The 57,671-nt window shown below is 40.7% G+C and carries 53 protein-coding genes, 1 tRNA gene and 1 pseudogene (1 of these 55 running past the window's edge); 24 read left to right on the top strand and 31 right to left on the bottom strand.

Annotation, left to right across the window (positions count from 1 at the left end; all coding sequences use genetic code 11):
• On the top strand, positions 1-838 hold the 3' portion of the coding sequence (locus tag FXV91_RS11515) for a transposase (protein ID WP_229390751.1). Its footprint begins 332 nt before the window's first position; the window shows 838 of its 1,170 coding nt (coding positions 333-1,170); the start codon falls outside the window, past its left edge; the stop codon is at positions 836-838.
• 224 nt (positions 839-1,062) lie between these two features.
• Here FXV91_RS11515 and FXV91_RS11510 read toward each other — a convergent pair whose 3' ends face one another.
• The 7 genes from FXV91_RS11510 to FXV91_RS11480 form a co-directional block, all read right to left on the bottom strand.
• The gene (locus FXV91_RS11510; RefSeq protein ID WP_229390750.1) at positions 1,063-1,347 is read right to left on the bottom strand and encodes a MoaD family protein; all 285 of its coding nucleotides are present in this window, start codon (positions 1,345-1,347) and stop codon (positions 1,063-1,065) included.
• Positions 1,331-3,190: an aldehyde ferredoxin oxidoreductase family protein gene (locus FXV91_RS11505; protein WP_229390749.1), complete on the bottom strand. Its 1,860-nt coding sequence runs from the start codon at positions 3,188-3,190 to the stop codon at positions 1,331-1,333. The genes FXV91_RS11510 and FXV91_RS11505 overlap by 17 nt, the downstream gene beginning before the upstream one ends.
• A gap of 563 nt (positions 3,191-3,753) precedes the next feature.
• Positions 3,754-6,255, bottom strand: coding sequence for an MEDS domain-containing protein (locus FXV91_RS11500; protein WP_229390748.1), 2,502 nt, complete (start codon positions 6,253-6,255; stop codon positions 3,754-3,756).
• A 364-nt stretch (positions 6,256-6,619) separates the two neighbouring features.
• Positions 6,620-7,381, bottom strand: coding sequence for a UPF0280 family protein (locus tag FXV91_RS11495; RefSeq protein ID WP_229390783.1), 762 nt, complete (start codon positions 7,379-7,381; stop codon positions 6,620-6,622).
• Positions 7,382-7,796: 415 nt separating this feature from the next.
• Entirely contained in the window at positions 7,797-8,114 is a 318-nt protein-coding gene (locus tag FXV91_RS11490; RefSeq protein WP_229390747.1) for a PAS domain-containing protein, read from the bottom strand.
• A complete protein-coding gene (locus FXV91_RS11485; RefSeq protein ID WP_229390746.1) occupies positions 8,111-8,275 on the bottom strand; it encodes a hypothetical protein in 165 nt (54 codons plus the stop codon). Before FXV91_RS11485 ends, FXV91_RS11490 begins: the two co-directional genes overlap by 4 nt.
• Before the next feature lie 313 nt (positions 8,276-8,588).
• Positions 8,589-9,746 carry an LL-diaminopimelate aminotransferase gene (locus FXV91_RS11480; protein WP_229390745.1) on the bottom strand — a complete coding sequence of 386 codons (1,158 nt, stop codon included), beginning with the start codon at positions 9,744-9,746 and terminating at the stop codon, positions 8,589-8,591.
• A gap of 209 nt (positions 9,747-9,955) precedes the next feature.
• Here FXV91_RS11480 and FXV91_RS11475 point away from each other — a divergent pair, with 209 nt between their 5' ends.
• Positions 9,956-10,273, top strand: a complete 318-nt coding sequence (locus tag FXV91_RS11475; protein WP_229390744.1) for a hypothetical protein — start codon at positions 9,956-9,958, stop codon at positions 10,271-10,273.
• Between the two features lie 155 nt (positions 10,274-10,428).
• Positions 10,429-10,995: a nitroreductase family protein gene (locus tag FXV91_RS11470; RefSeq protein WP_229390743.1), complete on the top strand. Its 567-nt coding sequence runs from the start codon at positions 10,429-10,431 to the stop codon at positions 10,993-10,995.
• 292 nt (positions 10,996-11,287) lie between these two features.
• Here the strand turns inward: FXV91_RS11470 and FXV91_RS11465 are convergent, their stop codons facing one another.
• Positions 11,288-11,755 (bottom strand): DUF2124 family protein, encoded by a 468-nt coding sequence (locus tag FXV91_RS11465; RefSeq protein WP_229390742.1) that lies wholly within the window; start codon positions 11,753-11,755, stop codon positions 11,288-11,290.
• A 189-nt stretch (positions 11,756-11,944) separates the two neighbouring features.
• The gene (locus FXV91_RS11460; protein ID WP_229390741.1) at positions 11,945-12,088 is read right to left on the bottom strand and encodes a hypothetical protein; all 144 of its coding nucleotides are present in this window, start codon (positions 12,086-12,088) and stop codon (positions 11,945-11,947) included.
• A gap of 353 nt (positions 12,089-12,441) precedes the next feature.
• On the opposite strand from FXV91_RS11460, the gene FXV91_RS11455 reads away from it, so the two are divergent.
• On the top strand, positions 12,442-12,615 hold the full coding sequence (locus tag FXV91_RS11455) for a hypothetical protein (RefSeq protein WP_229390740.1): 174 nt from the start codon (positions 12,442-12,444) through the stop codon (positions 12,613-12,615).
• Between the two features lie 115 nt (positions 12,616-12,730).
• Here FXV91_RS11455 and mch read toward each other — a convergent pair whose 3' ends face one another.
• Both mch and FXV91_RS11445 read right to left on the bottom strand, forming a co-directional pair.
• Positions 12,731-13,696, bottom strand: coding sequence for a methenyltetrahydromethanopterin cyclohydrolase (mch, locus tag FXV91_RS11450; protein WP_229390739.1), 966 nt, complete (start codon positions 13,694-13,696; stop codon positions 12,731-12,733).
• Positions 13,697-14,103: 407 nt separating this feature from the next.
• Complete coding sequence (locus tag FXV91_RS11445; RefSeq protein WP_229390738.1) at positions 14,104-15,300, bottom strand: peptidase U32 family protein; 1,197 nt, start codon at positions 15,298-15,300, stop codon at positions 14,104-14,106.
• 169 nt (positions 15,301-15,469) lie between these two features.
• Between FXV91_RS11445 and FXV91_RS11440 the strand changes: the two genes are divergently transcribed.
• The 3 genes from FXV91_RS11440 (at position 15,470) to FXV91_RS11430 (ending at position 17,877) form a co-directional block, all read left to right on the top strand.
• Positions 15,470-15,634, top strand: a complete 165-nt coding sequence (locus FXV91_RS11440; protein WP_229390737.1) for a hypothetical protein — start codon at positions 15,470-15,472, stop codon at positions 15,632-15,634.
• A gap of 604 nt (positions 15,635-16,238) precedes the next feature.
• A complete protein-coding gene (locus FXV91_RS11435; protein ID WP_229390736.1) occupies positions 16,239-17,492 on the top strand; it encodes an acyltransferase family protein in 1,254 nt (417 codons plus the stop codon).
• 100 nt (positions 17,493-17,592) lie between these two features.
• A complete protein-coding gene (locus tag FXV91_RS11430) occupies positions 17,593-17,877 on the top strand; it encodes a ferritin family protein (protein WP_229390735.1) in 285 nt (94 codons plus the stop codon).
• 132 nt (positions 17,878-18,009) lie between these two features.
• Here the strand turns inward: FXV91_RS11430 and FXV91_RS11425 are convergent, their stop codons facing one another.
• Entirely contained in the window at positions 18,010-18,435 is a 426-nt protein-coding gene (locus FXV91_RS11425) for a hypothetical protein (RefSeq protein ID WP_229390734.1), read from the bottom strand.
• 571 nt (positions 18,436-19,006) lie between these two features.
• Entirely contained in the window at positions 19,007-19,348 is a 342-nt protein-coding gene (locus FXV91_RS11420) for a hypothetical protein (RefSeq protein ID WP_229390733.1), read from the bottom strand.
• A gap of 253 nt (positions 19,349-19,601) precedes the next feature.
• Here FXV91_RS11420 and FXV91_RS11415 point away from each other — a divergent pair, with 253 nt between their 5' ends.
• A complete protein-coding gene (locus FXV91_RS11415; RefSeq protein ID WP_229390732.1) occupies positions 19,602-20,831 on the top strand; it encodes a histidine kinase dimerization/phosphoacceptor domain -containing protein in 1,230 nt (409 codons plus the stop codon).
• Between the two features lie 497 nt (positions 20,832-21,328).
• On the top strand, positions 21,329-21,553 hold the full coding sequence (locus FXV91_RS11410) for a hypothetical protein (RefSeq protein WP_229390731.1): 225 nt from the start codon (positions 21,329-21,331) through the stop codon (positions 21,551-21,553).
• 126 nt (positions 21,554-21,679) lie between these two features.
• Here FXV91_RS11410 and FXV91_RS11405 read toward each other — a convergent pair.
• A tRNA-Ser gene (locus FXV91_RS11405) sits at positions 21,680-21,765 on the bottom strand.
• A 149-nt stretch (positions 21,766-21,914) separates the two neighbouring features.
• Positions 21,915-22,670 (bottom strand): peptidylprolyl isomerase, encoded by a 756-nt coding sequence (locus tag FXV91_RS11400; RefSeq protein ID WP_229390730.1) that lies wholly within the window; start codon positions 22,668-22,670, stop codon positions 21,915-21,917.
• Positions 22,671-23,513: 843 nt separating this feature from the next.
• Here FXV91_RS11400 and nikR point away from each other — a divergent pair.
• From nikR to FXV91_RS11380, 4 genes are all read left to right on the top strand, one after another.
• Positions 23,514-23,936 (top strand): nickel-responsive transcriptional regulator NikR, encoded by a 423-nt coding sequence (gene nikR, locus FXV91_RS11395; RefSeq protein ID WP_229390729.1) that lies wholly within the window; start codon positions 23,514-23,516, stop codon positions 23,934-23,936.
• Positions 23,937-24,135: 199 nt separating this feature from the next.
• Positions 24,136-24,705 carry an N-acetyltransferase gene (locus FXV91_RS11390; RefSeq protein ID WP_229390728.1) on the top strand — a complete coding sequence of 190 codons (570 nt, stop codon included), beginning with the start codon at positions 24,136-24,138 and terminating at the stop codon, positions 24,703-24,705.
• A 389-nt stretch (positions 24,706-25,094) separates the two neighbouring features.
• Entirely contained in the window at positions 25,095-25,592 is a 498-nt protein-coding gene (locus tag FXV91_RS11385) for an N-acetyltransferase (RefSeq protein ID WP_345945506.1), read from the top strand.
• 263 nt (positions 25,593-25,855) lie between these two features.
• A complete protein-coding gene (locus tag FXV91_RS11380; RefSeq protein WP_229390727.1) occupies positions 25,856-27,103 on the top strand; it encodes a calcium/sodium antiporter in 1,248 nt (415 codons plus the stop codon).
• A 102-nt stretch (positions 27,104-27,205) separates the two neighbouring features.
• Here the strand turns inward: FXV91_RS11380 and FXV91_RS20240 are convergent, their stop codons facing one another.
• Entirely contained in the window at positions 27,206-27,559 is a 354-nt protein-coding gene (locus tag FXV91_RS20240) for an ACT domain-containing protein (protein WP_345945508.1), read from the bottom strand.
• Positions 27,560-27,857: 298 nt separating this feature from the next.
• On the opposite strand from FXV91_RS20240, the gene FXV91_RS11370 reads away from it, so the two are divergent.
• From FXV91_RS11370 to FXV91_RS11325, 10 genes are all read left to right on the top strand, one after another.
• Positions 27,858-29,234 carry a sodium:alanine symporter family protein gene (locus FXV91_RS11370; RefSeq protein WP_229390725.1) on the top strand — a complete coding sequence of 459 codons (1,377 nt, stop codon included), beginning with the start codon at positions 27,858-27,860 and terminating at the stop codon, positions 29,232-29,234.
• A 181-nt stretch (positions 29,235-29,415) separates the two neighbouring features.
• On the top strand, positions 29,416-30,690 hold the full coding sequence (locus FXV91_RS11365) for a COG1361 S-layer family protein (RefSeq protein ID WP_229390724.1): 1,275 nt from the start codon (positions 29,416-29,418) through the stop codon (positions 30,688-30,690).
• A 42-nt stretch (positions 30,691-30,732) separates the two neighbouring features.
• Entirely contained in the window at positions 30,733-31,938 is a 1,206-nt protein-coding gene (locus FXV91_RS11360) for an FtsX-like permease family protein (protein ID WP_229390723.1), read from the top strand.
• Positions 31,939-32,036: 98 nt separating this feature from the next.
• Positions 32,037-32,831 carry an ABC transporter ATP-binding protein gene (locus tag FXV91_RS11355; RefSeq protein ID WP_229390781.1) on the top strand — a complete coding sequence of 265 codons (795 nt, stop codon included), beginning with the start codon at positions 32,037-32,039 and terminating at the stop codon, positions 32,829-32,831.
• Positions 32,832-32,974: 143 nt separating this feature from the next.
• Complete coding sequence (locus FXV91_RS11350) at positions 32,975-33,325, top strand: hypothetical protein (RefSeq protein ID WP_229390722.1); 351 nt, start codon at positions 32,975-32,977, stop codon at positions 33,323-33,325.
• Positions 33,326-33,810: 485 nt separating this feature from the next.
• Positions 33,811-34,569 (top strand): hypothetical protein, encoded by a 759-nt coding sequence (locus tag FXV91_RS11345; RefSeq protein ID WP_229390721.1) that lies wholly within the window; start codon positions 33,811-33,813, stop codon positions 34,567-34,569.
• 76 nt (positions 34,570-34,645) lie between these two features.
• A complete protein-coding gene (locus tag FXV91_RS11340) occupies positions 34,646-35,647 on the top strand; it encodes a MoxR family ATPase (protein WP_229390720.1) in 1,002 nt (333 codons plus the stop codon).
• A 39-nt stretch (positions 35,648-35,686) separates the two neighbouring features.
• Entirely contained in the window at positions 35,687-36,568 is an 882-nt protein-coding gene (locus FXV91_RS11335) for a DUF58 domain-containing protein (RefSeq protein WP_229390719.1), read from the top strand.
• An 8-nt stretch (positions 36,569-36,576) separates the two neighbouring features.
• Positions 36,577-38,463, top strand: coding sequence for a BatA and WFA domain-containing protein (locus FXV91_RS11330; protein WP_229390718.1), 1,887 nt, complete (start codon positions 36,577-36,579; stop codon positions 38,461-38,463).
• Positions 38,460-41,039, top strand: coding sequence for a vWA domain-containing protein (locus FXV91_RS11325; protein ID WP_229390717.1), 2,580 nt, complete (start codon positions 38,460-38,462; stop codon positions 41,037-41,039). Before FXV91_RS11330 ends, FXV91_RS11325 begins: the two co-directional genes overlap by 4 nt.
• Before the next feature lie 1,122 nt (positions 41,040-42,161).
• On the opposite strand, the gene FXV91_RS11320 is transcribed toward FXV91_RS11325, so the two are convergent.
• The 12 genes and pseudogenes from FXV91_RS11320 to FXV91_RS19790 all read right to left on the bottom strand — a co-directional run.
• Positions 42,162-42,554, bottom strand: coding sequence for a hypothetical protein (locus FXV91_RS11320; protein WP_229390716.1), 393 nt, complete (start codon positions 42,552-42,554; stop codon positions 42,162-42,164).
• Positions 42,555-43,382: 828 nt separating this feature from the next.
• Positions 43,383-43,703, bottom strand: a complete 321-nt coding sequence (locus FXV91_RS11315; RefSeq protein ID WP_229390715.1) for a tetratricopeptide repeat protein — start codon at positions 43,701-43,703, stop codon at positions 43,383-43,385.
• Positions 43,704-43,960: 257 nt separating this feature from the next.
• On the bottom strand, positions 43,961-44,158 hold the full coding sequence (locus tag FXV91_RS11310) for a CxxC-x17-CxxC domain-containing protein (protein WP_048140583.1): 198 nt from the start codon (positions 44,156-44,158) through the stop codon (positions 43,961-43,963).
• 311 nt (positions 44,159-44,469) lie between these two features.
• A complete protein-coding gene (locus tag FXV91_RS11305; protein ID WP_229390714.1) occupies positions 44,470-45,588 on the bottom strand; it encodes a transposase in 1,119 nt (372 codons plus the stop codon).
• Between the two features lie 615 nt (positions 45,589-46,203).
• Positions 46,204-47,412, bottom strand: a complete 1,209-nt coding sequence (locus FXV91_RS11300) for an AI-2E family transporter (RefSeq protein ID WP_229390713.1) — start codon at positions 47,410-47,412, stop codon at positions 46,204-46,206.
• A 441-nt stretch (positions 47,413-47,853) separates the two neighbouring features.
• Entirely contained in the window at positions 47,854-48,036 is a 183-nt protein-coding gene (locus FXV91_RS11295) for a hypothetical protein (RefSeq protein ID WP_229390712.1), read from the bottom strand.
• A 172-nt stretch (positions 48,037-48,208) separates the two neighbouring features.
• Positions 48,209-48,523: a hypothetical protein gene (locus FXV91_RS11290; RefSeq protein ID WP_229390711.1), complete on the bottom strand. Its 315-nt coding sequence runs from the start codon at positions 48,521-48,523 to the stop codon at positions 48,209-48,211.
• 48 nt (positions 48,524-48,571) lie between these two features.
• Positions 48,572-51,643 carry a HEAT repeat domain-containing protein gene (locus tag FXV91_RS11285; RefSeq protein WP_229390710.1) on the bottom strand — a complete coding sequence of 1,024 codons (3,072 nt, stop codon included), beginning with the start codon at positions 51,641-51,643 and terminating at the stop codon, positions 48,572-48,574.
• A gap of 354 nt (positions 51,644-51,997) precedes the next feature.
• Positions 51,998-52,372 carry a GNAT family protein gene (locus FXV91_RS11280; protein WP_345945507.1) on the bottom strand — a complete coding sequence of 125 codons (375 nt, stop codon included), beginning with the start codon at positions 52,370-52,372 and terminating at the stop codon, positions 51,998-52,000.
• Positions 52,373-52,387: 15 nt separating this feature from the next.
• Positions 52,388-52,525, bottom strand: coding sequence for a hypothetical protein (locus FXV91_RS11275; RefSeq protein WP_229390708.1), 138 nt, complete (start codon positions 52,523-52,525; stop codon positions 52,388-52,390).
• Between the two features lie 952 nt (positions 52,526-53,477).
• A complete protein-coding gene (locus tag FXV91_RS11270) occupies positions 53,478-53,609 on the bottom strand; it encodes a serpin family protein (RefSeq protein WP_255680272.1) in 132 nt (43 codons plus the stop codon).
• 63 nt (positions 53,610-53,672) lie between these two features.
• Positions 53,673-53,764 (bottom strand): annotated as a pseudogene (locus FXV91_RS19790) (hypothetical protein); the annotation flags it as partial.
• A gap of 287 nt (positions 53,765-54,051) precedes the next feature.
• Between FXV91_RS19790 and FXV91_RS11265 the strand changes: the two are divergent.
• The gene (locus FXV91_RS11265; protein WP_229390707.1) at positions 54,052-55,296 is read left to right on the top strand and encodes a hypothetical protein; all 1,245 of its coding nucleotides are present in this window, start codon (positions 54,052-54,054) and stop codon (positions 55,294-55,296) included.
• A gap of 11 nt (positions 55,297-55,307) precedes the next feature.
• On the opposite strand, the gene FXV91_RS11260 is transcribed toward FXV91_RS11265, so the two are convergent.
• From FXV91_RS11260 to FXV91_RS11250, 3 genes are all read right to left on the bottom strand, one after another.
• Positions 55,308-55,487 (bottom strand): CsbD family protein, encoded by a 180-nt coding sequence (locus FXV91_RS11260; RefSeq protein ID WP_229390706.1) that lies wholly within the window; start codon positions 55,485-55,487, stop codon positions 55,308-55,310.
• Between the two features lie 898 nt (positions 55,488-56,385).
• Positions 56,386-56,565 (bottom strand): CsbD family protein, encoded by a 180-nt coding sequence (locus tag FXV91_RS11255; RefSeq protein WP_229390705.1) that lies wholly within the window; start codon positions 56,563-56,565, stop codon positions 56,386-56,388.
• 411 nt (positions 56,566-56,976) lie between these two features.
• On the bottom strand, positions 56,977-57,671 hold a 695-nt coding region (locus FXV91_RS11250; RefSeq protein ID WP_229390704.1), incomplete at its 5' end, for an IS66 family transposase.

The raw sequence follows: 57,671 nt of genomic DNA, 5'->3' as shown, positions 1-57,671 counted from the left end.
TCCACAACATTATGATCTTAATGTAGAAAAGTCAGAAATTAAGTTGCCTAAATTCGGTTGGATAAAAGTTAAGATGCACAGAGACATTTTTCAAGGAGAGATGAAAACATTAACAGTATTGAGAACTCCTACTGGAAAATACTATATGAGCGTCTTAACGGATGATGGAATAGAACTACCAGAACCCGAACCTTTTTCTCATGCTACTCTCATCGGAGTAGACGTAGGACTCAAAACATTTGCTGYACTATCAACAGGAGAGAAAATTGATAATCCTAAATTCCTGAAGAATTCTCTTGAAAGGCTKAAGTGTTTGCAGAGGAGARTTTCGGGAAARGTAATCGGTTCTAAAAACAGAAGAAAGGCAGTACATAAGCTTGCTAAACTGCACGAACTAATCTCAACTCAAAGACATGACTTCCAACACAATGTCTCAAAAAAGCTCATAAGCAACAACCAAGCAATAGCTATTGAGRCATTGAATATYAAGGGAATGATGAAAAACCACAATCGTGCTCAATCAACCGGAGATGCAGGTTGGTATAGTTTTGTCCTGAAATTACAGTATAAAGYAGAATGGTTAGGAAAAACTATATTGAAGATAGGRCAATGGGAACCTTCATCAAAGACCTGTAACGTTTGTGGATACAAATATCAAGATCTAACTGAAGAAATAAGAGAGTGGCAGTGTCCCGATTGCGGAACTAACCACGATAGAGACATTAATGCCGCTATTAACATCAAAAAATTTGCACTCTTGGGACAAGAGGTAGAGCCTGTGGACTCGCAGAGGTTGCTCTGGAGAATGAAGCAGGAAGCAACTCCCTCAAAAGCTTGAGCCATTAGGCCAGAGCTTTAGGGAGGGGTAGTTCACTTTATAGTAATCTCAACAATTAACTTCACTTTTAAAGATGTTATATAAGGTTGTTGTTCTTGTTTACGGTATAAATATTTCTTGCATTGACTATGATACCAGGATGAATTACCGGTTATTTTCTTGAGTGGCTGGCAAAACAGCTTCAGTCCTCTAAGTGGGGGAGAAAAAAGCTCCGTATTCCAGTTTTATCCCCCGCCAACCGGAGGGATAAGGACCACGACATCCCCTTCTTTCAGTTCGGTTCCGGGTCCCTGGAGAAAATCAATATCCCTGCCGTTAACAAGAAACCTTATTCTAGGATTTTCATCTTCGAAGGGTTTTCCCGTTGCTTCTTTAAACTCCATTCCAAAACGAGATTCCAGGAATTCAAGGAGGTCTTTTACCGTATTCCCTGAACTCAGTTCGAACTGGATCTCGTGAGCGCCGGCTATTTCGCGGATTGAGGCAAGAAATTTAACATTTACTTTCATTTTTCCGGTGTTCTCCATAGGCAATCCCGAGTTCCCTTAACTTTTCTTCCGTGGGGACCCCATCAACCCATCCTCGGAGTTCATAATATTTATCGATCATGTCAGGCACATGAGAGATCTGCCCTTTGGAAGGTCCTGCAGGAGTAGGTTCTGCTGTAAGGCGCCTGGGCAGGACGTCCTGTAACCTGTTAAAGCCGTACCTGTTATTCATCAGGCGTTCAAGGTTCGTGATCCTCTCCCCTATTCTGAGCAGTTTATCAGGATCAAGTTCCATGCCCGTAATAGCTTGAAGCATTCCTGCATACTGAGGGAGCCCAAGGGCAAAACTGGTAAAGAGGCAGATAACGGTCGAGTTAATTGCAGAGACCATATCCTGCATGAAAATAGTCCATTCCGGCTTGCCTTCCGTTGAATAGGGATCAAGCTTTTTAGGAATTCCGAGAATTTCGGATGGAATCGTATAGCCATAAACGTGGTCTCCTCCACGATTTGCTGTTGCATACTCAAGCCCTATTCCCTGGATCGCACGCGGATCATAAGCCGGCAGTTCCATGCCTTTAACGTTTATGGAGTATTCGGGAGCCTGGTATTTTTCCGCGAGCTTTTTCGAGCCAAGTGCAAGGTCAGCCCCGAACCCTGCTTTATATGCTGTCCTCCAGACGCATTCAACCATTGCTCCGGCGTCCCCGAACTTCAGGTTCAGACCCTGTAGGCTTTCTTCAGGAATCTTTCCTTTCTCAACAAGCTCCATGGCACAGGCAATTGTCCCTCCCATGGAAATTGTATCTATCCCGAACTCATTGCAGAAATGGTTGGCTTTTACAACGGCATCAAGTTCTTTTACTCCGCAGTTGGACCCCAGGGCAAAAATGGTCTCATACTCCGGGCCTTCGGTATACTTCACACTGAATGGTCCTTCAGGAACTATGGATTTTCTTCCGCAGACAATTGGACAGCCCCAGCAGCCTGTAGTGCCTGTCAGATAGGTTGCAGTAAGCCTTTCGCCGCTCTGTTCATCGGCTTCAGGGAAGTAGCCCTGCTGGAAATTTCTCGAAGAATACGCCCCGTGTGCATTTACTATATTCACAAGGACTGCAGTCCCATAAACATGCAGCCCTCCTTTGGGGCCTGTAACCGGATTTTCCTTGATAAGGTTCATTGACTCCGCAACCTTTTCAACAAGCATTTCCGGGTTTGAGGATTCATGCCTCTTGTCTCCGGAAACTACAATTGCTTTTAATTTCTTGCTGCCCATAACAGCCCCGGATCCGGTTCTGCCTGCTGTCCTGTACTCATCATTCATTATGCAGGCCATAGAGATCAGGTTCTCTCCTGCAGGCCCGATGCAGGCAACAGATGTTTTTCTGGGATTTCCTGTTGTCCTGTCGATAAGTTCACCAGTGACTGCAGTTACGGTCATGCCCCAGATATCGGGAGCTTCGACAAGTTCAGCCTTCCCGTTTATAATGCTCAGATAAACGGGTTTCTCCGAGATGCCCCTGACAACCACCGCATCATAGCCTGCAAACTTCAGATAAGGCCCCCATTTTCCTCCTGAGTTTCCGCTCCCGACTGCCCCTGTCAGCGGGGATTTGCTTGTAAGGATATGATAACGCCCGCTCGTTGGCACTCTTGCCCCGGTAGCAGGACCTGTGGCAAAAACAAGGAGGTTATCCGGGTCAAAGGGCTGCATATCATCCCTGAACTCGTCATATATGAGTTTCAGGCCAAGCCCTTTTCCTCCGAGGTACATCCTCAGCGTCTCTTCATCCAGCGGTTTATCTTTAAGCTCTCTGGTCTCAAGATTAACATCAAGAATTTTTCCTGCATAGCCCCCTAACATAGATAGTTTCCTCCAAGAGTGTGTTTTCAGTTTCCGAGCAATTTCGTCTTCCAGTTTCCGGCAATTCCCCTTACTCGCCAGTTTCAGAACAAAGCTCAAACGAGAGCCTGCCGGATAAGTGTCAGACATACAATTTTAATGAAATATGAATTTGAATTATATTTAATTATACAAAAGTTCCTTAATAAAAGTATCACATAAAATTAATTAGTAAAAAGACACCCTCTATTTATTGCCTCCCGGGGTTTATTATACTCGGAACTAGTACTGCGATTCCAAAGTATGTTCACAATTCCGGCTTTTGAATAAATCTATCGATCAACGAATTTCCTGCTAAATAAGGGATTTATTTTGGAATCGATGCACTAGAGAGTTTATAAATGAGATAGTAAACCGGATTCTTTTGACTCTTCGGTTAATAATAAACTGGTCCAGGAAAGCAGGATGACCATTGCTAATGAGCATGATTTTGTACAATTTTGGTTTTAAGGAGAGATACCTGATATATTTTGATCTTATTTCGTCTGATTTTGTTTCATCAGCCAAGAAGCCTGTAGAACCGGTTATATATTTATATTTATAACGAACTCTGTGCCTTTATTCCTTTTTAGCTCGATTTCACCATCTAACTGATCTACCAGAATGTTTACAAGCTGCAGACCAAGCGTGTCTGAATTTTTTAAATCAATTTTATCAGGAATGCCAGTTCCATCATCTGAAACAATCAGAGTATATCCGGTACCTTTTCCAGTAAGTTTTTCTTTGTTATTGTTAGATTCACTTCCTGCTTTTGCTTCTTTAAATAATTTTATTTGAATTTTCCCTTTGTCCCTGCCTGGAAACGCATGTTTTAAGGAATTGGAGACAAGTTCATTGACAATTATCCCTAAGGGGACGGCTGTATCCATATCAAAGAAGACATCATCTTCAAGATCCATGCTTAAGCTAACATCGGCATTTCCAAGGCTATATGTCTGAAAAAGGTTCTCAACGAGTTTTTCAAGGTAAGGTGAAAAGTAGAGTGCATTGTCTCCTCCTCCTTCGTGCAGCTCTTCGTGAATCAGGGCAATTGACATTACTCTATCCTGGCTTTCCCTGAAAGCATTGAGAACATCGGAGTCTTTAACACATTTTCTGTTGCTGAAATTTTCAGCCTGAAGATCCAGGAGAGAAGAGATAACTTGCAGATTATTCTTAATCCTGTGGTGAATTTCTTTTTTACGGGCAATCTCGAGATTTATTAGAGCTTTCTCAGCCTTTTTACGTTCAGTAATATCCTGGACTATTCCTTTTACTCGAATGGGGATATTTTTCTCACCAAAAATAACTTCGGCCTGCATATGGACTATGCGTTCTTCCCCGTTAGCCAGGGCAATCCTGTACTCAATACTGTAAGGTCTTCCATTTACGGCTTTCTTGGTGGCATTATCAAAATAATCTCGATCATCGGGATGTATGTAACTTAAATATTCATTGTAAGGTGGTGCTCCTTTTTTGGGATCGCGTCCGAAAATACGATACATTTCCTCAGACCAGTATGCTTTATCAGCTGCAATGTCCCACTCCCAATTTCCCATATGAGCCATTTTCTGGGCTTCAGCAAGACCTTTTTCGTTTTCTTTCAACAATTTATATGCCGTTTTAAGCTCTGCTGTTCGTTCTTCTACTAATTTTTCTAAATTGTCAAGCGTTTCTTTCGACTTAGCTTCTGCTTCCTTTATATCCGTAATGTCCCGCGAGATAGCAAGAACAGAAGTCACTTCACCATCAACAAACTCAGGTACTATTCGCGTATTAAAATAGTATTCTTTTCTTTCAGGCGATTTATAATGAAATTCCATTGTTTCGGGTTTTTCTGTAGCAAAAACATTTTCATAGTGTTCTTCCCAGAATTTCACCTGTTGAGGGTCCATTCCCAGATCACTATTAGTTTTCCCTATGATTTCTTCTGGAGACCTGCCATAAGGTTCCACAGCTGCAGGATTAGCATATATGTGGCGCTTTTGCCTGTCAAAGCGAGAAATTATATCAGGGGAATTCTCAGCCAGAGTACGAAATTCATTTTCATTTCTAATAAGTGCTTCTTCAGCCCGCTTTCGATCTGTGATGTCCAAGAAGATAGCGGCAAATCGGCCTGGTCGGATCTGGTATGCTGAGACCTCATAATGACGCTTCTGTACGTCAGCGTAATAATCGAATTGCTCAGGTTTGCCAGTAAGGGCTACGCGACCATATGTCTTAATCCAGAATTTATCCAGACCCGGGTACATTCTAAGAGCCGTATTTCCAATAAACTGTTCCAGTGGAACCCCTGTCTGAGATTCAAGAGCCTGATTTGCTTCAACAATGAGATAGTCAACTGGCTCTCCTGCCTCATTGGTTATGATATCGGCCACAAAGAAGGCTTCCCGCATGGATTCAAGAAGCCTGTGGTATTCTACTTCGCTCTCATGGAGAGTCTCTTCAGCCTGCCTGCGTCTGGAACTTTCTACCTGTTCCCATTTTCCTTCCCTTCTGGTTAAAGTGAATTGATGATTAACAATCACGTCAACGGTCTCAGCTGCACTATAAGCATCAAGACAGTACGGGCACTGAGCTATCATACGGTATTTTCCAGTAAGGGAGTCCACCTTTTTCTCATAATCAACAAAATTGTTCCAGTCTTCTTTATCCAGCCAGGAAGTATTCTCTGCTATTCTTAGCCCGTCATAGCCACTTGCCAGAGCATTATTGAGTTTTTTGATCCAGGTGTTTATGATTTTCTCCGAATCGAAAATACCATTTTTTAAGTACCAATCTATGTAAGGGATAAATTCGATTTGCCCCTTCTCAAGGTAAACATCAAAATCAGAAACAACCTTTTTTAGAGCTTCTTTTGCGTTTTCTACTTCTGAAGGTAGTGATGTGATCCAGATACAGAATTCGTTATTTTCCAGCCCTGCTTTGAAGTAGGGGACAAGTATATCTAACAAATCTTCTTTTGTCCGGAAAAATAGACAGAAGTGAGTTCCCCAGGGCAAATCTACAATAATATCAATACCAGACTTCCTTAACTTTCCATTCATTCAGTATCCCCAATTATTGAATGTGAGTTTGAAAGATTGTATTTTGATTGCCTGTTATTAACTTCACTAATAACTGTAGTTTTTGAGACTATTGGTTTGAGTCGCGGAACTCTTCTGGAACCCCTTGCAAATTAAGCAAAATACATCCTTTGATATTTTAAAAATTAGAATCGACCTTTTTGTTAATTTAATGGTTTGCCATAAATAAAAATTAAAGATATATTAATATTTGTGCCCTCAAACCATTGCAAACTCAAGCCAGAAAGATTTTTTTACAAAAATTATGAAAAGAAGTCCTGAAAGCATAAAACGCCTCTAAAAAGCTTCAGATTTCAGATGAATGTTCACGATCTGGTAAGAACGTTCACGCTTTGGTGATATATTCATGCCTTACATCCGCCCGCGTAATTTTTGGCAGTTCTCCCCACATACCTATATATTCCCCCTGAATAACGAGTGCGCCTTTTATTCCAGGAATCCCTTTCACAGCCTTAAAGGAAGCTTCTACTGATTCTTTTCCTGTTCCCACTTCATTTCCAAGTGCTGTTGCAGCTGCATCCGCAAGAGAAACATCATCCGAAAAAACTGCAGCTGCATCTGCCATCCCGAAGCTGATTGAAGGACCTACTGTCCCTGCTGAGGTGCAGACCCCTGTAATCGAGTCTCTTGGTTCGAAAATTAACCCCAGGTTTTTGATAGGTGACTGCCCTGCATAAATTCCGACAACAACAGGCCGATCGTTTATAAGCGCAATATCCCCGCCGTTATCAACTATAGCATATTTTGCTCCGGCTTTTACCATAGCTTCCACTGCAAGGGCAGAGATTGTGCCTGCAACCGCACTCATTGGCCCGATTCCCATTGTATTTCCTGCTTTTATCATCCTCCTGACGACCTCAGGAGCATTTTTCGGGCATTCGTAGGGTTCCAGGGTGAGCTGAAAATAAGGGTCGGAAAGGATGTAGGTCTCGAGAAATGCCCTGTGGGTACGGATCGCCTTTTTTGCGGCTTCTATATGAGACGGGTCGTAAGCTGCGAGAGTAACTATCGTTTCTTTAAGCTGGAAATGTTCTTTTATCGGGGTTCTGGCAGGTTTTTTAGTGGGTTCTCGCGTGGATTCTGGCATGCTGTCCACTTAGGATTTATTGCTTAAAAAAGAAATGCTTTTCTGAGCGGACCTCCGGGCATTGAACCGGAATATGAAAACTGGCGGTTTTTAATTAATTGATTGAACTATTCCAGATCCGGGAGGGATTTTTGAGTTTTACTCTTCCTGTGCAGCGTGAGGATCTGGCAGGTCTGCCAGCAAGATAAAAAACAACTTGCAAGCCAGTGACGCAATTAAGAGAAACAATATATTGAAGAAATGTCTTTAAAGCTGAGAGAATACTTTCTTTCGTATCGAAAACCGGTTTTCAAATCACTGGTAAACATTCGCGCTTCCCCCAGCTTGTCTGGCAGCCCTCAAAAACAGAAAAGCAAAAGAAGCAGGAGTTATGGTTTTTCTTTTGTCACTTTTACATGTTAGTTTCTTACAGGCGTCACCAGCCATTTTTACTTGCTGCCTTTTTTCTCTTCTTCGCTTTTTTGATCCCGTTAATATCACGCATGACACTTTCACTGAAGAGGGGCTTGCCATTTTGATCATTGATGATTGTAAAGTGATCGGCAAACCAGCTATATTTGCCGTCCTTATGTTTGAACCGGTACTCCAGGGTTCCGAAACCAACATCTATTGCATGGGCAAATCCCGCAATAAGGAGAGGGAAGTCGTCGAGATGAATGAGCCTGGAAGAAACACTCATGCTGCCCATCTCGATTATCTCCTGGGCAGAGAAACCAGTAATCTTCTCTATCACCGGCTCATGAAATCGAGTCTGTCGGTCTGAAGGTTCTGCCTGTACTCTACGTCGAGTGAGTTTTTCGCTGCTCTCTTATCTCCAATAATATGAGTATCAGAATTCCTTAACCTGTCGTTCATTCTATCACCAGCTACAATTATGACTTTGAAAGGTTGCATTTGGTTGCGTGTTAATAACTGTGTTAATAATTATCTTTTAAAACAGTGTTAATTATTTTACTAAGTACTTGCACAATTCCAACTACAGAGCTATTTCTGCTCGATACTCATAAAAAGTTATGTAAATTTAAAAAAAGTTTCTTAAAAACCAAGCTCATTTGATAGAAACTCAAAAAAGAAAAAGAGAAGTGAAGGTAAAAAAATTCTGGTCAAAAAAGAGATTTTTGGCGGCTTTTTCGAGTATGCCGCCTATTTTGGATTGTTTTAACTTACTTTGAGCCTGGTCCAAGTTGTTTTCGGATCAAATATCCAGTTAGAACTGCAGTTTCTTCATTCTTTCTACAGCTTCTTTGATCCTTTCAACCGGCTTTGTGAGGGCAAACCTGATGTAGCCTTCACCAGCGTCTCCGAAGCCGACACCGGGGGTTGCAACTATTCCTGCTTCTTCAAGCAGGAGTTTTGCAAAACTGATTGAAGTGAAACCTTTCGGGACAGGAGCCCAGATATAGAAAGTGGCTTTCGGGGGCTTTACCTCAAGTCCCATAGCAGTGAGCCCTTCGATAAGAGCATTCCTCCTCTCTTCATAAACTTTGTTTGTTTCGTCAACGCAGTCCTGGGGGGACGAGAGGGCTGCAATGCCTGCAATCTGGATCGCATCAAAAACGCCTGAATCCACATTTGATTTGACCTTCCCAAGTCCCTTTATGAGGGCTTTGTTTCCAACTGCAAACCCGAGTCTCCAGCCGGTCATGTTATAGGTTTTGGAATGGGAATAAAGTTCCATACCGATATCTATTGCCCCTTTCGCTGTAAGGAAAGAAGGAGCCTCGTACCCGTCATATGCCATCTGGCAGTAAGCATTGTCGTGCACGGCAATAATATTGTGTTTCTTGCAGAACTCAACGACCTTTTCAAAGAACTTCATGTCCGCGGTTGCAGCCGTCGGATTGTTGGGATAGTTGAAGAAGAAGAGCTTTGCCTTTTTCAGGACATCTGCCGGGATTGAGTCCAGGTCAGGCAGGAAGTTGTTCTCAGCCTTCAGCGGCAGTGGATACGGCTCTCCACCCGCAAAAAGAGTCCCTATTTTATAAACCGGATATCCCGGCTCGGTATAAAGCACGACATCTCCGGGATTGACAAAAGCAAGCGGGATATGTGCCACAGCTTCTTTTGAACCTATAAGTGAGATTACCTCAGTTGCAGGGTCAAGCTCAATTCCCTTATATTTCTTACACCATTCAGCCGCAGCCTTCCGAAACTCTGGCATCCCGGCATAAGAGGGGTACTGGTGAGTCCTGGGGTCGCAGACAGCCTCGCGCATGGCCTCAACAATGTGCGGGTGGGTCGGAAGGTCAGGATCTCCCACTCCAAGGTCGATAACGTCCACTCCTTTTGCAATCATTTCGTCCTTAGCTTCATCAATCGCTGCAAAAAGATATGGGGGTAGTGCGTTTATGCGGTCAGAATACATTGGAAAAGTCACCTGAATATGATTATGGGTGTGTAAGTCTGCATAGTTACGGTGTTGGGAATATTAAAAGGTATGGGATAACAAAAGGATTAAAGGTATGGGATAACGAAAGGGAAAATAATATTCAAAAGAACCAGATAGTATTGCTTTTCTAACACATAACCCAAACATTGAAAACTTTATTAAGAATGAATGCAAAGTTTCTTAATATGTCTAAGCCTAAAATTGTTTTTTTAAGTTTTATTATTTCCGAATTATTTATCCTAATTATAGAACTAACATTTGGAGTTCCGCTTAACGTTTATTATTACATGGATCCTACTCTTATAAAAACGACTAATGCTATGTTTCCATTTTTGCCAGCTGCTGGTGAATGGGCTGAGTCTACTGGAGATTTAATATCCATAGCAAACTTTGTTAGTATATTTTTGTGGTTAATGTCATCTCCTGCTCTTTTGATTGCAGTTGTAGTTTATTTTTTAGCACCTGATGACGAAATTCGATCCGGATCTGAGTCATATATTTAAACATGTTAAAGTTGGCATTATCGCAATAACAACTATTGTCCAAGATGCTGTCTTAAAGATCAAAGAGAAACATAAACTCAGAAAATCCAGCGTCCCTTATATAGTAGGGTGCATGCATTTTTCTTAGGGATCAAAACTATAGAAGGGATAATTTGATGATTATCAATGAAACTTTAAAAATCATTAAACAGCGCAGGAGTATCAGAAGTTTTGAAGATGAACAGATCCAGGAGGAAGAATTACAGGCAGTACTGGAAGCGGGGCTGTATGCTCCTAACGCCGGGGATCAGGCATGGCATTTTACAGTAATTCAAAACAAGGAATTGCTGGATAGACTGAATCTTGCAGCTAAAGAAGCCGCCAAGCAACTGGATATAGAACATTTAAGGGAACTGGCAAATAGTGAGAAGTTCGACTGTTTGTACGGTGCACCGACACTGATTATAGTCTCTGGCAATGAGCATGCGCCCGTACCTCTCGAAGCGGATTGCGCCGCCGCTACTCAGAATTTGCTGCTTGCCGCAGAGTCAATCGGGCTGGGGACATGCTGGATTTTCTTTATCCTGTTAGCCTTTTATTCACCACAGGGCTCCGAATTGCGAAAAGAACTGAAAATACCCGAGGGCTACAGGCCTTACTCTTCGGCTGTGCTCGGGTATAAGAAAGCTGCAGTTGTCAATGTACCGGACAGGAAGCCTAACCTCATTACATACATCAGATAATTTTAACTGAAAAGAATAGCTCTCTTTGCTCTCGGAGACATAAAGAACTATTCTATACTTATATCAAAATATTTTAAGAAATGATAGACTATCTGAAGAATGAAAGATGGACTGAAAATCAGAAATACCTGGCTTCGATAAAAAAGAATGGGAGAAATTTGTTAAAAAACCGCTTTAAGCAGTAAGTAAGCTGCTTAAAGCAGTAAACTAAATTGCGCTAAACAGTATAATTATCGCATTTCCTGCATTTTTCATTTTTCATTTTGCAGTTTCCAGTTTCCAGTTTCCAGTTTCAGATTTCAAGCACATCAACAGCCAGGTCGGCATTGATGATATAATCAAAGTTGATAACCTCGTCCCATTTCTGCTGCATAAACATCGATTGGAAACAGACTCCTATAATTTTTCTTTTCTCCGATCCTTCGAGGACTTTTCCCGCGATTTCTCTAGCTTTTTCGGAGCCTGTACCGATCTTCGGCATAGCAAGCCCACCGAGCAAGACAACAGCATCAGCATGGGCATCTGCAGGTTCTCCAAGCTGCATCCCTTCAGGAGTCATTGAGATTGACCTGGCTTTATCAAAATCCAGATTGGGGATAAAAACAAGTTTTTTGTCCCTGACCACAAAACCCAGAAGTTCGGCAAAAGGAGTACAGAAGCCCGGAGTCCCTACAAATGTAATTTTATCTACTCCGTCCATGAGACTCTTGAAGCTATTCAGGATGCCTCCTACTCCCTGTGAGGTATTTATTATCGGCATGACACTTCTTCTCCATTAATCTCTAATAAAAATCCTGCTTTTTGACCACTTTATTTGTAGCATCATCTACTTTTACAATAAGATTGGAGACATTCCCATAAATAAGTTGAGTTTAGAGCAAGAAGTATTTCAGGCTTTATTGTATCCAGCCGCAATTAGTTATCGGAAGTAACAATTACATTTGTTTTGTTAACTTTTCAAGGTTGAGTATTTTTCATGCCCAAATTGTGCCTCGCCCGAGTTTCGCTGCCCGAGTTTCGCTGCCCGAGTTTCGCTGCCCGAGTTTCGCGTCGGGAGCACGAGGTCCTTTTCGCTACGCTCCGCTCCGCTCAAGAGGACTAATTTATAGGTTATAGCAGTGAGTTGCACTCAAGAGGACTGAGTTATAATATCTCTGACCAGTACAGACTTATTCGTTGTATCAAGCCGTTTTTGTCACGCTCGACGAAGGAGAGCGGCCTTCCAAAAAGACAAAAAAAGAAAAGAGGGAAAACAATAGCCAGAAAATAAAAGTGAAGTTAAAAGTTCATGGAAACGCAGAAAAACAAAAATGAATACTACTAAAAAATACTTTTACTAAGCCTATTTTTATCACTTTTTACTGCTTCTTACTGATTTTTAATGCTTTTTACTGATTTTTACTGATTTTTTTGAAGAGCCGCCAGGCAAGCTGGCGGAGGCGTCCTATGAAAGTTAGATTGAAAACGGTTTTCGGGGTTAAGGGAAGTGTTTCTCAGACCGGGCAGGCATTTTGGGTTCAGTTTCTCTTAATAACAGTATGGACTCGCCTGTTATCTTTTTTCTTGCGTGGCTGGCGAGCCGGCTTCAGTCCTCCAAGATTCAGGAAAGACCAGAAATAAGAAAAAAAGCAAGAAAGCAAAAGAAAAGGGCAGAAAAAACAAATGAAAAATAAGAAAAGCTAAAAGGAAAAATAAGAAAAGGTAAAAGGAAAAATAAGAAAAGGCAAATGCCCTCTCAAACGTTCCTGATTCCGAAGGACTCAAGCAGGATGTCGGGATAGAGGCCTCCGCTTGAGATGGTTTTTGTGCTCTTGAGATCGTTTACGGTTACCCTGGCAGGAGCGAACATACCTGCGTCAACTTTGAAGAAATCAAAGTTTGCTGCCTTGAATGTCTGGTAGAAGGGCTTTCCGAAATCACCTGAGGTTGTTGAGGGGACTTTCTTTACGAAGTCTTCGAGTTCAGCCAGTTCGCCTTCGAAACGGACAGTATAATTGGTCTCACCGCAGTAGATTACACAGTCATTGGTTGAGCCCATGCACTGGACATCGTTTCCGACAATAGGGGCAATCGGGGCAATTCCGTACCCACTCTTGATACAGTTGATATCAAAGCCTATGGATTCGAACTTGTGAATACCTGTTTCTACAACGCGGGCCGAGATCTGGACAGAGCCTGCAATTGAAGCTGTAGGCGCAACCGCGATCATGACATTTTCGGGGTCTACACTACAGTGTTTTGCAATGTACTCGACAACTTTCTCATCAGGGATCTTGTCAGATTCCATGACAAGAACCGCAGCTTCGAAATCATCTTCGTAACCGATTTCCTCGTAGAGCTCTTTGGGTTTTAAACCGAGTGCACGTGCAGGGCCCGAACCCATCCCGAAGTAACCTCCTACGGAGATTCTCCAGCCTGCGTACTGGGAAGCCATGCAGGCAATTACCGGGTTGTCAGTTGCTACCTGGATGGCAGGCCATTTGATGCCATTGAGGTCAAAGGTGCTGTATTTAAGGTCAGCAAGGTCAGCAAGGCAGAGTCTTGCCAGATACATTCCGGCTTCGTATCCGCCTTCGGCTTTAACTCCACAGTCAATAATTGTGGCGCCATTTTCAAGCTTGATTACTTCCGTTTTCAGGTCTTCGCTCCAGTCGAGCATCTCTTCTATGACGTATGATCCCATTTCGTTGACGCTTATCAAAATATCACCTTTACTTATCGGTAAGAGGATTGTCTATCGAAATTGTTTATCGAAATTGTTTATCGAAGTTGTCTATCGAAATTATTTATCGAAATTGTTTATCGAAGTTATTGAAATCGTCTACAGGCCAGGATTTAGCTGTAAACCTATTATTGATCAGATGGCTGGCTACCAATCGAGTCGATTTCCCCGGCTGGAAGTTTGTCCTGCCAGATGAGTGTTACTGAATAAATAAGTACTGAATAACCAGGTCAACTAGTTCAGGTTTTTCCTTAATATTCTGGTTGTTTCCGTAGTCTTCTGGTTGTTTCTGTAATCTGTTATCCGTATAAGGAAGAATCCAATATATAGATACTGTTATAATATTTTAATGAAATAATACTAGTTTGCTTAGATAATATCATTAATCAGATTATAAATATTCGGTCGTTTTTTCTGACCTCCCCATCAACGGCAAGCCCGATTTCATCCCCTTTTTCAGCTTTTTGCAGGCTGATGCCTTTTTTCATAAGAGAGCGGACCTGCTGTTTCAGATAGGTAGTGTTTCCTTCGACCAGGATCTCGTCTCCTACCGCAAGCCCTTCTTCAAGCAGCCTTACCGCTGCAGCCTGTTGTTTGGGGTAATAATTTTCTACAACCCCTGCAGCCCTGCGCTTCTTTTCCGAGGCGTTCATGCCTTTTTCGGGAGAGAAGCCTTCCAGACCAGGAACTCCAAAGTAAAAACCAGTTGAAAAGCCCCTGTTATACACAGAAGCCAGTTCGGCTCTCCAAGCATCTGCTTTTTCACAGGTGTAACTGCCTTCTTTGCAGGCATCAATTGCTTCCCTGTAGCAGCGGGAGACCGTCTCAAGATACCCGGGGTCACGCAGCCTGCCCTCTACCTTAAATGCGTCTATCCCGGCTTCAATAAGTTCCGGGACATGTCCTATCATGCATAAATCTTTTGCGCTGAGAAGGTATTTTCCCCTGCTTTCCATAACAAGCCCGTTTTCCCCGTGAAGCTCCCACTCCCAGCGGCAGGGCTGAGTACATTCCCCGCAATTTCCGGATTTCCCGAGTACATATGCCGATAGGTGGCACCTTCCTGAAACTGCCATACACATCGCTCCGTGAATAAAAGTTTCGACTTCTACTTCGGTCTGCTGCCTGATTTGCCGGATATCTCTTAACGAAAGTTCCCTTGAAAAAACGATACGCTCCGCCCCAAGAGTTCTATAAAATTCTGCAGTTTCGTGGTTTGTAATGTTTGCCTGAGTAGAGATGTGGACCCTGAGCCCGGCTTTACGAGCCTTAAGGATAACAGCCGGATCCCAGGCAATAATTGCATCCACTCCGGCTTTTATAGCTGCAGATACCACATCCTCTACTTCGTCAAGCCTGGCTTCATCTACAGTCGAGTTTACAGCCAGATAAGCCTTTAGACCCCTTCCCCTGACTTCGGAGACAAAATCCTCCAGACTTTCAAGAGTTATCTCTTTTGCCTTTGCCCGCAGGCTGAGTTTATCAGTTGAAAAATAGACAGCATCGGCATACCTGTAACAGGCTTCAAGCCCTGCAAGATTCCTGATGCCAATGATGAGTTCCGGTCCTGGACTTTTACACATGAAAGAGGGAAATACCCGAACTTTAATTTAAAAATATCTTATTACATTTATTACTCTCTTGCTTTTATCAGTCTCATAAATAATAGTAAGAAATGTAAACTTTTGACATTTAGTAAAAGGATAACCGGGTTTACGGAAAACTATATATAAGTGTACTGCATTTTTCAAAATGGGGATAAAGTCAGATTCAAAAGAGAATGATTTCACGTATAGACTAAGAAAACAAGTAAAGACTGTCAATGTCTTGAATATGGGGGTACATAAAATGGAATACGAACTCGAAGAAGTCGAAAGAGATTATGTGGAATTCCGAAAGGAAATGGGAGAAGATTAAACAGAAATCAAATAAGTGCATTAAAAGGTGCGCAAAGATCACACATTAAAATTCAATCAATATTTTTTTCCTCTTTTTTAATTTTACAGAAAAAATTATTCTTAATTGGTAAAATTAGTAAGAAATTAAAGCGGCTTTTGTTTAATAAAAAGTACACAGCCTATTTAATTATATTCTATCCTGTAAAACCTGAACTCAAGAGCTTTGCTTTTGTCCCTTATCAGCATGCTGGTACTGTAATGTCCCTATTATCTTAAAACCGGGCGATATTCTCATTAATACTTTTTGAGTAATTGATATTGGCTGATATTGGCTGGTATTGGTTGAATTGGCTGATATTGGCTGATATTGGCTGGTATTGGCTGGTATTGGTTGAATTGGCTGATATTGGTTGATTGGAATTAATGAGATACTATGTCCCGGAATAACATCATTTTTAGGCAGCAGTGAATAGCGTTACATTTAGCAATAATTATATATTTGAGCTTTATTTCTACACTTAAAGCAAAAGCTTGAAACCGTTAGCTAAAATTCGAATTAGCTTAGATAACATTATGAAATAAACTTCTGGGACTATTTAAAAAAACGTGTAGGAATCGGTAGAATGAACAATAAAATAATTGCGTTTGACTTCTTAAGAGCGTTAGCAATAATTATGATTATTCCAGCTCATTTGAGTAGTTATTTATTTTCTTCTTATGGTAAGCTAGCACTCTATGCGTTTGACCCTTACTTTGCAAACATGGGTTTGGGTCTATTTATATTCATGAGCGGATACCTTATATATTACAATAACCACTCAATAAACTCGCTTCAAGATGTATTTGGATTCTATAGAAAAAGACTTCTGAGGATCTATCCTCTTTACTGGGCTGCACTCGCCACATTTATACTGGTATTTTCGGTATCTGCTCCGCGATTAAACTCAGGCTTTGTATTTCCTAATTCGGAGAATGTGTTTGGTTTTTATAATGTACTTGTACATGGACTTGGGCTGCAAATCCTGCTTTCTCCCGCTTATGCTTCTCCTATGCTAACACTGTATTTTGTGGGTTTAATTATCAGTTTCTATGCAATTTACCCGCTTCTGATTATGTTTTCAAAGACTACAAAACACCTTTTGCTTTATTCCTTGATTATATATTTCGGATTCTTTTTGATCTCAAAAGCTTTCAATGTTATTGACCACCGATTTTTCATGTTTTTCCTTATATTCGTTTTTGGAATCCTTACCTGCAAGGAGAGCCAGTTTGGAAAAGCCGTAAAGATACAAGTGAAAACGCCTCTTGTTCAGGTCCTGCTGGCAGTTCTTCCGGTTATCTTCGTACTGACAATCGTTACGGGATTGAGGGAATCTCTGCTTCTGGATCCAAGAGTTTCGGTAACCATTGATACAGGTACCGGCACAATAGCTTCTTCCATGGTAAGATCTATGCTGGACAGTATAGCAGGCTTACTGAGTATTAACCCACCTCTACTACAGTTCCTCATTGACACACTACTTTTAAATATTTTTATAGTTCTGTTCTGTGTTTTCGAGTATTTATTTGCTATGAAGTTTATCAACGATAAATTCTCAAGCTCTTTAAGCTCATTCTTTACTTACATTGCTACATCTTCATACTGTGTTTACTTATTCCACAGACCGTTTTTTAACCTGTGGAACTCGGGAACAAACTTTATAGGTTCTTCAATTTTGCGCGATATCACTATGGTGTTTGTAGCTATCCCCCTGTTGTTTTTTGTATCATATCACGTTCAAAAACTGGAACTAAATTTAAAAGATAATTTCTCAAATAGACAATTCCCTGGAAAAAACTTGCTTTATACGAGATTTATCACAGGTTTCAATAAATAAAAATAATAAGAAGCTAAAGTTATAAAATGCAAGAATTTTTTTGATATGATAAAAACACTTATAATTGTAAAAATGTGATATAATAGTAAAGGTGATAAATTTGTTATCCACAATACCAGTAGACCTTAAAAACGTATCAGAAAACGATATAGACAAGGAAATCCTCAGAGCAGGAATTATTGCAGAGCTTGATGCTATAAATCTCTATGAGCAGATGGCAAGCCTGGCCAGGAATGAGGATATAAGAAAGATTCTTCTGGATATTGCAAAAGAAGAAAAAACGCATGTCGGAGAGTTTCAGGCACTCCTCCTCAGGTTTGACCCCCAGCAAAAAGAGGAACTGGAAGCCGGAGCTGAAGAAGTAGAAGAAGAGTTATCCAAATAAATTTATCTGATTTTGGGCTTTCCAGAATTCTTCTGGAAAATCCAGCTTTCAAATATTTTACTAACCTAATCTTTTTAACTTTTTAGCTATTTGACCTTTTACTGCGCTCTCTGAACAAATTATTGATGGAAATTAAAAAGAAATAAAGTAGACTGAAAAAGAATCAAACACTAAATTAGAAGTCGTTTTTTTCGTGTAACTCCCAAGCTCTTCAGGGTCAGCAAAATAAAGCCTCTTTCTGTCAGGACAGTACATTTGAAGCTCAAGTTGAATCTTCTCTATAAGGTCCTTGCAGCAGGCCTCCGTAACTCCATAATTTTCCTCCAGGACCCCTATCAGGATTTCCACCTCAATCCCGTCATAGATAATTTTTTGCAGGCTGTGTAAAATATTCCTGACCAGCTCTTCTTCAGTTAAAGAATCCTGCACCTTGATATTTTCAATCACATATCTGCAAGCCTGCTTCTCCCCTTCAAAAAGAAGGTGTTCCAGAGCGGACAGCCTGATATCATGGTACACTTTGTTGCCACAGACCGGACAATGTGTTTTTATGAACATTATTAACCCCAAATCCGGAAAATAAAACCATCTTTGATTATATAAGAAATGAGCAAGCGTGCTGAAAGTAAATAAAACCTCAATAAAGAATCAGTTTCAATATTGAGAGTAAGGGTGGTGATTATAGATCTATCAGTTAACTGAAAAATGCATCTATGTAAATAAACTAGGACTTACGCACTTGGGATCCGAAATCAAACACAATAGACATTGTAGTTAACTCCAGTTTTTAGACAGTTAAAGGTTTAAAGCTATTGATTTCTCGTTTCAACCGCGTAAGTCCTATAAACTTGTGCCCCCCCAACTTTATGAGAAAATTTTAAATATTATAAAATTAATTAAGAATTAACAAGTTATATAAAACTTGGAAAAACGGAAAAACGGAAAAACGGAAAAACGGAAAAACGGAAAAACGGAAAAACGAAAAAACAGAATTTCCAGAATTATACATACATAATCAGACTCTAAAAAATAGTATCTTAAACCTGTATTTACAGGCAGAGAATAAAATTATAATGCTTTAATAGAGCTCACATGTAGTTCATTAATTTAATTGAAAGGATTTTATGCTTTATTCAAAGAAAACTCTTCTGAGATTATCCTCTTTAATTCCTTTCTCTTTTTCCGATTCGTGGGAATTTCTACTTATATTCTCCAATCCCTTATATAAAAGAACGCCAAGGGTATCTTCAGGACTAAGATTTAATTTTTCAGATATTCTGGTAAGAATTTGAACATTCTTTTTTGATAAGAAAACCGGTTCTACTTCTTCTTTACCCCAGTGTAAAAGCACGACTTTTTCGATATCCATTCTTTTGATCTGCTTGACGCAAAACTCTATTCCGTGGCTTCGGCTGCTGAATATTTTTTCATCACATAGTCCGTCAAGCCATGATGCAAGATCATCATCCATTGAGATAGTGAACCGTTCTTTCATCACTAAATCATACCGTTGATTATAATATAAACAATTGTATGAAATTAGAACCGATAATAAACTATTTATGAGAATAGTTAATACAATTGTATGATTAATTCACCAATGATATAGAAATGTACAGGAAAAATAGAGTAAAAATACAGAAAAAGAAAGACTGTAAAAAGGAGGGAAAATACTGAATAAGAAGACAAATACAATATCAGGAAGCTGCGCCACAATTTCCCGAATGGCTGCAAGACGTATGAAAAGCATAGTTCTCCTGTTAGCTCCTCTTTTTTTAATGGACCACGGGGCAGAAAAAGCAGAAATGAATGCTGAACCCGGGAAAGAGGCAGCTTTTTTCTGGAGAGATGAGCCCGAAAGCAGATATTCGGCAAAGAACCTGCAGACCGAGGATAACGACTACCGTTTACTTGTACAGAACATCGAGGGCCTTATAGGACTCAGGGTAGATGAGAACTTTATGCCGGTATTCATTGATGGAGCTGTAGAATATGTAACCGGGTACAGCAAAGAGGATTTTCTATCGTGTAAGATGAGATGGATAGAAATAGTCGTATCTGAAGACCAATCTCTTGTTTCTGAAAATCTGGAAAAAGCTATGTATAACCCGGCTGTTTCTACTGAATTTGAGTATCGAATACGAAACCGGGATGGGGAAATAAAGTGGGTCAGGCAGCTTATTCAAAAAACTCCCGCAGGTTCCGGAAAACCGGGAGAGATACAGGGATTTGTTCGCGACATCACCAGACATAAACTGGCAGAAATTTCCCTGGAAAAAATTGAACACGCACGTATAAACGAAATTAACCACAGGATAAAGAATAATCTTCAGGTGATCTCATCCCTGCTCAGTCTCGAAGCCGAAAGGTCTACTGATCCAGGAACCCTTGAAGCCCTCAGGGAAAGCCAGAACCGTATAGCCTCGATGTCCCTGATCCATCAGGAACTCTACATAGGAGAAACAGACACAATCGACTTTGCAGACTATCTTCGAAAACTTACTGAAGGCCTTTTCAGTTCATACAGAGTTGGGAATGAAAAAATCAATCTGAAACTGGACCTCAACCAGGTTTATGTGAAAACAAATACTGCAGTACCTCTTGGTATTATTGTCAACGAACTGGTTTCAAACGCCCTGAAGTACGCTTTTCCGGCTGGAAAAGAAGGAGAAGTCCTCATAAGTCTTTCCCGGATGAAAAATTACGAAAAAGAACACAAAAAACCTCAAGATTCAGGTACAGCAACAGGCCACCTAAACGAAAAGAACTTGCCATTTATGCTGACCGTAGAAGACAACGGCCAGGGAATCCCGGAATGGGTGGATTTTCGAAACACAGATTCCCTGGGCCTGCAGCTTGTAAATATTTTTGTTGAGCAGATAGAAGGTTCTATTGAACTTAAAAGAGACAAAGGGACAAAATTCAGTATCCGTTTCAGAACGCTGGAAAAGTGAGACTAGAGCTTGCCGGGGTGTAAATTTTCGGTCTCCCGATGTAAATATGCTACCTCAGATTATGGCATGTGGCAACTGTGGGGGAGAAAGTGTTAGTACCGAACTGATCCTAATAATCGAAATTACTTATCTAAATCTCGAATGTGGAATATCAATCGAGCTTCCGGTCACGATAATTCCAGTCACGATAATAGTTCAGAAATTTTTCCATGCGTCTTCGGTTAAGTAAGGAATCATGATAGATTGTATCCATTCCCAGGATAAATGTCCAAAATTTAAAAGGTGTTTGAACTGGAACAGGATATAGATTTCAGGTAAATATATTAAAATTTGAGGCCAATTTCTGCTATAAAATCGATAGCATAAAGGTGATAAAATATCTTAACCGATGACCAATGAATTACATTCAAGTTCAACGACTTATATACATTACAAACTCTAATTTTTATTGATTATATTTAACTAGGCTAAACATTAAGCGTGTGGTGGGCGGACATATGGTGGCAACTGCTAAAGAAGGTACGCAAAAAGCTGAAGATGGCGAACAAGAACTTAATTTTATTGAGGAATGTGATTTTTTTACCAAGGCATTTGCTCTAGCCCATTTGGGGGTATTCGGGGCAATAATTCTCGGAATGCTATTTTCAGTCGGTATGGTAATAGTGACATTAGTTGGATTGGCTATTGCAACGAAACTAATAATGCTAATATTGGGTATTTAAATCATTTAGCTATAAGCAATGTAATCTGATGTGGTTATAAGTATTAAGAAAATGTTGCAACTCGTCGAGAAAATGTTTAGAAAGAAGCAACAAAAAAGACTATTTATTAAGACCAAAAGGATGAGACGCTGAGGGGGAGATTCGAACTCCCGTAGCGCGTGAGCACTACCGGTTTTCAAGACCGGCGCCGTGGTCCGCTGGGCTACCTCAGCATGTTGAAAGATAGATTTTTTTGGCTTTCCGGGTAGACCCTGGCAAGTCGCCCTGATATTCCGGGGAGCGTATACAGAGAACCTGATTATTATATATAAAATTTGCGAAGAGAAAGGACTCTTCGCTATTTTGTAAAGTACAGATAGATTTATTCCTGGGATTCTGAAGGCTCTTCTTTAACTTCGGTTTCAGCTTCAGCCTCGACTTCAAGTTCTGCAGGTGCAGGGACTTCGGCTTCAGACTCAGCTGTCAGTTTTTCAATAAACTGAACTTCTTTGAGACCGGCATACTTGAAGAGTTCGGATGCAACCCTGTTCTTAGCCATGAGCCAGCGCTGGTTAAAGGTCAGACCTGTAGACACATTGATCTTTGCTATACCATCAGCGATTTCGACTTCTGTGTCGCGCATGCCAGTGTATAAGGCAAGAAGACCCTGGATTTTTTCAACGTCGTCTTCAAGGACCTTTTCAATGGTGTACTCGTAGGTAACGGTCTTGCCTGCAAGTGGGCTGTTAAAGTCTACAGTGACCCTGCGGCCGATAACCCTGCTAACAATTCCTCTCCTGCCGTCCAGTTCAACAGGCAGGCCAGGGTGAACATTTCTGTCCTGGAACTTTGTTATGGAAACGGTTTCTATGAGCTTGGGGTTGCTCGGACCGAATGCCTTTTCCGGAGGGATTGAGACCGTGCCGGAATAGCCAGCTTCCTTTCCTTCAAGATCCTCATCAAGGCCCTCAATGGTGTGCCCTGCCCCGACAATAACGACGTCTCCGCCGTAAAGACCGCGGGGGTTAAAGATCTCTTCTTTTTTGGCAAGCTCTTCGTCTGTTGTGTCGAAAGTCCTGCCGTCCTCAAACTTACCTGTATAGCTTAACTTTATAAAATCGCCTTTCTGGATTGCCATAATTCTCAACTCTTATATTAAATTAATTAAACTTGATAGGTAAGGAAATTCATCCTTAATCAGTTAATTCCTGAACTTTCAGAGTAAACGCGTTTCACGCTATAGAACTCTGGCTTTAATAAGCTTTTTGGGAATAAACAGGGTTATCTGAAACCTCACTGGTCATTGTAAAAATTATAACTTATTGGAAATTATCTCTAAACCCGTATCCGTCGCCATTAAAAAGAACTAATAGAAAAGATCAGACCTGGAAACAGGAGGAAAAGTCACTCTGACTTCTGTCTTAGAAACTAATCTTCAGGGCAAAAATGCCTTTTCTCGCAGCCTTGCCAGACAGGAACAGAAGTTCCGGCAGGAGAATTTTTGTCCGGACATTGCTATTCAAGCTGTCATTTCATCAATTGAGTTATCTATTTCAGTATGATTTTGAAAGAAACATCCTTTTTAGAACCAGGTCATCTTCTTATTCTCATCTTCTTATTCTCATCTTTTCATTCTCATCTTTTCATTCTCATCTTTTTATTCTCATCTTCTTATTATCTTCCGATTATAATCCTCTTTATTCTTATCTTCCGATTCTCATCTTGTTATTCTCATCTTGTTATTCTCATCTTGTTATTCTCATCTTCTTATTTTCGCCCTCTTACTTTCATTTTTCATATCATTTAGGTCTCCGAATGTGATAAAATATTAAATATAAGATTGAATATTATATTTAATGGGGATTCGGAAATATAGTGGGTTTTATATGTTTAGGCAGCTTGATTTGGTTTTTCACTCAGTTGAATAACTGAAGACATAAAAAGCCTTACAGAAAGGATTTTTCATTTTCAGGAGGGGTATATGGAAAAAAAACTTATGAGAATCGGAATTTCCCTTCCAGAGGAACTTCTGAATAAATTTGACCAGGCCCTTATGAAGAGGGGATACTCCTCTCGTTCGGAAGGAATAAGGGATGCTATAAGGACATATAACCAGCACTATGAATGGATGCAACAGATAAAAGGTACAAGGGCTGCGACAATCTCTATTGTATATGATTGCTCGAAAAAGGGCGTAACCAGTACCCTGGCAGAAATTCAGCATGAATATATGGATATGATAAACTCTTCCGTACATTTTCATATGGAGGGAAATCTCTGTTTTGAAGTGATAATTCTGGAAGGAGAAGGAGAAAAAATAGTAGAGCTCGCCCAGAGACTCCTGAGTATAAAAGGAGTCAAACATTCAAGACTGACAACCGTGCCTGAAGAGAGGACAGAATAATTGAAAGGATAGAAAAAGGATTAATCTGCTTGAACGCCCGGCTTAAAATTCATCTATCCACAGCTTTCACGACAAATTTTCAGGATTTTTTTGTGAAATCCGGATTGGAAAAAATCAAGTTATCGATATACTACTTAACATGAACTTTCTATAAAAGTAATTGTTTTATTTATGTCGATACTGCATTTAAGGGAGATTTATGAATCTCGCAAGAATTCACTCAAAACCAAATTTATATATAAAAAGTCTTGAAAAGGCAATTCTGGATACGGCAGGAACTTTTCTTTTAAGAGGATGGAAGCAAATAGAGAAAGAAAACGTTGAGATCGTTGACGACACCGTGCTTCCGGAAATTCTTAGAATTCAGGCAGAAGGGTTTGAAAAAAAAAGACGTGGAGAAATTATAAAAGATTCAAATAAATTTAGGAATATCTTTTATGTAATTAAGAGCCAAAATAAGGTTGTAGGCTACTGCATATACCACCTGAAACCGACTTTTTCTCGAAGGGGATTTGAAAAAAAAGCTGTCATTTATTCAATTGCGATTGATAGGAAATTCAGAAGTAAGGGATTTGGCAAGCGGCTACTGGAAGAGAGTATAAGAGAAATGAAGCTAAATAGTGTATTGACTGTTTTCCTGTACGTGAACGTAAATAATACTCCTGCGATAAAATTATATGAAAAAACAGGCTTCCTCGTAGTCAAAGAAGTAGAAAACCTATGTGGCCAGAATGAAAGATGCTATAAAATGGAGCTGAAACTTTTTTAATTTTCGTACGTTTTCCAGTACAGTACTTTTTTACAGCCAGCAGTTATTGCGGCCTTTCCCGGTGAAAATGTTTTATACAACAGATCTTTTATACGATAGTAACTTTCAGACTATTGTACGGCATACTTCCTTACAAACGCCTTCTATGTCAGTTCAGGATTCAAAGGGTACATTTAAATAAAAATGCAGTTTACAGTTCAGTATGCCTTTGACCCATAACTTTATATCAGCAGCAAAGGAGAGAGTTTTTTTTAATGGCAGAAGCGACAAAACTCACGGAAAATTATAGTAATGACCCTCCGCTTAAAGGTAATTCCATGGGTCCCAAACAAATTTATGTAAGATTCGTTTCATACTTCACAAGTTTCAAGAAGCTGCTGCGGGATACTATGGGGGTCCATATTTTAAAGAAATGGAGATATACTGAGAAGGAAGATATTGTACCTGTAAATGAAACTATGCTACAGGAGATTCTTAGAATTCAGGCAGAAGGGTTTGATAGTAAGAATCAGGAAAAGCTTTTAAAATACTCAAAGAAACTAAGAAAGATCTTTTACGTAATTAAAAATCAGGATAAAGTTGCAGGTTACTGCATATACTACCTGAAACCAGAACTTTCGTTCAAAGGGCTGAAAAAAAAATCCGTAGTTTACTCAATTGCAATCGACAAAAAATTCAGAGGAATGGGATATGGCAGGAAGATTCTGGAAGAAAGCATAAAAGAAATGAAGCTGAACGGAATATCTTCTATTCTCCTATATGTAAATGTAAACAATATCCCTGCGATAAAGTTGTACGAAAAAATAGGTTTTCAGATAGTAAAAAAAATAGAAGACATATGTGGCGAGAAAGAAAAATGTTACAAAATGGAGTTAAAACTTGCCTGATTAGCTCCCCAATTGTTTTTAAAATTGGCATTTTTCTTTAGACGTTCTATTTCAGTAAAGATTTATCTGAAGAAATTTTTCAGTAAAGATTTATCTGAGGAAATTTTTCAGTAAAGATTTATCTGACAAGATATTTAAATAAAGCGTTACCTGATGAGATTTCATTCTTTCCTGTCGGTTACAGCTTTATGCAGTATTGCAGCTTTGTCCAGTACTGCAGCTCAAAGGATATGTTTAAATAAAAATCGAGTTCACATTTCAATGTGTACTTAATTAATGTTCTTATTTTTGTTGGCGGGCTTCTGCTGCTTGTAAAAGGGGCAGACCTTTTTGTAATGTCATCATCATTAATTGCAAAGAGGTTTGGGGTTTCTGAGTTTATAATCGGACTAACCCTCGTGTCTATCGGGACATCTGTACCTGAGCTTGCCTCCTCCCTTACGGCATCCTTCGAACAGGCAAGCGGAATAGTCATAGGTAATGTACTCGGGTCAAATATCGCAAACATAGGACTTATCGTGAGCACCGCTGCCCTTCTGTCAAATGTTAGGACTGAAGAGTTAATGCTTAGAAGAGACGGATATATAATGTTGTTTTCTGCCTTTCTTTTTTTACTTTTTGTTCTGGATTTTAGAATTTCAAGGATCGAAGCCTTCACTTTTCTCTTGTTATACCTGGTTTATCTTCTGTTCCTGCTCGACAAGGTGAAAAAACATGAGGAAGATATTTATTTCAAAGATTTTATGAATTATTTTTTCAAGTTTGAGTATATTTTTGATTTAAAAGCAAGGATTGAAACAGGAGTTGGAGGGCGAATAGAAGAAAAAAGAATAAAGGAAGCCGTAAAAAAGAGCCGTGAAAAAACGGAAAGAGAAATAAAAACGGAAGAAGAGATGGGAGAGCTAAAAGAGATAAAAGAGATAAAAGAGATAGAAAAAGAAATAAAAGAGATTCGGGCAGAGGATAAAGTAGGATCAGTAGAACTCGACAAAACCAGTATCAAGACTGAAGCCGAAAGCGAAACCGAAATAAAAAATGAAGCGGAAAATCTTTCTGAAAGCAGCCTTTTAACAGAGTTTATCAAACTGGTTGCAGGCGTTATTGCTATAATTGTTGGAGCCAAATACTTTGTAGAACAGTCAATATTTTTTGCCCTGCTTCTGGAGGTTCCGGAGACTCTTATCGGCATAAGCCTTGTTGCAATCGGGACATCCATTCCTGAACTGATGGTTACTATTTCTGCAGCTCGCAGCGGCTATGCCAGCATAGCTCTTGGAAACGTAATAGGGTCAAATATTTCAAATACCCTTTTGATTCTGGGCTTTTCGGGGCTTGTCAACCCCCTCACGGTAACCGGGATCAGCGTCTATTACATAACTCCCTTCATGCTATTTATCAGTCTCCTGCTTCTCCTCTTTATCCGGACAGGCTGGAGAATCAAAAGGTTTGAAGGGCTTATCCTCCTTCTCCTCTACTCCGGCTTCATGGTTTTTATCTTTAGTCTCGGATAAGAAACCGCCCCGAAAAAAATATCGGATAAAATCAACATATTATCAACATACTAATAAGAGCCATCGGGAAAAAGATTCAAAAAACAGATTTCTCCTCTCAATTCAGGGTTTTTGAATGCCGTACTCCTTTTTAAGGGTTCCTGCCGCATGTTCCAGATCTGTTTCCCTTACCAGAATATAGTCAGTGTCATAAGTTGAAATGGCAAATAAGCTGACACCGTTTTCAGCCAGAGTTCTGCTGATTCCTGCAAGAATTCCTGTCAGCCCGAAATCCAGAGGTCCCTCAACTTTCAGGCAGCTCCATCCTTTTTCAGCCCGGGTGCCTGCAGGAATATCTGCAGGGATACTGCTTTCCTGGCAGGCAACTGAGAGTTTTTTAGAAGTACTCTTAATTGAAAAGAAATTGCCTCCATACACCCATGCAGGAACTTCAGACTCCTTTTCGAACCTGAAAATACTGAACCTGCCTTCAAGGATGGATAGAGTAAGTTTGTTTTGCTTTATAGAGGACTCCTTTTTTGTATTAGATTTATACCGGGCTAATTTTTATTATCAGATTTTTTATCTCAGACACCGGCCCTGGTCCGGATTGCTGCTCCGTCTGGCACCCGAAGCTCCAAGAACAACTTTTCTAAACTCAAGGGGCGCAAACATCAACTTTTAAGACCAGCCTTGAACAAATACTTAGTTAAAACCGTTTCTTTATCTTTCGGTATTACCTTTTAATTTTTATCTTTAACCGGAGCTGGCTTGAATGGAACTGCTGAGCATGGATTTACTTGAAACCCTTACGAGAATAGATGAGTTCATCTGGGGACCTCCTCTTCTGGTTTTGCTTGTTGGGACAGGAGTTTTTCTGACATGGCGCCTGGGATTGATTCAAGTTTTAAGTCTGCCCCTTGCCCTTAGGTACGTCCTGAAATCAAGAAGAAGCGAGATTGGAGTACAGGGAGATATTTCAAGCTTTGCAGCACTCAGCACCGCACTTTCGGCAACCATAGGGACAGGAAATATAGTAGGGGTTGCAACTGCAATAAAAACGGGAGGTCCAGGGGCGCTATTCTGGATGTTTCTTGCAGCTTTTTTCGGGATGGCCACCATGTATTCCGAGTCTCTCCTGGCAGTCAAATACAGGACGGTGGATGCAAATGGGCAGATGTCAGGGGGTCCCATGTATTATATCAAAAACGGACTTGGGCATAAAAGGTACAGCAAGATACTTGCCTCGCTTTTTGCCTTCTTCGGGATAAACGTAGCGCTTTTCGGGATAGGGATCTTCCCGCAGGTCAATGCTATTGTTGACTCAGCAAGGATTGCCTTTAACGTTCCTGAGATCCTGAGTGCAGCTGTCATAAGCCTGCTTGTAGCTTTTGTGACCCTTGGCGGGATCAGGAGAATTGCGGCTGTTGCTCAGTTGATGGTGCCTTTTATGGCAGTGGCTTATGTTCTGGGCTGCCTTTTAATTATCGGACTGAACCTTGAAAAGATCCCTGAAACCTTTGCTCTTATAGTAAGTTCGGCCTTTACAGGAACTGCGGCAAGAGGTGGTTTTCTTGGAGCAGGAGTAATGCTTGCAGTGAGGATGGGAATTGCAAGAGGGATCTTTTCAAATGAGTCCGGCCTCGGAAGCGCGCCCATAGCAGCTGCAGCTGCAAAGGTCAGGGAACCAGCCAGGCAGGGGCTTATTTCCATGACAGGGACTTTCTTCGACACAATTGTCGTCTGCCTGATGACCGGAACCGTGCTCATTATGACAGGTTCCTGGACAGAAAATCTTTCAGGGGCGTACATGACGAGCTACGCTTTTTCGACCGAACTCGCAGAAGTCGGGAGCTATATTGTAACAGTCGGACTCATATTCTTCGCCTTTACAACCATTATTGGGTGGAATTATTATGGCGAACGCTGTACGGAATTTCTCTTCGGGGTAAAGGGAATTCTTCCCTACAAAATAATCTATATCCTTATCGTTGCCTCGGGCGCCTTTCTGACTCTTGACGTGATCTGGGTCCTGGCAGACATTGTAAATGGGCTCATGGCAATTCCAAACCTAATAGCTCTCCTGGCGCTGAGAAAGGTCATTAAAACTGAGACCATACAGTATTTTGAAGAACTGAAAGCCGAAGAATGAGAGTTGAAGAACTTGGAACCGAAAACTGAGTTCCGATTAAAGCCTGAAAAATAAACAATACAACCTGATGCAGGTTGTAAACAAAGTACAACGGTTATAAGGCAGGCCCTAAGATTGTTAGTTACAGGCCTGAGAATTGTTAATTATAATGTTCACCAGACCAGACAGGGGATTGTTGCCCATGAAGTTCACCTTTCAAGGAAAAGACCAGGGTACTGTAAATAAGGGAAATACAAAGTTCAGTTTTGTAGTTATGGCGCTGATAATAACAGCATTCCTGACAACCCCGGCATCTGCGGTTGTAATCTCCGGAGATACTCATCTTCGAGTTGAGGTTGCAGAAATTACCCCGAATCCGGCAAGGCCAGGAGAAGACCTGCTTATAAAAATCAATATTGAAAACACAGGAGACGAACCGGCGGAGAACGTGAAAATAGGGATCGAAGAACTTGACCCTTTTATTTTAAAATACAGCACCTCAGGGGTGTACGGCTCAGGGACGAATACAGAACGCGATTTTCAAATTGAACAGATAAGGCAGCGTTCAAAGGTCGAATTGAATTTCCACTTCAGTGTCAGCTCAGGAGCCAGGTCAGGAGTCCACCAGCTTGAGTTTACCATCAAAGATGATGGTGTGACAAGCTTTTCAAGAAGGATTCCTATCCGGGTGGAGGGAAACCCTGATCTTGTACTTATAGGCACGGAAATCCTTCCGGCAAATGGAGGAAATTTTTCTTCCGGGGCTCTTGTGCCAGGGGAAGAATTCTATCTTAAAACTACAGTAAAAAATGCAGGGAACGGGAATGCAAAAAATGTCCGCGTCGTGCTTGACCTGAACGGCTCTTCACCCATGATTCCTATGCAGGACAATGTATTTTTCCTTGAAAACCTGAGTGCCGGAAGTTCGGAAAACGTATCGTTCAAACTCCTTTTAGGCAGCAACACAGGTGTGCAGCCTTACAGGATTCCTCTCCGGATAACCGCATCAAACGAAGCTGAAACCCTTCAGATCAACAGGTCCCAGGAGATCGGGGTGAATGTGCTGAACCGGGCGAAAATTAACATTGCAAGCCTCAAATTTGACCCTGAAATGCCTGAGAGAGGCCAGAAGGCTTCCATGATCCTGAGACTTGAAAATGTAGGGGAAGGGGAAGCCCGCTTTGTAAAAGCCAGGCTCGAAGGGCTTGAAGGAGGCGGCAGTACAGACGCTTTTCTCGGAAGGCTCGAAAAAGACGACGATGCCCCTGCAGTCTTTACCTTTATTCCTGATAAGACAGGAGAACAGGAGGTAACACTGCTTGTAGAGTACGAGGACGATTTCGGGGAGCACAGGTTCAGTGAAGTCCTGACATTCAATGTAATCAGAACGCGCGAAAGCATTGTTCCGTTTGTACTGGGTGCAGTCCTGGTCCTTGCAGTTGTAATCTTTTATATGAAAAAGAAAGGCAAACTCTAAGCCGGAGAAACGAAAAGGGATAAGATATACAGGAGCTTTATTATGCTTGAAAAGGCCAAAGTCTCCTTTTTTCTTGCCAGCCGCTCAATTGTACGGGGCAATAGAGGGATTACAATCTTTACGGTCTTCGTGCTGACCCTGATATTTGTTCAGCTGGTGCTTTTCTCAAGTATGCTGGCAGGTGTTACGCTCAAGTTCAATGAGCTTATGGTGGACTTCCAGACCGGAAACGTCGTGGTCGAACCGACGGAAGAAGAACGCTATATAGAGAGCGCGTCAGCCCTGCAGAAGAAGATAGAAAGCCTTCCCCAGGTGGTAGGGACTTCTGCCCGCCTGAAGACCACAGGAAACTTCCGCTATAAGGAAAAAGAAATGGGTGGTACCGTTTACGGGATTGACCCTGCGGACGAGATCTTTGTAACCGGCCTTGAGGATGCCGTAATAAGCGGAGAATTCCTGAGCAGACCTGATAGGGGAGAGATTATTCTGGGAAGGGAGGTCTCAGGAAGTTTCGGAGCCCTGATGGAGTCAAGGTCTCTGGGAGGCGTTGAGGTAGGCGATACTGTTGAGCTCACAGTTAGCGGCAAAACCCGGGAGTTCAGGGTAAAAGGCATCTATACAACCCGTTACTTCATGGCTGACGCTTCAGCTTACCTCAGCAGAGCCGATATGGAAGAAATGCTTGGTATAGAAAACAGGGACTTTGCCCAGGAAATAGCTGTAAAAACAACAGCTGGCACGGACGAGTACGAAACCAGAAATGCCCTCCTTTCCCTGGGCGTAAGGGAAAATATCCGCACATGGCATGAGTTTGCAGGGATCCTCCGCCTGATTGAAAACACCCTTGGCCTTGTCAGGAACATTATGAATGCAATCGGGCTTTTGATAGCGTTTGTGATCATCTTCGTGGTAATTTACGTTAACATCGTAAATAAAAAGCGGCAAATTGGGGTCCAGAAAGCAATCGGGATAGAGCAGAATGTGATCGTTGCTTCTTTCGTGCTTCAGGCAATGCTCTATGCCGGCACAGGGATCATACTTGGCTATGCCTTTATGCGCTTTGGGCTTGTCCCTTATACCGAATCCAACCCCGTAGAAATTCCCCTGGGTGCTATGAGTCTTAGACTTGATGATGCAGAAGCTATAAACAGGGCATTCCTTCTTTTTCTTGCTTCCATAATAGGCTCTGTAATTCCTGCCTACAAACTGGCTCAAAAAGACCTCCTCGACCTTATCTGGGGTAAGTGAAAGGGGTGAAAAAAATGGGAAATGAAGTAAGAAATAAAGTGAAAGAGGAAGTAAAAACGGAACATGAAGATAAAGTAAAAAAAGAAGCGAAAGATGAGATGAAAAATGAGATGAAAGGTGAGATGAAAAATGAGATAAAAAATGAGATGAAAGGTGAGCCCGAAAAGAAGGAAAATGGAAACAAGACAGAAATTGAGATGAAAACAACTCCAGGGGAAAATAGCGATATAATTATAGAAGGAATAGACATAGTCCGTACCTTTAAAATGGGGGAAGTGCAGGTTAGAGCTCTTAGAGGCGTAAATGTGAAAATCCGGCGCGGGGAGTTTGTTGCGATCATGGGTCCAAGCGGCTCCGGAAAAACCACTCTCTTAAACCAGCTGGGACTTCTCGATACCCCAAATTCCGGAAGAGTCATTATAGATGAAACAGACACTTCTCGCATGCCTGACAGAGAGAAAGGCAAATTCCGCCTTCATAACCTGGGGTATGTTTTTCAGGATTATGCCCTCCTTCCGGAACTGGACGCCTCAGAAAATGTCTATATCTCCCTCATGATGCAGGGCAAGACAAAAGAAGAGTACGAATCAGCAGCAGCCGAAATCCTTACAGCAGTTGGACTAGGGGACCGTCTTCACCAGCTCCCTTCCAAAATGAGCGGGGGCCAGCAGCAAAGAGTTTCGATCGCTCGCGCTCTTGCCCATAATCCAAGAGTCCTTTTCGCAGACGAACCATGTGCCAACCTGGATTCTCAAACTTCAAAGGAAGTCCTGGATCTCTTCAAAAAGTTCAACAAAGAAATGGGGCAGACAATCGTAATGGTCACGCATGAAGACTGGCATGCTGCATATGCTGACAGGGTGATAAGATTAAAAGATGGAATTTTAGAATAAAAGCGGCATCAAATAATTAAAACGGCCTTTATCGTACTTTACCTATAGACGTCAATCTCAGGGCTTCCACACCCGAGTTGCGCTGCCCGAATTTCGCGTCAGGATCACAGGAAATCGAAGATTTTCTGGGAGTTGCACTGCAAGTGCAACAGCACGAGGTCCGTTTCACTCGCTTCGCTCGCTCAAGCAGACCAACTTATAATACCACAGCTTTTACCTTCCAAATTGCGCGTCGCCCGAATTGCGCGTCGGGAGTGCGCGTCCTTTTCGCTGCGCTCAAGAGGACTAATTTTAAAATAACCGAAGAACCGGCAGGCGCAAACAAAAGAAAGTTGAATATTGCCTCAGAAATAATTTTCTTGAAAATATTTTTTAATTTTCATTTTCAGGTCGTTTTTCCTTCTTCTCTTCTAGACTTTTTCGACGGGCTTCCGGACAGGCTGGCGGAGGAATGCGTAAGATCTGAGCGCGAACTGCCCCACCTGCCTGGTTGATACCCTTCGAGGAAGGTGATTTTCCCGATGTAATTCGCGCTCCCAGAGTTAAAGAATGGTTTGCAGAATCAGGGAAAGTATTCTCAGACTTTACAGTGCAGAGATCAGATATTATTTCTTAGATATGTAATGGAAAAGACAGAATGAAAAATATGCTTCTTATAGAATTATATAGTTTTTTGATTATACAGGATATAAAAGGAGATTAAAAGGGGATTTGTGGGGACATTACCGGATTATTTGTTATTGTATTAGCCAGGTAGTGGTCACTTTATTACTGGAGTATTTGTTGGATTGAAAATTAAAATATTAGAAAAGTTTTTTAAGTAACATCCACAATATAATTAATAAAAATTGCAACTGTGGTCTGAGATTATATGTTTGTAGTGCCTCTACTGGATAAATATAAAAAATACCTGATGTGGTCCTATCGTACCCTGGGATTCTTACAAACAGCCGGAAAATTTGCCTTTTTATTTTTATTAATGATTTTATTTAACCTGTATGAACTTGCTTACTATATTCCCGGCATGGATAAACTGCTCAGGTCCCAGATATACCTTAATACTTACTGGTTTAATCTCGGGTTAATGGCTGCAGAGGCGCTCATGTTAACTCTTTTTGTCAGTCTAATTTGCAGGTTGTCTGGCAGAGGAAGTAAGTTTAACCTGATAAATCTCCTTGAAACCAGCTTTCCGGAACTCAGGACAAGACTGAGTACTGCATACGATAACAGGCAGAATATCAACATAGTTACAAAGAAACTGCTTGAGGATGTGCACAGTCAGCTTACAGGCATCAAAATAGGAAAAATAGTCCCAAAAAACCAGATTTTCAGGTCATTTTTGATATTTTTGCTGGTTTCAGGAGGTGTCACTTTCTGCATATATGAGGGTTTCAGCTTTGACATATCTCCCAGCCAGCTAATCGATAATATCCGGGATAATGTTCCAAACCTGAATGCCAGAGCAGCTTACGAAGAAAATGAAGAAGTTCCTCTGGATTCCAGGTATAAGATAGAAGCTGTCATTATAAAAAATGGAGATCAGGTTGAAATGAAAATCAACCCGACCCTGGGACTCGGGTTCACAAGCCAGATAGATGCGGATACGGAAAAAAAATTCAACGAAAACTCAGGCAACTTTAATGAAGAATTCAAGTATAGCCAGACTTACTCTGAGAGCCTGCCGGAAGAGTACGAGCCTCTGATTAAACAATACTTTGAAGCGCTTTCATCCAAGTGAAACATCCGCAAAAAAATATAAGCGCCCGAATTTGCAGTCAATGCACCATTTACTTAAAAAATAGTGGAGTTGCAATATGAGAGAATTACAGGAAATCCAGCTTGAAGATTCAGAACTTAACTTAAAACCTACTTATGAAAAAGCCCCCAAAATTTTTGAAGTTATTATTAGAGAAATTGGCAATTCTATTGTCGGCCAGAAAGAAATGATCCGGCAGATCCTCATAGCCATGCTGTGTGAAGGGCATGTCCTGGTTGAAAGCAATCCCGGACTCGGTAAAACCCTGACCATATCCACTATTTCCCAGATTATGAGTATGAGATTCAGCAGGATACAATGTACGCCTGACCTTATGCCTGCAGATATCACAGGAACCGACATTATCGAAGAAGACGAAAGGGGCTCAAAACACTTTAAATTCAAGCAGGGGCCCGTTTTTGCAAACATAGTGCTTGCGGATGAAATCAACCGTGCTTCTCCGAAGACCCAGTCTGCCCTTCTCGAAGCAATGCAGGAAAAACAGGTCACTGTGGCAAGTACGACATATTTGCTTGACAGGCCTTTCTTTATCCTTGCAACGCAGAACCCTATCGAAATGGAAGGGACCTATACCCTGCCCGAAGCCCAGCTTGACAGGTTTTTACTGAAAATTCGCCTGGATTACCCTGACCCCGAAGAAGAGTTTGAGATTGTAAACCGTTACGCAGAAGCCTTCAGACCGTCTGTACGAAAATGCATAGACAAACAGACCTTTATCGAGCTGCAGCAGATAACCCGCAGGATTCCGATCTCAAATAAACTCAAAAAGTACGCAATTGATGTCGTAAATCAGACACGAAACATGCCTGAGATGATAGAAGCAGGCGCATCGCCACGCGCTTCAATTGCAATCATCCTCTGTGCAAAAGCAAATGCATTCCTCGACGGCAGGGGATATGTCGATAAAGAGGACATTGACTCCATGGCTCTTCCTGTTCTTCGCCACAGGATAATTCTATCTTTTGATGCTGCTAGAAACAACATTACGAGCGATAAAATCATACAAAAAATTCTGGAGGATAGAAAGACAATTATCTGATTCAGCCGGCGGGAAAAAGGCTGGAGGCAACGATCAGACATGGCTGGCGCAAAACACACAATCGATACGTCATTCCTGACTCAACTAGACAGGTATGCACTCCCGCTCAGCAGGAGAGTTACGGCGATTCACACAGGCAGTCACCGGTCAAACAGGACAGGGGCAGGGCTTGACCTCATAGACCACAGAAAATACAATCAGGGCGACTCATTTAAAAAAATCGACTGGAACCTTTACGCTCGCACGGAAAAACTCTACATACGCAGGTTCGAGGAAGACAAAAACCTTAACATGGTGATACTTCTTGACGCCAGCAGCAGCATGCTTTTTCCTGACAGTACGCCAGACAAGTTCGAATATGCGTCAACAATAGCTGCAGGAGTTTCTTACATCGTAATGAAACACAATGATGTGTATACGATTGCAACATTTGCAGATGATGTGGATTACACAAAAACCCGAAAAGGAAGGGACGATTTCCTGCGGACAATAGATTCCCTGACCCGGATTTCGGTCAGAGGAAACACAAAACTTGCAGATTGTGCCGAATCCATATACCCGAGAATAAAATCGAAATCAATGGTGCTTATAATTTCAGATTATCTGGACAGTATCGATTCGATCCGCAATGCCGTTAACAGGTTGTCCAGGCACGAGCTTGTTCTCGTACACATTTATGATGAGACCGAAATGAACCTGCCTGAAAGTGTGGATGGAACAGTAAAATTCATTGACAGTGAAACAAATGAAGAAATCAGTTTTACAGTGGGCCCTAACTTTAAAAAAGAGTATGCTGCAGAATATGCAAAGCATACGGCTGAACTGGAGACAATTGCATACGATTTTAAAATCCCTTATTTCCGTGTCAGCATAAAAAACCAGCCATTTGATACTGTTCTTAGAATCATAGGTGAAGGGTGATCCTGCCTATGGACTTTGAATTTTCCCAGGGTCTGGCTGCACTTGCAGGGATAATTCCCCTTATAATAATATACCTGTTTAAACCCCGCCCGAAAAACATTATTCTGCCTTCCCTTATGTTCGTTAGAAGGATAAGCCAGAATGTGCTTGATTCCCGGCGCACTATCAATAAAAGAATAACAGACCCTCTATTCTACTTACAGCTGCTGGCTCTCATTATCATATCAACAGCAATTGCAGGCCCCCTTATAGATGATGTAAAAGCAGGTGCTGAAAAGGTAATAATCATAATGGACTCGTCTGCAAGCATGACAGCACCTGACCGTACCGATGAAGCAAGGTCAATAGCAATAGACAGTCTGGGCCAGGAAAATACCATTATTGCTGCAGAAAGCATTCCTGTGGTACTTGCAAAATCGCTGGATGCAAAGGATGCGAAAGAGGTAATTGACCACCTTGAGGCGAGAAATACTCCCTCAGATATGCCCAAAGCCATTTTGACCGCCATAAACGAAAAGGAGAATGAGAACGGGAAAATTGTGGTCATATCGGACTTCGAAAACTGGGAAGGAAGGGCACCTGAAACATACATCAGAATTGCAAACACCAAAGACATGGAGATTGAGTTCAGGCAGGTAGGCAATAAAACTGTCAATTATGCAATTGTGGACGGATATTTGAAAGACAGCAATGACGGGACATATGAATACACATGTACTGTTAGAAACTTTAATGACAGAAGCGCAGATCTTGAGGTCCAGCTGGAGAGCAACTCTAACTCTTCACCCGGCACAAAGGTGAGCAGCTATATACAGCTTGCAGAGTACGGATCACAGCAGATAAAGTTTTCAAACATCCCTCAGGGAATATCAACCGTAGAAATCCTGAATGAGGATGCAATACCCTGCGATAATGTTGCCTATATTTCGATCCCTGAGATCAAACCCAAAAAAATCCTGGTGTTAACGGATGTCGATCAGGCTGTCAGCAAGTCTCCCTTGATAACAGCAATATCCCTGTTGCCTAATGTTGATGTTGATGTACGAAAGGAGCTTCCGGATGAGGTTACAGAATATGATACCATAATCGTAAACTCAAAACATAAGCCTCTTTCGACCCACAATGCCCTGAAAATTGCAGCTTACGCAAAAAATGGAAAAGACCTGCTGGTCATAGGAAATGAGTGCCTGTATGATTCTTTACAGATGCAAGGACTCTATCCCATCCTTCCGGTAGATCTAATTTCAGTAGAAGAAAAAGGCAGTTACACGATAGAGACTGCAGGAAGCGGCAAAAATATCTTTGAAGATGTTTCGTTCAGCGAGGTCTATCTGCGCAGATTTCTGGGCGCTGTCCCAAAAGAAGATGCTTCAGTCCTTGTAGAGGTCAGAGGAGCCGGGCCTTTAGTCTGCATGCGGAACATAAACAACGGGACAGTAACCTATGTAGGGTTCAGTGATATTGCCGGGACCGACGCGTGGAACAATTTCGCCACTACTCCAACTTATCCGGTATTCTGGTCAAAGCTTCTCAAGTACATGTGGGGAGTTGGGGACATAAGTGAGACAAATGTGAACACAGGAAGATACCAGGCATTTGACCAGAATCTTATAGTGAAAACTCCAACAGAAACCATAAACAGTGAGTTTGTCTATTATGATGAATGCGGACTGTACAGCCTGGACCAGAAGATTGTTGCTGCCAATCTGTATGACTCAAGTGAATCAAATACTTTTACGGAAAAAAGGTTAACCCTGGCAGGTGAGAATGGAGAAATCCAGAAGCACGAACTCCGTACAAAGTCACCGGACAAACTCCGAAAGTACCTCATTTACGCTTTACTGCTACTCCTCTTGGTCGAAAACGCAGTTATGTTAAGGAGGAGAATCATATGACCTTTAACTTGCCTTACGGCTTTAATTTTTTACATATGAGCGAACTGATGTTACTGGTCCCTCTGGCACTTCTTGTGCTTCTCGGGCTCTGGAAGAAGATCGATAAAAGACATCTGTTCTTCCATGCCCTTGTGGTCTTTCTCCTTATTCTGGCTCTGGCTGCACCCTACTCTGTAGAGATGAGTTCTCCAGGAACCAACCAGTCCAGTATAACCATAATCTCCGACGAAAGCGCGAGCATGGAACTGCTGAAAAAAGGGGTCTCCGAAGAGGTCGCAGAGAAGCTCAATACAAGAGTCCCTGTTACAGTTACAACGGTTTCAGGGATACATACCTCCCTTGGGGATGCTATCATCCAGCAGGCTTCGCCTGAAAACTACGTGCTTGTAGTATCGGACGGGCAGAGCAATTCAGGGACGCCAGTCGAGGAAGCCCTCTCTTATTGCTATAAAAATAATTTTCCTGTTGCAGCCCTTATTCCTGAGACTATTAAAGAGGACCTGAGTGTGGAGCTCGAAGGAGAAAACGAGGCTATAGTCGATAATGAGGCATTTTTTAGAGTGAATATCCGGAAATCAACTGAAGAAAAAATGAGCTACCAGGTAAGGATTACAATCGACCACAAGAAAGTAATTGAGAGGGAAATTACCCAGACCGGGAGAATAGAAAGTATAGATTTCAACCACACGTTTGAGACTCTGGGACCTCACACCGTAAAGGCAACCCTGCATCCGGCAGGCATTAGTGTTAAAAACCTGGATTATTTTGAGAACAATAACCAGTACATGAAAAGTGTATACGTAACTCCCAAGCCAAAAGTCCTGCTCGTTACAAATGAGCCTGACTCTCCTCTTGCAAACACCATGAAAGAAATCTATGATGTAAGAGTAGCCGGATCATTCAGTTCTCTTAACAATACAGATGCCGTAATAATTGACAATCAGGCGGCATCAACAATCTCGGATATGGAAGCCAGAGCCCTCAAAAATTATATCATTAACGGAGGTGGCATGATAGTGATAGGAGGTGGCTCTTCTTTTGATTACCCTGCAGAAGACACTTACCAGGATACAAAGTTTGAGGAACTCCTTCCTGTTACCTCAAAGCCCTCGAACTGGAGAGGGGGCAGAAACATTGTCCTGATGCTTGATGTTTCACCCAGTACCTTGCAGAGCAATGGCGAGGGAGGGAGAGTTCTTGACGATATTCTGTCAAACGCCATTGTCCTTCTTGAAAGTGATCTCCTCAAAGATGCAAGAGTAGATGTGATCACCTTCGGGAGTAAGGGGCAGGATATCACAAACGGGTTTGTGGATATGTCAAAAGAGTCAAACAGACTCTGGCTTGATGCCGAAATCCGTAAAATATCGCCTACAGGGGATTCCACATCTCTTGAAAGGGGGCTCATGACTTCACGAACACTGCTTAAAGAGCAGAATAACAGTGCAGAAGCTGAAATAATAATTGTGTCTGATGGAGGAATAGGTAACATAGCTGAAGGGGATCTAAGGTTCGAGCGAGCAGTCCAGTGTGCAGAAAACCTTCACGAAAACAGTGGCATTGGCATCCATTTTGTTCACATACATGCTCCGAAGACCACCCGCCAGGTCACTCCTAAAGGGCAGTACTATGCCGAGCTCTTCATGAACAAAATAGGCCTATCCGAAAACTACAATAGAATAGAGCCTGGAGAGAGAATAAAATTAAGCTTCTCCGAAGACCCTGAGGAATCCGTAGACCGGGAAGACGAATATTCTAGCGGATCAATTGTAGTTTACGACCCGAAGCATTTCATTACCCGTAACATTTCCGACATAAACCACAATATTCTGGGGTATAATGAGGTTACCCCGAAACCCGAAGCAAGTCGTCTTGTTATAACAAGGCTGGGCAAACCGGTAATCACAGTCTGGAGGTTGGGGTTAGGCAGGGTTGTTGCAGTTACGACCGACAATGGGAATGGTAACGGGATCCCCTGGGCAGCTCCCCTGTACTCTGGAAACGACAGCCTGATAATTACAAGAACTCTGAACTGGGCAGTTGCAGATACTGAAATGTCCGAAAGTATCCAGCTAAAGATACCTGACCTAAAAATGAACCAGCCGGGCAGAATACTGATAACAACCGGAAAAGAAGGCGCACCTGAGCTTTATTTTGACAAAAAACCAATGGAAATCACATCCATCGGAAACAACATGTACGAATCATATGTTACAGCCAATGCCTTTGGGCTCCACAAGATCTCCGAAACCCCTCTTGAAGCAAACCTGACCGAGGAGTTAATACCTGAAACTTCCGGAATCAAGAATTTGTCCTGGAGGCCTGCTGCCGTAAACCGCCCGGACGAATATACTTACGTTGGTGAGAATCCTCTTTTCAGGACAGCAATACTTGAAAACGGAGGGAAAATCTACACTAAAGGAGATATCTACTCAAGGATAATAGATGACGCCTCAACCAGCACAAAGAAAAAAATCATGACAAAAGTCTTCTATACGAAATACTTCCTTGTCTTTGCTTTCCTGATATACCTTCTATATACTCTCCACCACACGTATAACACACGCATTAAATGAAGATGTATCCGGAATAAATCGATCTAAAATCCAGCAGGCTGTATAGTCTGAAGTCTGCGAAGTGAGGAAACTGCGAAGTAAGGAAACTGTGAAATGGGGGACCTGCAACGTAAGGGATCTGCAAAGTCATAAAGTACAAAAATTTAAGTAAGTATGATAAATCTATACACCAGCAAATCTATACCCCGTCCATAGAATAAGGTAAACTCAAAAATAAGGGTAACCCGTAGCTAGAGACCTCATGTATTTAGATAGATTCTGAGATATATGCAATTGCATTAGTTTAATGATATAATATTAAACTAATAAACTAAAATTACAAGGATAAGATAAAGAATATCATAATAAACTAACATTAGGTGTTAAAAATATTATATATGATAACTGCATAGTATAATTTGCGTTCTCATCTCTGAACACTCCACTAGCAAACAAACACCTACTCCAAAACCTACTCCACAGTAAAGAGATGAAATAAACCTCTCAACCCACAAATATCTCAAACCTCTTCCCAAACAAAAATCTCTTATTACAGTTAGGAACTTCCAGATACTTTGATGGGAACGCAACCTCTTTTAAAAATAAAACCGATCTGTAAGATTTTTTCATGGATAGTGGCTCGAAATCGCTGCCTCAATTTGTCTCGCCCGAATTGCGTCTCGCCCGAATTGCGTCTCGCCCGAATTGCGTCTCGGGAGTACGCGTCCTTTTCGCTCCGCTTCGCTTCGCTCAAGAGGACTAATTTATGGATATTAGTAGTGGAATTCACTCCGGAGGATTAAACTACAGTATCTCTGACCCGTGGAACATTATTATCCATTCTATGCCGTTTTTGTCACTCTCGACAAAGTAGATAGTCTTTCCAAAAAAGATATAAGAGAGAAGAAGAGAAAAGAGTTCCCAGAAATAAGAACGATAGAAAACGGATAAAAATTAGAGACGTTAGAAAAACTGACAGAGTATAAACAAAATAGAATTGGATTCTACCTGAAAAATACTTTTTTCTATGCCTATTTTTATCGTTTTTTCTGCTTTTTCTGCTTTTTCAAGCTTCTTTTTCTTCATTTGAGTATTTTGGTGTAATTTGAATTTACACAATTTTATAGACAGAAATTATGACGGCTAGCGAGAAGTAGCATTGAGTGGAGTGGATAAAGCCATCAGGCTGAAAGAAGAAGTAGAGCAGCAAAGAAGAGAAAAATCCGGATATAGCATTTCCGTATTACGGCCATAATAGATAGAAAAAAGATTTAATGGGCAGATCCAGAGATCTCCAGTATTCAGATTCCCTGAAGTAACGTTGTAACTATTGTTATAGGAAAACAGGCGTTCCTTTTCAGGAGAGGTTATTTCAAAAGATTCGTTTGATATTTGCGACGTATTATTATCTCCGTAATTTTCAGAACTTAATAGAAGAGGATCCTCTATGAAATAGGGACCTGCTGGATATAGCAGTGCACCTTCCTTTATTATAGTCCCATGTGGTATGGCATGAGCAGAGTTAGCTGTGATCAATATCCCAATAATCAGCACCAAAGTTAAATTAAGTTTTTTTATACCTCTTCCTCCTCAGCTTTTGGAACGACATCAAAATTAAAAAAAATCATTTGACATCAAATCTTAAAGAAGAATTGGGTCAAGTACTATATATTGTTTTTTAAAAATCCAAATAAATATAATTCTAATGACGCTTCAGACGGGAGGAGAAACTGCATATGACATATATAAAGTAAGGCGTTATACCAGTAATGAAATGTTATATGAATGCACTAACCGATATAAAGATAGAACAATATTAGTTGTTGAAAATATTATATACAGTGGGTGCATAGTATAATTTGCGTTCTCACTACAACACCAACTAGCAAACACCTATTCCAAAAGACCTACTTCAACATCCACTCCGAAAAACTACCCCACAAGTAAAGAGATAATACAAAAACTCACAGCCTATGAGTCAAGTACCTCAAACCTCTTCCCAAAACAAAAGCATCTCTTATAAGTATTCGGAACTTCCAAGATCTAGGTGGGAACGCAATCTTTTCTTAAAAAGAAAGTGAATATTCGGAATTTTTTGATAAAATCCTCAAAGCTCTGCATAGATATTTTGAATAAGAAGGTATCAATGTGCCCAAAGTTGCTTTTGAGACAATGCTTGAAAGATAAAAGAGAAGCACAATTTTTGCAGCCGGGTTGAACCTGAGAGCTCGGAAAATCCGGTAAAAAATAATAAATTAAGGGCAAAATGAAGAAGAGGGAAAAACTTTAGAGATTGCTCAACAAGCTTTTCTTAGAAAAGAAAGTGGGTTCTAAAAATTCTGCCATTTGTAATTTGATAGTCAATCATACAGAAAAGGAAATCCAAAAAGCAACCTGTTTCCAGAAAACTTTTACAGAATTTAGTGACAACGGAATATTATCAATTTTGCAATCCATAGCAGTTTTCAATTCAGGATTTAATTCCAGTGCTCTCTGCCTGGCTTTGATAGAATCATCAACTTTGTCAATGGAAGCAAGAACAACACTTTTGTTATACCAGGCTTCGGCATAATCAGGTTTTAACTTTATTGCCTGCTCATAAGCTTTTATTGCCTCATCTTCTTCCCCGATTTCGCAGAGTACATTGCCCTTATTGACCCATTCGGCAGAGTTTTCAGATTGCAAAGAGATAAAATTATTTATTGCCTTTCAGTTGTTGTAACTATAGTAGAATTAGCCAAAACTCGATATAAACTTTACATAGATAGAAAAAGGTTTTTATTTAAATGTAAATTTGAAAATACATAAAATAAAATGAAGAAAAAGTTTTACTTAAAGTGATTACTGGAAGCTTGCATCTACTTAAAAAAGCGACATATAAAAAAAGGAAAGTGAATAATTATTAGTAAAGCGTTAATGTAACTCAGTTACACGGATAACACTTAATAGCGGTTCTCTCTGGGAGTCCTGTGGTTAGGAAGGCAGTCTCTGCAGTAGACCGGTCTTTCGGGGTCAGGTTTGAAAGGTACCTGAGTCTCGACGTTACAGTCAGAACAAACTGCGGTGTGCATTTCCCTGGGACCGCTGTTACCGCGGAAACCTCCGGAATTTCCTCTGAAATTTCTGTCATTAAAAGCCATTTTCGTTTCACCTCCGCTTATAGCGGATAGTCAATAGTTTAAAAATAAGATTGTATAGAGCTCTTTGATTAAAAACAAAAATGAGTTTTTAATAACAGATTATACGTCTCTTTATTTTTAATAGACCTACCAGACAAATATAATATATAAAGGTATCTGTAAAGTATGGAAAAAATACGTGAAAATCTACTCCTTTCAGAGTTATCCGCTATAAACACTTTTACTATTAATTCTTTTATAAGATACCAGATCAGTCAACAGATCAGCCAACAAATCAGTTAACAGATCAGTCCAGGTGACTGCTCCCCTCATTAAAATGAGGGGCATCTATCGGTTTTACGAACAGACTGCAATCCCAGTCTGAGAATGTTAATAGAAGCATTAAGATCACGGTTGATAGATAGACCGCAGAAAGGACAATTATGAGTTCTYTCTGACAGGTCTTTTTCTACCAGCATACCACAACTTGAACACATCTTAGAGGTATTCTTAGGATTTACAAGAACTAGTTTTCTACCAGCGTTTTCAGCTTTGTAGGAAGTATAAGTTACAAGTTTACTCYAGGCAGCATCAAGAATGTGTTTAGCCAGATTGTGATTTTTTGACATATTCTTAATGTTAAGATCTTCAAAACAGATTATACMATAATTATCAACAAGACTTTTACTGAGTTTTTGAGTAAAGTCTTCTCTTTTGTTAGAAATTCGTTCGTAGACTCTACATAATGTTTTAAGGYATTTCTTTCTTTCAGGAGTTCCTTTTTCTGCTTTAGATAACTTCCTGTTAGCTCTTGCCAGTGCCTTTTCTTCTTGTATGTAAAATCTAGGATTGGGAACATACGTTCCATTTGATAATGTAGCAAAGGAAAGAATTCCAACATCAAYACCTACTGACTTATCAGATTTTTTAAGTGGTTGATAAGTTTCAACATCAGTAAGTATTGATACAAACCATTTYCYGGTTGAAGTTCTCCGTATAATTAAGCGTTTAATGTTTCCTTCAAATGGTTTATGCAGTTTGATTTTTATATCTCCGATTTTTGAGAGGCTTAATGTATTTCCATTTAAGGAAAAACCTGATTGCAGGTAAGTAATGCTGTCGTACCAACCTTTCCCTTTGAATCTGGGATATCCCGACTTCTCTCCTGCTTTAACTCTACGGAAAAAAGCCTGAAAGGCTAGATCAACACGCATAGTTACATCTTGAAGGGTATGAGAATGAACATTTTTGAGTTCTGGTTTATCTTTCTTCCAGATAGGAATCATTTTCTTAGAATCATAATAACTGATTCGCTTTTGCTCTRATTCCCAGGCGTTTTTTCTTAATGCCAGAGTTTCATTATAAACCCATCTACAAAGTTCCAGAGTAGAATTAAGTTCTGTAATCTGTGATTTTGTTGGATAGATTCTATAACGATTAACTTTAGGCATATTACAGTATAATGTAATTTTACCTAAATAAAAGTTGTTATGTAGAAGTTGACGGCTGTATCCCGTCATTAAAATGACGGGGATTAGCCTTAGATGCTCCTAAAAGTTATATATAATCAGAAATTATTGAACCTTGTTTACTGAACCAAACAGTACTGAAGTAGCATTTATAGACAGATATTATAGACAGATACTATAGACAGATATTATAGACAGATTTTATAGATGGCATCCATCCAAAATCAACACAATTAATCTAGAATTCGAAGCGAATATACATGATTCAGAAGATGATATGAACAAGAGGCTGTTAAAAAGCAGATTGCCGAAATTCAGGCTACCAAAATAAAGCCGGAATCAAAGTTGCGCTGGCGCACCCCGCTGCAAGCAACGGGGTATGTTCGCGCCACCGCTCCAAATTCCGTTAAAGGAGATAATATCCCTAAACAATTTAGTTTGAGCAGAAGTTAACAACCAAAAAATGGGATTGATAAATCATATTATCATTAACGGTTACCGGGGAAGTTTTCCATCCCCGCAGCAAGCTAGCGGGGTATTCGACTGAAATAAAGGCTACTTTAATTTAAAAGGTTTATACCAGGGTTTTCATTAATTTCATATAGCTTTTTTTCGATCATGCCATGGGTTAATTTCCGGACTGAAAATGTGGTCACCGGAAGCCTCAACTGACCTTTCAACGGATTTTTCAACCGACAACTGAAAGGATCTTTCTACAGTATTTTCAACCGGACCTTCAATTGGGCTTGCGGTTGAATTGTCTGTCTGGACAGGGGGAGTCCCAAGTATTTTCTTTGTCCTGAAGACTGCAAGCAAAAACCCGTATGTAAGAGGACCTATGATGACGCCGATAGGGCCGAGAACAAAGACGGGAGCCGCAAAGGCTATAAGAGTAATTGCTGGATGGATTGCTCCCCGGCTTCTTGCGAGCTTTGGTCTTATAACAAAGTCCGGGACAAGATTCAGTAAGATAATCCCCAGGAAAAACAGGGCACCTGCCGTAAAAAAGTCCTGTATGAGAATATAGTAAAGAGCAAGGAGGCCGTAGACCGTGCCTGCTCCTACAACCGGCAGGAGAGCCATTATGAAGGTTATAACTCCCCAGATCAGAGGATATGGTATCCCAAGGACCCAGTAAAGTACTCCTCCAATTACGCCGGTCACGAGACAGGTCAGGAAGTAGACTATGAAGAGGCTCTGGTAAATGTAATTGAGCTCCCCAAGAAATACAACTCCCAGTTTTCTGTCCGGAAAGAGATTTGGGAGTTCGGTTGCTATAGTTTCGCTTTCTACAAGGAGATAATAAGTCAGGACAATAATTACGACCAGCTCTATAATCAGGATCGAAAGGTCAGTTGAGATCTGGAAAATATTATTCTGGATTTCGGGGACATAATCAGTGACCAGGGAATTTAAGTATGCACCGATGCTTGCAGTCAGTTTCCCGGGATGAGTCTGGATAAAAGGCTCAAAAACCCCGACTATCCGCCTGAGGTCCATACTTGCAAACCCATTAATTGTATTGGGAATCTCTAACAGCTTTGAAATCTCATTCATTAAAGCCTTCACTATCATAACACCGGAAGATACCGTAATAAGAAGGATTGTGCCAAGAGGTATCAGGGCGCAAATCTGCTTGCTCTTAATGAATCTGAGACAAAAAAAGTATACAGGATGAATAACGTATGCAAAAAGGGCGCTGAGAACAAGAACACAAAAAAAAGCAGATGTTATGTATAAAGCATATAAAGAAACCAGTATGAATATAGCAATATATATAGCCTTAACAGGGTCATAATTTTTCATATATGTAAAATACTGAGGAAGTAGATAAATAACTTACTACCAATATAAAAGAACTCATCACTCTACATGTATTATTATGTTTCTAATTGTATTTTTAAAAAGCATAACCTTATTATATTGAAGAAAATCAAATGATTTACAAATAATCATAGAGCCGATCCCAAAACTCAGAACTACTCCTCTAAATTGTGAATTTTGAATAATCAATAGAGTTTTTGATCACGGAAAACAGTTCTGAGATTCTTATTGATTTTAGAGTAAACCTGGTTTTGGGATGAGCTCATAATAAAAGTATAGCTAAAAAGAAAAAGAGAGAATATTTTAAGAGTAGTTAAAGAACATTCCGAAAACATTTAGGAATATTCAGAGGTTACTTAAAAGATATTTAAATAAATTATAAAATGTTCAGAGATTATTTAAGAACGTTTAAAGAACATTTAGTTACAGTGATACAATCTCTTTCTTCTCCCGTTTGAAAACTGCAGTTACTGTTCCTCCATCATCAATGTCATCCTTGATCAGAACCAGTTCCCATCCTTCATTTCCAATTCTTTCAAGGTCACTCATTTGCTGCGGCATGTGCACACCATGAATCCTGCGAGAATCGTACTCCCATAGTTTCATTATTTAATACCCCTCCTGTTACCGATAAAGAGAAACTTTGCATTTAATATTGTGATGAAACTATAAATAACCCGGACAAAAGAAAAAAGTGACTGGATGTTTATTTTCGTTTCCGTCCCTTAGACTCACCACTTGCTGCTGAAAAGTAAACAGATAGTTTACTGCCCGTAATTTACTGCTCATTAGAGTCGAACAGCCCCGGAACTGAAGACCGAAAAAGCACCCATTTTTCGCATTTTATCCTGCGGATTCTTTCACGTGCCATAAAATCAAAAACCAGTTCAATATCCTCAGGGTAGCTGGAATCGGGATATAATGGATTAAGAGCCTGGGAGTTTTGCCTTGAGACATAGAACCTGTTTTCACCGAAATAGGCGATATACTCCAGCTGATACTTTTCGAATACGAGGCGAATGAATTTTTTTGAAAGAGGGGGCTTTGCAAATTCAAAGTCCTCATCTGTCACTTCAATGCCTGCTCCATACATAATAAAGAGATTGGCAGGATCGGATATAAATTTCGGGGTAAAGGAAACTTATTTGCCTGAAGCTTTTTGCATCCTGACACCGGGGATCAGGCCTATGAATCTGCCAACGCGCCTGTAGCGCTCCAGCATGTCCTGTTCCTGCCTGATGTCTTCAAGTTTCTCAAAAATGTACAGGTTTTCAGGAACATTGGGAATCTGAGCTCTGAGGATATTGAGCAGAGAATCAAGCTGTCTGTCAAGTTCTTTTCTGTCCTTTTCAAGATCCTGGAAGATCCATTCCCTCACCTTCTGGCTTACAGTGCACGTGATTTTCTCCGTGGGAGTGCCTTTTGCCTGCAGGCAAGCTGTCCTTGCTTTGTACCGTATCCCTGAAAGTGTCTCTTTTAGTTTCTGTTCCAGAACTACCTTTCCAATTTTTGGATACTCTCTTTTCACGGTTTTTTGCGCAAGGATAATATCTTCTTCCATAACTTCCAGAGGACCTGAAACCCTGTCAAAAGCTTCAATGCAGGTCTCAAGCAGTTTCTTCTGGGCAGGCAAATCTCCGGCAGTCACATTCCCAGCTGCCCGAAGAAGCCCTGTGAACTTTTCCAGAATTTCGAGAAGCCTCTGATTATCTTCCAGATCCTTTACCTCATGGGCTATCTTTGAGATGTACCTCTCACTTTCGAGCCTGGCAGTCCTTCCAGGGCTGTCGCTAAAAAGTATTTGTAGAAGAGTTTCGTAAAATGGATAATAGAACTCAGGGATGGAGGAGTCGATAGAGGTTTCAGCCGCTTCTTTAAAGTATTTGACAGCCTCCTTAAGTCCAAAAAGGTAAGCAGCCTCGTTTTCTGCTCTCAGTGCCCTCCATAGGGAAGCTCTTCCAAGGGAACGGAGTGCATACCTGCGGACATAGATATATGGGTTATCAATAAGAACCTGCAGGTCTCTCCAGGCCCGTGTTTTATCAGGCACATAAAAAAAGGCAGGCCCAAGAGCTCGCGTTGCGGTTCGCTGCACAAAACTGTCGCTGTGGGTTGAAAGCCTTATAAGGTCACTCCAGGCTTTCCCTTTATCCGGAATACCCGTATATCCAGATTCAAGAGCAAGCACCGCCCCTTTCCGGACTTCTCTGTCCTCAACCGATGTGAGCCTCAAAAGATCGTTCCATGCTCTCTGCTTGTTATCGGAATATGTAAATGCAACGGCGAGAAGTTCTGCAGCTCTTTTTCTTAGCTGGGCGTCCTGGCTTTCAGTAAGCCTGACAAGATCAATAAGAATTCCGGATTTTTCCTCGACCGCTGGAAAGACATACGAAAGCAGCCCTGCAGCCCCCTTTCTGACACCAATATCCCCGTCTCCGGATACTTTAAGAAGTTCGCTCCAGATATCCTGCATTTTACCTGATTTTCGCGAATAAACTGCCAGCAAAGACTCGATTGCACCTCTCCGCATCTGCGGGTCCGGATCAAGGATCAAGCCTAGCAATTCTTCTATAACTTCTTTTTTATCCGACAGGTAGGGGTATGCTGTGGCAAAGGATTCTGTTGCATCTTTTCTTACATAATTGTCCCTATCACCTGTCAACCTCAGGAGGTCGAAAGCGGGTTTTCGGTTTTCTGTTCCCCCGGCCTGCTTACTTTCTATATTACTTTTACCCTTTACTTCTCTTTCATCCTTCACTCCCCTTTCACTTTTCAGTTCCCCTTCAACCTTCACTTCTTTTTCATCCTGTACTCCTCTTTCTTTCCTTTCTCCCTCTTCAGAGAGAGTAGACCCCATAGAATGTGCTGCATCCCTCCTCACGAAAGCAGCTTTTTCCGATGCCAGTTTGTAAAAGCCAGAAGGTTTACTTTTTTCGTTTTCCCACCATTCCTCTTTCTCTTTATTTTCTCCTTCTTCCATCTCTACTTCATTTATTTCGAACTCATCACATAATTGAGGGCAGACAGAAGCAAGAGTCTTTATGACTCTTCTGAGCACATAACTGTCCTTTTTTTCAGCCAGGCTCACCAGATCCGAATATGCCTGGTTTTTATCGGACACGTGTGGAAAAACCTTACTGAGAGTATCAGCTGCGGTCCTCCGAACATATTCGTCCTCATCCCCTGTAAGTTCGATAAGTTCCTCCCATACAGAGTCTTTATCTTCCATGCCTGGAAACACATTCACAAGGGCATCTGCAGCAGTGTCCCTGACGTACCCGCCCCTTGACCTGGTGAGCCTCAGGAAATCAGCCCAAACCATGGTTCTGTCTGGCATATAAGGAAATATGGAAATAAGGGCATCTATTGCCTGCTTTCGTACAGGCCCGCTCTCATCTCCCGTAAGCCGGAAAATGTCATTCCATGCCTTTTTGTTATCAGGTACAGACGAAAATACCGAAGGCAGAGCAAGCAGAATTTCCTTCTGCACAGCCTGATCCATGGACTTCCCTGCCAATTCCAGCATCTCTTCCCACGCCTCATTTTTCTTTTTGTCAGGCAAAGAGGAAAAAACCTCTCCAAGGGTCTTTGCAGCCCGTTCTCTGACCTTTAGATCCCCGGATTCGTCTGCCAGTTTCATTAATTCTCCCCATGTATCGTTTTTCCTTTCATCCGGAAGCTCGGGAAAAATCATATTTAAAAAAGAAGCAGCCTTTTCCCGCACATAAGGGTCATCCAAAAAAGTCATTTCAAACAGGTCTTTCCAGGCCTGTTCCTTATCCGGAAATTCAGAAATTACATTTGGAAGCGCACGGATAATTCCCCTGCTTATATCCTCAAGGCTTGATTTTGAATTTACCAGTCCGACAAGATCTTTCCATGCCCTGTCTTTATCAGGCATAAGTGGAAAAACAGAAATCAGAGCATTTACTGCCTTTTTCATTACCCTTTCCGACGGATAAGCTGTAAGGTTTACAAACCTGTCCCAGACCAGTTCCCTGTCCGGTACGTTAGGATAAACCATCTCAAGGGAACTGATGGCCTCCTCCCTTACCTCGCTATCCCTGTCAGAACAAAGCCTTAAAAGGTCTTCAAAAGCCTGTTTTCTGTCAGGAAAGGCCTCAAAAAGAACTCCTAGCTGCTTTGCAGCTTTTATCCGCTCATCCGATACCTGACTGAAAGTCCTATCATGTATCCCGGGCTGATCACTCAAGAATTCCCACCAACTGCTGCTCTATTAGGTTCCTGCTGTGTTATATTCCAGTTTGACAGGTTTATTCTTATAAGTATTGATTTTGAATTTTAGCTGGCAGTAAAAAGAGTATTAAGAGTATTAGACGTCTCCATGAAAGAGATGTCTCCATGAAAGTAAAAATTGGACTGGATCAATTTCTGATAGCTAATCTTCCAGAGTTGAAACATTTCCAGAGATATGAATAAAAACATACATCTTCTTATTCGATTCAAATCTACAGGATATTATAACTCCGGCTACCTGGGTGGAACCACAAATAGACCTTAAAATACAGAAATACTCCCAAAAAGTGGGGAATTGCATGAAAACCTGTTATCTTGATCTGGTTTTGTTTTCTGAGAAAAGAAAGAAAATCCTTCTGTTATAGAGAGAAGGCCCAAAAAACCTTGAAGAAATGAAGATTTCCCTCAATGCCAGTCTGACTTCGGTTGGATGTTCCAATTCAGCAAAGAATTGAAAACCAAGCTTACTGGGCACATTGTTTGATGTGTTTTCTTCAGGAAAGGGCTGCGCTGCAATTGTCATTTCCGGTACTGCCTCAAATGCGATCTGTACAAGTGCCTGAGCCGTCCGCGTAGCTACACCTCTCCCCTCGAACTCCGAAAAAAGTGAAATACACAATTTCCACGCAGTTGTTCTTTGGGGGTGACTTGAATGCACTGTGCCTGCACATTTATTTTCTTCGATCGCCAGGTAACCAATTCAGGGCGGCATATATCCCACACTCATATATAACTCAGCAGTTAAGGTCATTACCTCTTTAATCATGTCTTTAAGATAGTTAATCGGCTTTGCAGCCGTGCCATTTTCGGTTATCTCAATAATATGTCTTACACTCATAAATGTTCCATTATGATCACTCGCTTTAGCACAACAAATGTAACGTCCTGTCTGGAAAAGGACCCAGCATTTACCAGATCAGAATGCATTTTTCAATTCTTTTTTGCTATACGTTCGATCAGTATTGCTATAATTTTCAATCAATAGATGACAATTAGTTATTCCGTTCCTTGATGTCTAGCCAGGTTACAGGGATTACGAGAATAGTGAAAAAAGAACCAGGAATAGAGATGTTTTATTATTTATCTAGTTTTTGAAGCCAATATTATTGAATTATATTACCAAAAATCGTTAATATAAAAATGCCAGCAATATTTTGTATAAAGATAGAGAGCTATATACTGATATTTTAGAATTTATGTCTAATAAGTATACCATCGTAGGCATGTATATATAGTGTGAGCCATATATATAGATGGCAATCAAAGAGTATAACGTTTTTAAGATTTCTGGGTTTTTGATTGATTGCAGTACAGAATACTGAAAAATGAAGATATGATCTAAGGAGTATTTTATGGAGTTAAATGATTCTACAATAAATTTTAGGCAAAAAAATCTCGTAATAAAGTCTCTTCGTTATATGGAAAGACATAAAAAAATTAGTCAATATTGCGATGAATACAAAAAGAGTTGGCCTGAATTATCTTATGACGAGGCAAGTGACTTAATCAGGATTCTTGACAAGATGTCCTGGCAGTAACTATTTTTAGCTTCTTATCCACTCTTTTTATCTAGTTCCAAATTTGTTTTTGCTCAACACTGTTGCTTTAGATAGTTTGAGACAGGGGATATGCCGATTAGCTCCGGGATGACGAGCCATGTTGGTGAATGAGTTTAGATACCGGCATTGTTAATTTTTCCAAATGAAAAAATGAAGATTTTTGAAATCTCAAGCCATAGCAAACCTTTATTTTAGCTATTTCTTTTCTACTGCTTCTTTTTCGCTGCCACTCTAAAGATCTTCAGTTTCTTCATACTCAGGGTATTCAACTTTTCCCATGAAAAAGATACAGTTTGTCCTTCTGTCCTCTGTGAAGAACACGAACGGAGGGTCGTCTTTGAATTCTTTTGGTTCAGAATCCATGAAATGCTCACGCCTATCTTCACTCCCTCCTTTGTCGCTGCAGCAGCTTCCGTACCTTCTTCATGCACATCTATAAAAGTTTGGTGAATTACACTGGATATTTCTAATGGACTGTCACTGATCCCTGTAAGATCTGCAGGACCGAAAGCACACAATACTCAGTTTAATCTCTGACTGAATATGACATTTCGAAAGAAGGGATATCGGTAGCCATTGAGTGCACGGTAAGTACACATGCAGCCTGTGCTTGTGGCCAATTACTGTAATCTCCTGTAACTTTTAGGTTATAGTCAAACCATCTAGATTTCTAAAGCTTCCAACAAAGTATTTATCTGTTATTATATTTATTCAAGTACAGGTTTTGAATTTACTGAAGTCATTTTATTGTGGAACTAAATCAAAGAGAGAAGAACAGAATGTTTTGTAAATGAAGGATGAAATAATGCAGCAACAGGACGTAATAATCAGTCAACTGGCAATCGGGCAATTAACAATAAAGCAACTGGCACAAACAGTTACAGATTCTCTTGAGCCTGTAATTCCGTATCTGGTCATAGGATCCAGAAAAGCGGATGCCGAAGCCGGCAAAAAAGCAGGGCTCGAGGCATGGGCGATTAAGAAAAAATTGTGGGAAAAATTGTGTTCCAGAACACTGCCTGAAGTAAAAGAGGCAGCAGGAGATATGGTTATTGCACCCTCTGATCCGGAAGTAAAACAGGTTCTGGTTCAGGAGGTTATAAAATCGTTTGAAAAGAACCCTGCTTTAGCTAAAGAAATTTCATCCATTCTTAAAGACGGGACTGTACACAGGGTGACACTTAAAAGTTGTTCAGCTGGTACTGCAGTTCAAGATTCAGGTGATAGAACCAGAGTGCTTGAAGAATTTAATGAGCTGCTTGAAAAATTTACAGCAAAAACCAGCACAGTTGTCATCACTACTACCACTACCCAGAATTTGAAGCAACTAGAAGTCGGGCAGGAAAAAGAAGAACTTATGAAAAAAGCTCTTGATTTTGCCTGCCATATCCAGTACGGAGACCTGAGGGCATATGCCCTTTCCCTGATTGTTCCTTATATGGAGGGACCAAAAAAGGGAGAGTACATAAAAAAAGCCCTTTATTTTACCTCTAATATTCAAGACGAAGCCGAAAGAGCCACAGTCCTTTCTTCACTTGTCCCTCACCTGAAGGGACCAGGAAAAGAAGAACTTATTGAAGATATCCTTGACTTCGCCCCTCACATTCAATACGGAGATGCAAAGTTCCAAATCTTTTCTTTGATAGTTCCTTATCTCGATGAGCCCCTGAATAAAGAGCTTATAGAGAAAGCCTTTGATATGGTATCCGGAATTCAATCTGAATATCTGAGGGTGCAGGCTCTTTCTTTGCTCGCCCCGCGCATGCATGGGCAAGGCAAAGAAGAAATCATAGAAGAAGCCATTCAGTTAGCTTCTAACCTTAAAGATAAAGACATGAAATCTGAAGCCTTCTCATTTATTATTCCAAATCTGGATGAAGCAAGAAAAAAAGAAATTTTGGAAAAAGCCCTTGGGATGGCATCCGGGATTAAATCCGAATATCGAAGGGCACAGGCGCTTTCTTTGCTTGTTCCTTATCTTAATGAGGCAGAAAAAGAAAAAATTAGGGAAAAATCCCTGGTTCCGGCACTGTCAGGCGCAGGCGTGTAATACGCCACTCCTTATTTATCAAACACTTTCTTGATTTGGCCTACCTTTTCTTGCGCCTTGCCTTCTCTTTTTTCAGCTTCACCTTCAGCTTCCAGATCTCGATCACCGGTCAGTTCCCCTACGGTCTCCTTGATCTCTCCTTTTGCCCTGTGGTACTTACCTTCAACTTTATCGTCTGTGCTTGATTTCATAATACTCCCCCGTTTCAAGGTTTTTTTAATCTTGGGGAGTGTCACAGCTCAGTTACCTTTCAATAGATGTAAGCCGAAAAACTCCTGAGAATTGACGGCATTACTGGCCGTGATACTCCCACTTGATAGTACTATTATAATAATGAGATAATACTTTTAAAAGCTTCGCTTAATAAAGTTTTTAAGAAAGGGTATCTGGACGCCTGGATGTTTTATATATAAACTAAATTGATGTGTTTTTAAATATCTATTCAATGCCTTAAAATGTTTTTAGTTTTGATTTTGGTACTAAAGTTACTACCGGCTACTTTACAGCCAACCTTTCTCGGAAAATGAAAAAAGAAGTAGAAGAAGAAGAAAAAGACTTCTTCTCAAAAAAGCACCCGCCGTATCTTTTTTCTATTTTTTCCTTCTTTTTCTTTGCCCGTTCCATATCCGGACGGATCAGAATAGGAAGTTATAGAAAAAATTCCCTGGCTTCGAGACTATCTTAATCTCTAGACTACCTTAATATAATTTTATCAATTTTCTTATAGAATTAAAAATACAGGGAAAAGGGTCGACAAACTTTGCAAATCAAAGGGATAGAGACTCAGCATATCGTTTAAGGTAGGAAATGATTGAATCTTCCACAAATTGACAGAGAAAAAAGAAAAGTTTATGTTTTTTATATCCTCACTACTACGCAAACGCATAAAAAGTACAGATACCTGTGAAAATGAGGGATTTTTTCCCAAAATCAAATTGAGTGCGGCCACCCCAACCTTAAGGGCGGGGTATTCGTGACCCTCCGCACTCCCGATGTAATAAATATTTTGTTTCAACTATTTTGATGTTGATGAATTTTGGATTGATTCATTAGCACCTTAAAGTGCTTTTATATTTAACTTCGGATTCCTTAATCCTCCAGAGCTTTCTTAACCTTACCTTTCTTTTCCTGTACCTCCCCCTTTCTTTTTTCAACTGTCCCTTCGGCTTCTGTCTCGGGATTATTAGTCAGGTCTCCTACTGTCTCCTTGATCTCACCCTTCGCCTTGTGAATCTTGCCTTTAGCTTCTTCCTTAGTGCCTTCGTTCATAGTACTCCCCCTTTCTTCTTATTTTATAAATTCTCTTTTTAATTCAGGAGAATGATCACAGCTATAGTGCCCTTAAAAAGATGTAAGCCGAAGAATTTAGAGAATTATCGGCATTATAGGACTTTACCTGCTATGATAACCCCCATTTACGATCTATTGCATATTATAATAATGAACTGATCCTCCTAATACCTTCGCCTACCGATTCAGGTTTTTAAGGAAGGGAGCTTTGCCAGTAAGTGCAAGTATACCGAAAAGTAAAGGCTTTTTCCCCCATTTTTTCCCATCTTGACAACGAGGGTAATTGATGAGTTTTTGATAAACCTAAAACTTAATTCTACCGTAAAGATCTATAATTATGCTGGAACCATATTTAATAAAGAGAAAAAAGTATAAAATATACGTAACTATTCAGATTATAGTTAACGGCGCTCCCTTGAGCGCCGCTATAATACCCTCCAAAACAGGTAATCCGTTCTTTCTAATTGTAGAGATGTAAGCTCTAATTCTGCAGAAAGCTTCCGCTCCTTGTGTTGTTCTGAAAGTTCCTGATATCTTCTGCTGTAGTTTCATCATCCTGATATCTCTTTCTGCTTGATTATTCTCAAACGGAACTTTCAAATCTGTCAGGAATCTCAGGATCTTTTCTTTATGTTCTATAAACCTATCCAGCAGATTCCTTGCTTTAGTTTTTGGATTATTTCCACGTTTTCCTTGCTTTTCAGGATTTAGAGATTGTGGATTTTCTTCAATTCCTTTAATTATGATAGCATCGAACCTTTCTTCCAATGCTTTAATTTGCTCAAAATCCAGTTCTTTGACTTGCTCCTTGCATTCGTCGGTATACTTTTTCATCTCAGTGAGCAGTTCATTCATTTCTTTAGCCCACTGCTGTTTATAGTTCTCTTCAATTCCAGCAAGTTCTCTCTGTAAATGAGCATTACAGAGAGCATGATCACAGTCATAAATGTTGTAAGGTTTCCATCCGTCGTGAACTGCTACTCCCTTAAACTCCAGAAGAATTCCCATAGCATTTATTGCCTCTGCTCCTCTTTTTGAGTGAGGAAAATAACATGTGTATTTATCATTAGAAGCTACATGAAGCC

The sequence above is a fragment of the Methanosarcina sp. DH2 genome, assembly GCF_020804225.1.
Classification (GTDB): Archaea; Halobacteriota; Methanosarcinia; order Methanosarcinales; family Methanosarcinaceae; genus Methanosarcina.
Note: the sequence above shows the minus strand (reverse complement) of the source record. Positions and strands in the feature narration are given on the sequence as shown.

Excerpts from the sequence above, each read along its gene's own strand:
- FXV91_RS11435 (WP_229390736.1), top strand. The coding sequence starts at position 16,239 with ATGAACAATAAAATAATTGCGTTTGACTTCTTAAGAGCGTTAGCAATA.
- FXV91_RS11385 (WP_345945506.1), top strand. The coding sequence starts at position 25,095 with ATGGGGGTCCATATTTTAAAGAAATGGAGATATACTGAGAAGGAAGAT.
- nikR (WP_229390729.1), top strand. The coding sequence starts at position 23,514 with ATGGAAAAAAAACTTATGAGAATCGGAATTTCCCTTCCAGAGGAACTT.
- FXV91_RS11275 (WP_229390708.1), bottom strand. The coding sequence starts at position 52,525 with ATGAGTGTAAGACATATTATTGAGATAACCGAAAATGGCACGGCTGCA.
- FXV91_RS11310 (WP_048140583.1), bottom strand. The coding sequence starts at position 44,158 with ATGGCTTTTAATGACAGAAATTTCAGAGGAAATTCCGGAGGTTTCCGC.
- FXV91_RS11290 (WP_229390711.1), bottom strand. The coding sequence starts at position 48,523 with ATGTATGGAGCAGGCATTGAAGTGACAGATGAGGACTTTGAATTTGCA.
- FXV91_RS11420 (WP_229390733.1), bottom strand. The coding sequence starts at position 19,348 with ATGGATGATGATCTTGCATCATGGCTTGACGGACTATGTGATGAAAAA.
- FXV91_RS11445 (WP_229390738.1), bottom strand. The coding sequence starts at position 15,300 with ATGTGTAAAAGTCCAGGACCGGAACTCATCATTGGCATCAGGAATCTT.
- FXV91_RS11475 (WP_229390744.1), top strand. The coding sequence starts at position 9,956 with ATGTCTAAGCCTAAAATTGTTTTTTTAAGTTTTATTATTTCCGAATTA.
- FXV91_RS11470 (WP_229390743.1), top strand. The coding sequence starts at position 10,429 with ATGATTATCAATGAAACTTTAAAAATCATTAAACAGCGCAGGAGTATC.
- FXV91_RS11300 (WP_229390713.1), bottom strand. The coding sequence starts at position 47,412 with ATGAAAAATTATGACCCTGTTAAGGCTATATATATTGCTATATTCATA.
- FXV91_RS11425 (WP_229390734.1), bottom strand. The coding sequence starts at position 18,435 with ATGTTCATAAAAACACATTGTCCGGTCTGTGGCAACAAAGTGTACCAT.
- FXV91_RS11340 (WP_229390720.1), top strand. The coding sequence starts at position 34,646 with ATGAGAGAATTACAGGAAATCCAGCTTGAAGATTCAGAACTTAACTTA.
- FXV91_RS11505 (WP_229390749.1), bottom strand. The coding sequence starts at position 3,190 with ATGTTAGGGGGCTATGCAGGAAAAATTCTTGATGTTAATCTTGAGACC.
- FXV91_RS11485 (WP_229390746.1), bottom strand. The coding sequence starts at position 8,275 with ATGCAACCTTTCAAAGTCATAATTGTAGCTGGTGATAGAATGAACGAC.
- FXV91_RS11415 (WP_229390732.1), top strand. The coding sequence starts at position 19,602 with ATGGCTGCAAGACGTATGAAAAGCATAGTTCTCCTGTTAGCTCCTCTT.
- FXV91_RS11465 (WP_229390742.1), bottom strand. The coding sequence starts at position 11,755 with ATGCCGATAATAAATACCTCACAGGGAGTAGGAGGCATCCTGAATAGC.
- FXV91_RS11440 (WP_229390737.1), top strand. The coding sequence starts at position 15,470 with ATGGGGATAAAGTCAGATTCAAAAGAGAATGATTTCACGTATAGACTA.
- FXV91_RS11330 (WP_229390718.1), top strand. The coding sequence starts at position 36,577 with ATGGACTTTGAATTTTCCCAGGGTCTGGCTGCACTTGCAGGGATAATT.
- FXV91_RS11355 (WP_229390781.1), top strand. The coding sequence starts at position 32,037 with ATGAAAAATGAGATGAAAGGTGAGATGAAAAATGAGATAAAAAATGAG.
- FXV91_RS11325 (WP_229390717.1), top strand. The coding sequence starts at position 38,460 with ATGACCTTTAACTTGCCTTACGGCTTTAATTTTTTACATATGAGCGAA.
- FXV91_RS11335 (WP_229390719.1), top strand. The coding sequence starts at position 35,687 with ATGGCTGGCGCAAAACACACAATCGATACGTCATTCCTGACTCAACTA.
- FXV91_RS11345 (WP_229390721.1), top strand. The coding sequence starts at position 33,811 with ATGATTTTATTTAACCTGTATGAACTTGCTTACTATATTCCCGGCATG.
- FXV91_RS11495 (WP_229390783.1), bottom strand. The coding sequence starts at position 7,381 with ATGCCAGAATCCACGCGAGAACCCACTAAAAAACCTGCCAGAACCCCG.
- FXV91_RS11510 (WP_229390750.1), bottom strand. The coding sequence starts at position 1,347 with ATGAAAGTAAATGTTAAATTTCTTGCCTCAATCCGCGAAATAGCCGGC.
- FXV91_RS11410 (WP_229390731.1), top strand. The coding sequence starts at position 21,329 with ATGGTGGCAACTGCTAAAGAAGGTACGCAAAAAGCTGAAGATGGCGAA.
- FXV91_RS11360 (WP_229390723.1), top strand. The coding sequence starts at position 30,733 with ATGCTTGAAAAGGCCAAAGTCTCCTTTTTTCTTGCCAGCCGCTCAATT.
- FXV91_RS11400 (WP_229390730.1), bottom strand. The coding sequence starts at position 22,670 with ATGGCAATCCAGAAAGGCGATTTTATAAAGTTAAGCTATACAGGTAAG.
- FXV91_RS11365 (WP_229390724.1), top strand. The coding sequence starts at position 29,416 with ATGAAGTTCACCTTTCAAGGAAAAGACCAGGGTACTGTAAATAAGGGA.
- FXV91_RS11500 (WP_229390748.1), bottom strand. The coding sequence starts at position 6,255 with ATGAATGGAAAGTTAAGGAAGTCTGGTATTGATATTATTGTAGATTTG.
- FXV91_RS11370 (WP_229390725.1), top strand. The coding sequence starts at position 27,858 with ATGGAACTGCTGAGCATGGATTTACTTGAAACCCTTACGAGAATAGAT.
- FXV91_RS11270 (WP_255680272.1), bottom strand. The coding sequence starts at position 53,609 with ATGGATTCTGAACCAAAAGAATTCAAAGACGACCCTCCGTTCGTGTTC.
- FXV91_RS11255 (WP_229390705.1), bottom strand. The coding sequence starts at position 56,565 with ATGAACGAAGGCACTAAGGAAGAAGCTAAAGGCAAGATTCACAAGGCG.
- FXV91_RS11265 (WP_229390707.1), top strand. The coding sequence starts at position 54,052 with ATGCAGCAACAGGACGTAATAATCAGTCAACTGGCAATCGGGCAATTA.
- FXV91_RS11390 (WP_229390728.1), top strand. The coding sequence starts at position 24,136 with ATGAATCTCGCAAGAATTCACTCAAAACCAAATTTATATATAAAAAGT.
- FXV91_RS11480 (WP_229390745.1), bottom strand. The coding sequence starts at position 9,746 with ATGTATTCTGACCGCATAAACGCACTACCCCCATATCTTTTTGCAGCG.
- FXV91_RS11455 (WP_229390740.1), top strand. The coding sequence starts at position 12,442 with ATGAAAGTTAGATTGAAAACGGTTTTCGGGGTTAAGGGAAGTGTTTCT.
- FXV91_RS11295 (WP_229390712.1), bottom strand. The coding sequence starts at position 48,036 with ATGAAACTATGGGAGTACGATTCTCGCAGGATTCATGGTGTGCACATG.
- FXV91_RS11260 (WP_229390706.1), bottom strand. The coding sequence starts at position 55,487 with ATGAAATCAAGCACAGACGATAAAGTTGAAGGTAAGTACCACAGGGCA.